Here is a 55,734-nt window from a genome sequence, read left to right on the forward strand (position 1 = left end):
CGAGACGCGGAGTGGTGTGCCCGGAGAGGAACATTCCTCCGGTGAGCGCCACGATGGCGATCAGGATGAGGGCCAGCGAGCGCCATGGCTTGCTCTGGGCGCTCGCGCTCCGGCCCTTCTTAGGTGCTGCCACCTTCTCGTACTCCCTCTCGGGCCGCCTCGCGCCGGATCTGCGGGCGGGCGGCCATGACATGGTGTCGGGATCCCGTGCGAGCTGTGCACGTCCCAGGGGCACGCGGAGCGGGCCCGCGCGCCCGGGAGTGCGGCTACTTCGCCTCGGAGTCGCCGTCGGTCTTCTTCGGCTCCTCGTCCGTCTTCGCCCCGGCGGCCTCGGTTTCGGCCTCTGCCTCGGTGTCGGCCGGGGTCTCGGCAGGCTCCTCGGCCGTGTCCTTCTTGCCGAGGTCGACGGACTTGTCGTCGGAAGCGTCGGCAGCGTCGGCGGCGGGCTCGTCGGTCTCGGTGAGGGAGGAGGCGTCGTCCGGGACGACGTCGGAGTCGGACTTCAGGTCGTGCTCGATGCCGTGGACGATGCGGTTGTACTCGTCGTCCGAGAGGACTGCACCGATCGCGTTCTTCGCGAAGAGGAGGTCGACGCCGGGACCGGCATCGACGAGGACCGTGTCCTCATTGACTTCCTTGACCGTCGCGTACATGCCCCCGATGGTGCGGATGCCGCTGCCGGGCTGCATTTCGTTCCGCATGTTCGCGGCCGCCTGCTGCTTCTTCTTGGCCGAGCGGGTCATCAGGAACATGGCCCCGATGAGCACGATGAACGGGAGGAGGGTCACGAGACTCACGGGTCGGTACTTCCTTCACGTGACCGCGATGGTGAGCGGCCTGATGGTTGGGGGTGTGTACGCCGCCGACAAAGGCGGCATCGGCGGAGTCTAAGCGAGTCCGCGCGCATGGAACAACGCTCAGCATGGCACCAGGGTTCCTGACCCGGCCATCGCGCTCGCCGTCACGCCCCGAACAGGTCCTGTTGTCCGTTTCCTGTGGCCGTGGAGCGCGGCGGGGTGAGGCCGAGATGCGCCCAGGCGGCGGGCGTGCCGACCCGGCCGCGCGGGGTCCGGGCGAGCAGGCCCTCCCGGACGAGGAAGGGTTCGGCGACCTCCTCCACGGTCTCGCGCTCCTCCCCCACCGCGACGGCGAGCGTCGACAGGCCCACCGGGCCCCCGCCGAACAGCTTGAGCAGAGCCTCGAGAACCGCGCGGTCGAGACGGTCCAGGCCGCGGGCGTCGACCTCGTAGACGGCGAGGGCCGCCCCGGCGATGTCGCGCGTGATCAGGCCGTCGGCCTTGACCTGGGCGTAGTCGCGCACGCGGCGCAGCAGACGGTTGGCGATACGAGGCGTGCCGCGGGAACGGCCGGCGATTTCCGCGGCGCCGTCGGCCTCGATCTCCACCTCGAGCAGGTTCGCCGAGCGGTGGATGACGCGCTCCAGCTCGACGGGCTCGTAGAACTCCATGTGCGCGGTGAAGCCGAAGCGGTCGCGCAGCGGAGGCGGCAGCAGGCCCGCGCGCGTGGTCGCGCCGACCAGCGTGAAGGGAGGCAGTTCGAGGGGGATGGCGGTGGCTCCGGGACCCTTGCCGACGATGACGTCGACGCGGTAGTCCTCCATCGCCATGTAGAGCATCTCCTCGGCGGGCCGGGACATGCGGTGGATCTCGTCGAGGAACAGCACCTCGCCCTCCTGGAGGGAGGAGAGGATCGCGGCGAGGTCGCCGGCGTGCTGGATCGCGGGGCCGCTGGTGATGCGGATCGGGGCGTTCATCTCGGCCGCGATGATCATCGACAGGGTCGTCTTGCCGAGGCCGGGAGCGCCGGAGAGCAGCACGTGGTCGGCGGTGGCGCCCCGCGCGCGTGCGGCGCGCAGGACGAGGTCGAGCTGTTCGCGGACCTTCTCCTGGCCGATGAACTCGCCCAGGTCCTTGGGGCGCAGGGCGGCCTCGACGGCCTGGTCCTCACGGTCGGCGACCGAGTCCACGAGCCGCTCCGCGGCGGGGCCGACGGGCCGCTCGGCGGCCGGGGTGTCGGTCGTGTCGTCCCAGTTCACTGAGATCTCCTAGCTGGGTGGAGCAGACGGTCAGCGGGTGCGGTTCAGGCTTTGCAGAGCCGCCTTCAACAGCTGGCCGATCTGGGGCACGCCCTCGGTTGCCTCCGCCTGGGGTGCCACGGCGGACACCGCCTCGTCGGCCTCGCGGGTCGCGTATCCGAGCCCGATCAGGGCGGCGTGCAGCTGGTCGCGCCAGCCGGAGGTGACCGCCGTACCGATGGCGGGTGCGCCGATCGGCTCGCCGAGGCGGTCCTTCAGCTCCAGGAGCAGCTTCTGAGCGCCCTTCTTGCCGATGCCGGGGACGGCGATGAGCGCCTTCTCGTCGCCGGTGGAGACGGCCCGGCGCAGGGCGTCCGGCGAGTGCACGGCGAGCATCGCCTGCGCGAGCCTCGGTCCGACCCCGCTTGCGGTCTGGAGCAGTTCGAAGGTCTGCCGCTCGTCGTCGTCCGCGAAGCCGTACAGGGTCAGCGAGTCCTCGCGGACCACCAGGGAGGTGGCCAGCTTCGTCGGCTGGCCCATGCGCAGTCCGGAGAGCGTGTTCGGCGTGCACTGGAGGGCGATGCCGATCCCACCCACCTCGACCACCGCGGAGTCGGGGGCGAGGGCGGCGACCGGACCGCTGACGAAGGCGATCATGCCGTACGGCCTTTCGATGCGTGCAGGGCGACGGCCTGCTGGAGTCGGTTCTGGGCGGGGGCGCGCCAGATGTGGCAGATGGCGAGCGCGAGGGCGTCGGCGGCGTCGGCCGGCTTCGGGGGCGCGTCGAGCCGCAGCAGACGGGTGACCATGGCGCCGACCTGGGCCTTGTCGGCGCGGCCGCTGCCGGTGACGGCGGCCTTGACCTCGCTGGGCGTGTGCAGGGCGACGGGAATGCCGCGGCGGGCGGCGCACAGCATGGCGACGGCGCTGGCCTGGGCAGTGCCCATCACCGTGCGGACGTTGTGCTGGCTGAAGACCCGCTCCACGGCGACGAATTCGGGCCGGTGCTCGTCCAGCCACTGCTCGATGCCCTGCTCGACGGCGACGAGGCGCTGCCCCAACTCGGCGTCCGCCGACGTCCGTACGACACCGACTCCGAGCATGGTGAGCGGCCGGCCCGCGACTCCTTCGACCACACCGACACCGCACCGCGTGAGTCCGGGGTCCACCCCGAGTACGCGCACGCCGCCCCCCTCCTCTTTGCGGCTGAGCCGCCGCCGCTCTCGCGGACCTGGCTGAGCACCGTCGGGGTTCCTCCATTGATGTTGCGGGCCCCGGACGGTGATCTTTGGCTCCCGCCAGGCTATCCCCTGGCACCGACAACGGCCGCGGGCCGATGAGACGTGTCCCATCGGCCCGCCGAAATCGCCCCGCCCGCGGCGGCGTTACGCGTCGACCTTCTCCATGACCTCGTCGCTGACGTCGAAGTTGGCGAAGACGTTCTGCACGTCGTCGCTGTCCTCGAGCGCGTCGATCAGCTTGAAGATCTTCTTCGCGCCCTCTTCGTCGAGCTCGACCTGCATCGTCGGGACGAAGTTGGCGTCGGCGGAGTCGTAGTCGATGCCGGCGTCCTGGAGGGCGGTGCGGACCGCGACCAGGTCGGTGGCCTCGCTGATGACCTCGAAGGACTCACCGAGGTCGTTGACCTCCTCGGCGCCGGCGTCAAGGACGGCGCCGAGCACGTCGTCCTCGGCCAGTTCGCCCTTGGGGACGATCACGACGCCCTTGCGGTTGAAGAGGTACGACACCGAGCCCGGGTCGGCCATGGAGCCGCCGTTGCGGGTCATCGCGACGCGGACGTCGGAGGCGGCGCGGTTGCGGTTGTCGGTGAGGCACTCGATGAGCACCGCGACACCGTTCGGGCCGTAACCCTCGTACATGATCGTCTCGTAGTCGGCGCCACCGGCCTCGAGGCCGCCGCCGCGCTTGACCGCGGAGTCGATGTTCTTGTTCGGGACCGACGACTTCTTCGCCTTCTGGATGGCGTCGTAGAGCGTCGGGTTGCCCTCGATGTCGACGCCGCCCATCCGGGCCGCGACCTCGATGTTCTTGATCAGCTTCGCGAAGAGCTTGCCGCGTTTGGCATCGATCACGGCCTTCTTGTGCTTCGTCGTAGCCCATTTAGAGTGGCCGGACATCTGCCTGTCTCCTTCGCGTAACCCAGCTCTTTCCGAACGCCAGAGATCCTACAAGGACTCCGCTGTCCGGTTCGCGCGCACCATGTCGACGAACAGGGCGTGCACGCGGTGGTCGCCGGTCAGTTCCGGGTGGAACGACGTGGCGAGCGCGTTGCCCTGGCGGACCGCGACGATGTGGCCGCCGTGCTCGGCGAGCACTTCGGTCTCGGCGCCGACGGACTCGACCCAGGGGGCGCGGATGAACACGCCCTCCACAGGATCGCCCGCAATGCCCTTCACGTCGAGCGAGGCCTCGAAGGACTCGTTCTGGCGTCCGAAGGCGTTGCGGCGCACGATCATGTCGATGCCGCCGATCGTCTCCTGGCCCGAGCGCGGGTCGAGGATCTTGTCGGCGAGCATGATCATGCCCGCGCAGCTGCCGTAGACGGGCATGCCGTCTCGCACGCGTGCGCGTAGCGGCTCCATCACGCCGAACAGGACGGCCAGCTTGGAGATGGTGGTGGACTCGCCGCCGGGGACGACCAGGCCGTCCACCTCGGCGAGCTCCTCGGGGCGCCGCACCGGCCTGGCCACGGCGTCGGCCGCGGCCAGGGCGATGAGGTGCTCCCGTACGTCGCCCTGGAGGGCCAGGACGCCTATGACAGGTGCCTCAGTCATGTAAGTGCAGTCCTAAGGGGGTGACTTACCAGCCGCGGTTGGCGTAGCGCTCGGTCTCGGGGAGGGTGTCGCAGTTGATGCCGACCATGGCCTCGCCGAGGTTGCGGGACGCGTCCGCGATGATCTTCGGGTCGTCGTAGAAGGTGGTCGCCTTGACGATGGCGGCGGCGCGCTTGGCCGGGTCGCCGGACTTGAAGATGCCGGAGCCGACGAAGACGCCCTCGGCGCCGAGCTGGCGCATCAGCGCGGCGTCGGCGGGGGTGGCGACGCCACCGGCGGAGAACAGCACGACCGGGAGCTTGCCGAGCTCGGCGACCTCCTTGACGATCTCGTACGGGGCGCGCAGCTCCTTGGCGGCGGCGTACAGCTCGTTGTTGTCGTAGCCGCGCAGCCTGGCGATCTCGTTCTTGATCTGGCGCAGGTGGCGGACGGCTTCGACGACGTTGCCGGTGCCGGCCTCGCCCTTGGAGCGGATCATCGCGGCGCCCTCGGCGATGCGGCGCAGGGCCTCGCCCAGGTTGGTGGCACCACAGACGAAGGGGGTCGTGAACGCCCACTTGTCGGAGTGGTTGACCTCGTCGGCGGGGGTGAGGACCTCGGACTCGTCGATGTAGTCGACGCCGAGGGACTGCAGGACCTGGGCCTCGACGAAGTGGCCGATGCGGGACTTGGCCATGACCGGGATGGAGACGGCCTCGATGATGCCCTCGATCATGTCCGGGTCGGACATGCGGGCCACGCCGCCGTCCTTGCGGATGTCGGCCGGGACGCGCTCGAGGGCCATGACGGCGACGGCGCCCGCGTCCTCGGCGATCTTCGCCTGCTCCGGCGTGACGACGTCCATGATCACGCCGCCCTTGAGCTGCTCGGCCATGCCGCGCTTCACGCGCGCGGTGCCGGTCTCGGGAGTCTGGTTGTCGGAGAGCGTGCTGGACACGGGTGACCTCGCTGAAGTGAAAGAGGGATCTGCAGCACCGAGGAAACGCGACAGGAGCAGGCCACAGCAAGGGCCAATGAAGAGGCGGTGGATCGTTTTCCGGCCGGGGACCCTACGCGGCCCGGTCCACCAGTGCCGCCGGCGGCTCGTCGTCCATCTCGAAAGCCAACGGGAACGGCGCGTGTCCCGCCAGCCGGAACCAGCGCACCTTGCGGTGCCGGCGCAGTGCCCTGGCGGCCCGTACCGAGTCGTTGTGGAAGCGCCGGGCCATCGGCACCCTGCGCACCGCCTCGGTCAGTTCCCGGGCGGCCGCCTCTCCCCCGGGCGCCTCCCGTACCGCCTCCACCTGCTGCGTCTCGGCGAACACGGCTCGCAGCGCCTGGCTCAGGTCGCTCTCGGCGACCTCCCGCTGCTCCTCCTCGGCCTGCCGGGCCGCGTGCGCGGCCTCGTACAGGACGATCGAGGCGGCCGGATCGAGCACCCCGGAAGTGGCCAGTTCCTGGGCCACCGAGGCGCGGCGCAGCAGTTGGGCGTCGAGCCCGGCACGGGTGGCGTCGATGCGGGCGTGCAGCCGGTCGAGTCGCCCGGCCGTCCAGCTCAGATACAGGCCGATCGCGACCAGCGCGACGAGGATCCAGATCAGGGTTGCGGTCACGGGCGGCAAGGCTACCGGGGCGCTCCGCCGGGGGTGGCGGGGTGTCCTGCGGGCTGTTGGTGTGGTCGATGTGGGGGCTGCCGCCCCCAGACGCCCGCTTCGGCCTGAACGGCCTCGTCCTCAAACGCCGGACGGGCTGACATTGTCCGGACCGGCGCGGTCAGACGCGCCCCGAGGATTCATCAGTCCCGCGCCAGCCCCAGCCGCGCCCGCAACCCCGTCGCCCGCTCGTCGTCCGCCGCGGCGACGGCAGCCGCGCCGGACGTCACCGTCTCGTACACGGACAGGATGTCAGCGCCGACCGTCGACCAGTCGAACCGCCGTACATGCGCGCTGCCGCGCTCGCGCAGTTCGGCCAGCCGCACCGGGTCCCCGAGCAGCCGTACGGCGGCCATGGCGAGCGCGTCCGCGTCCTCGTTGGCGAACAGTTCGCCCGCCGCGCCCCGGTCGAGCACCTGGGTGAAGGCGTCCAGGTCCGAGGCGAGCACCGGGGCCCCCGCCGACATCGCCTCGACCAGGATGATCCCGAAGCTCTCGCCGCCGGTGTTCGGGGCGACGTACAGGTCGACACTGCGCAGGAAACGGGCCTTGTCCTCGTCGCTGACCATGCCGAGGAACTCCACGCGCGGGCGGAGTTCGGCGGGCAGCGACTCGACCGCCTCCTTTTCGTCGCCGCGCCCGGCGACCAGCAGCCGGGTCTGCGGGCGCTCGGCGAGGATCTTCGGCAGGGCCTTCATCAGCACCGGCAGGCCCTTGCGGGGCTCGTCGATGCGGCCGATGAAGCCGATCGTGTCGCCCTGCCACTCGGGCTTGGGCTCGGCCCGGGCGAAGAAGTCGACGTCGACGCCGTTCGGGATCACCACCGCGTCGCCGCCGAGGTGTTCGACGAGCGTGCGGCGGGCGTACTCGCTCACGGCGATCCGCGCGCTGATCTTCTCCAGGGCGGCCTGAAGGATCGAGTACGCGGCGATCATGGCCCGGGAGCGCGGGTTCGAGGTGTGGAAGGTGGCGACGATCGGGCCCTGCGCGGCCCAGCACGCCAGCAGGCCGAGGGACGGCGAGGCCGGCTCGTGGATGTGGATGACGTCGAACGCGCCGTCGTGCAGCCAGCGCCGCACCCGGGCCGCCGACAGGAAGCCGAAGTTCAGCCGGGCCACCGAGCCGTTGTACGGCACCGGCACCGCACGGCCGGCCGAGACGACGTACGGCGGCAGCGGGGTGTCGTCGTCGGCCGGAGCGAGGACGGACACCTCGTGGCCGAGGCGGAGGAAGTACTCGGCGAGATCGCGGATGTGGAACTGGACGCCACCCGGCACGTCCCAGGAGTACGGGCAGACGATGCCGATCCTCACGCGGTGCCCCCTGCCGGAGAACGCGCGGGATCGAGATCCTTGAGCCACAGACGCTGCAGCATGTGCCAGTCCTCCGGATGGTCGGCGATCCCCGAGGCGAAGGCGTCGGCCAGCGCCTGTGCCATGACAGACGTCTTCTCGGCCCGCGTACCTGACTCGGGGACCTCGATCGGGGGATGGACACGGCCCTGCATCACGCGGGAGTCGTCGTACCAGAGCGTCACCGGGAGCAGCAGAGCGCCGGTCTGCTGGGCGAGCAGCGCGGGGCCGGCCGGGATCCGGGTGGCCTCGCCGAAGAACTGGACCTCGACGCCGGAGGAGGACAGGTCCCGTTCGGCGACCAGACAGACCAGGCCGCCGTCGCGCAGCCGCCGGGCCAGCGTGCCGAACGCGGTGCCGCCGCTGTGGGGCAGGACCTCCATGCCGAGGCCCTCGCGGTAGGCGACGAAACGGTCGTACAGCGTCTCCGGCTTGAGGCGTTCGGCGACCGTGGTGAACGGCGTGTCGAGCTTGGTGGTGACCCACGCGCCGGCGAGGTCCCAGTTGGCCATGTGCGGCAGGGCGAGGATGACGCCCTTGCCGGCCGCGAGGCCGTCGGTGAGGTGGTGCAGGTCCTTGGGGTCGAAGCCGTTCTTGACGCGCTCGGCGCTCCAGGCGGGGAGCCGGAAGGACTCCATCCAGTAGCGCAGGTACGACCGCATGCCGGCGCGCGAGAGCTGGGCCAGGCGCTCGGGACTCGCGTCGGGCACCACGCGCGCGTAGTTGCTCTCCAGCCGCCGGACGCCCTTGCCGCGCTTCTTCCAGGCGAGGTCGGCGATGCTCCGGCCGAGGCGCACGGCGACCGGCTCGGGGAGCTTCTTCACCACACCCCAGCCGAGGCCGTACAGCGCGTCGGTGACCCGCTCCTGGGCGCTCACTTCGCCGCCTCGCTCCCCTGGGTCTCCGGGTTCTCCTGGGCGGCGGCCGCCTCGGCCTCGGCCGACTCCCGGCGGACCGTGACGACGCGCTGGATCAGCGTCACCAGGCTGCCGACGGCGACGATCCACAGCGCGACGGGCAGCAGGTACTGGATGCCCGGCACGCCGAACGCGTGCAGACCCGCCAGACCGGCCGCGACCAGCGAGATCACCAGGCGCTCGGCCCGCTCGACGAGTCCGTTGACCGCGACCGGCAGGCCGATCGACTCGCCGCGGGCCTTGGTGTACGACACCACCTGGCCGCTGGCCAGGCAGAAGATCGAGACCGCGCAGAGGATGGTGTCGTCGCCGCCGCCCGCGTACCAGAGGGCGAAGCCCCCGAAGACCGCGCTGTCGGCGACCCGGTCCAGCGTGGAGTCCAGGAAGGCGCCCCAGCGGCTGGAGCGGCCCAGCTGGCGGGCCATGTTTCCGTCGACGAGGTCGGAGAACACGAAGAGTGTGATCACGATCGTGCCCCAGAAGAACTCGCCCATGGGGTAGAAGACCAGCGCGCCCGCGACCACACCGGCGGTGCCGATGAGGGTCACCGTGTCGGGGCTGACGCCCCGCCGGATGAGAAACGCGGCGAACGGTGTGAGGACACGCGTGAAGAATGCACGCGCGTACTTGTTCAGCATGGCCTTCCCGAGGGTCGGTGTGGCCGAGCGGCCCCTGCTGGCCACCGGCTGGCCCATCGTAGCCACGCGCGCGCGTGGGTGACGGCCGGGCACCGTCAGCCGGTGTCACGGCCCGACCGCTTCCCGGTCACGGCGGGATCTCCCGGCCCGGGCCGGGGGCCGGCGGCGGGATCGCGTCCGCCGTATGGACGCACCGTGACGGGAGTGGAAAGCTCGAAGAACACCGCGGGCGTCACCGGAGCCGCCACCGCACGCGGGTCCGCATGTCCGCGCCCACAGTGACCTCACCGTGCACGGGAGGCAAGGCCATGGGCGACAAGGCGAACACACACCCCGGAGCCGCCGGCAGGGCAACGGCGGCCGACCAACCCGCGTCCGTACGGAATGTGGTGCTGGTCGGCCACTCCGGATCGGGCAAGACGACATTGGTGGAGGCTCTCGCACTCACCACGGGAGCGGTGAACCGGGCGGGCCGCGTGGAGGACGGCGGCACCGTCTCCGACTACGACGAGATCGAGCACCGGCAGCAGCGCTCGGTGCAGCTCTCCCTGGTACCCGTCGAATGGGACGGATACAAGATCAACATTCTCGACACCCCCGGATACGCCGACTTCGTCGGAGAACTCAGGGCCGGTCTGCGAGCGGCGGACGCGGCCCTTTTCGTCGTCTCGGCCTCGGACGGGGTGGACGGCTCGACGCGCATGGTGTGGGAGGAGTGCGCGGCCGTCGGCATGCCCAGGGCGATCGTCGTCACGCACCTGGAGTCCGCCCGGGCGGACTTCGAGGACATGACACGGATCTGCGCGGAGGCCTTCGGCGGCGACGACCCCGACGCCGTACTGCCGCTCTACCTGCCGCTGCACGGCCCCCAGGCCCCGGACGGGCACGCGCCCGTGACGGGACTGATCGGGCTGCTGTCGCAGAAGCTGTTCGACTACTCGTCCGGGGAGCGCAAGGAGTCCGAGCCGGGCGAGGACCAGCTGCCGCTGATCGAGGAGGCCCGCAACCGGCTGATCGAGGGGATCATCTCGGAGAGCGAGGACGAGACCCTCATGGACCGCTACCTCGGTGGCGAGGAGGTCGACGTCAGGACGCTGATCGAGGACCTGGAGCGGGCCGTCGCGCGGGGGGTCTTCTTCCCGGTGCTGGCCGCCGCTCCCGCAGCCGAGGGCGCCCGGCAGGGGCTCGGCACGGTCGAGCTCCTCGAACTGGTCACACGCGGCTTCCCGACCCCGCTGGAGCGCGAGGCGCCGAGGGTCACCACGGTCGACGGCAAGCCGCGCGAGCTGAAGCTGTGCGATCCGGACGGGCCGCTGGTCGCGGAGGTCGTGAAGACGTCGTCCGACCCGTACGTCGGCCGGGTCTCGCTGGTGCGGGTCTTCTCGGGCACGCTGCACCCGGACGAGACCGTGCACGTCTCCGGGCACGGTCTCGCCGACCGGGGGCACGAGGACCACGACGTCGATGAGCGGATCGGCGCGCTGTCCGCGCCGTTCGGCAAGCAGCAGCGGGTGCTCACCCACTGCATCGCCGGGGACCTCGCGTGCGTGGCGAAGCTCGGCCGCGCGGAGACCGGGGACACGCTCTCGGCCAAGAACGACCCGCTGCTCATGGAGCCGTGGGAGATGCCCGACCCGCTGCTGCCGCTCGCCATCCAGGCGCACAGCAAGGCGGACGAGGACAAGCTCTCGCAGGGCCTGTCCCGGCTGGTCGCCGAGGACCCGACCATGCGGCTCGAGCAGAACCAGGACACCCACCAGGTGGTGCTGTGGTGCCTGGGCGAGGCCCACGCCGACGTCGCGCTGGAACGGCTGCGCAACCGATACGGCGTGCAGGTCGACGTGGTCCCGCACAAGGTCTCCCTCCGGGAGACGTTCGCGGCCAGGTCGGCGGGGCGCGGCCGTCATGTGAAGCAGTCCGGCGGTCACGGGCAGTACGCCATCTGCGAGATCGAGGTGGATCCGCTGCCGGGCGGCTCAGGCATCGAGTTCGTGGACAAGGTCGTCGGCGGCGCGGTGCCGCGCCAGTTCATCCCGTCCGTCGAGAAGGGCGTGCGGGCCCAGGCTGCCAAGGGAGTTGCGGCCGGCCATCCGCTCCTCGACATCCGGGTCACCCTGCTGGACGGCAAGGCGCACTCCGTGGACTCCTCCGACGCCGCGTTCCAGACGGCCGGCGCGCTGGCGCTGCGGGAGGCGGCCGCCGACGCGAAGATCCATCTGCTGGAGCCGGTGGCCGAGGTGACCGTCCTGGTCGGCGACGACTACGTGGGCGCGGTGATGAGCGACCTGTCCGGGCGGCGCGGCCGGGTGCTCGGCACGGAACAGACCAGCGGCGGACGGACGCTGGTGCGCGCGGAGGTGCCCGAGATCGAGATCGGGCGGTACGCCGTCGACCTGCGCTCCCTGTCCCATGGCACGGCCCGTTTCAGCCGCTCGTACGCGCGGCACGAGCCGATGCCGCCGCAGATCGCGGAAAGGATCCGTGAAGAGACGCGCGAAGCCTCGTAGTTGGCGGCGGGCGCCCCCCAATCGACGTTTACGGAACACTCCCCTCCGCGTCGGCGGGCGGCTACGGCCGTCCGCCGCCGGGGTGTTGGTACGTCCGCCGCCGGGGTGTCGGTACTCCGCCGACGGGATGTTGTACGTCCGCCGACGGATGTCGGTGCCTGCGGATACGCTGATGACTTGATCAACAGGTGTGCGAAGCAAGGAAGTCGGGAAGGCCGCATGAGCAGGGCCGGCGGCGATCGGGGGCGGGAATGACCGTTGACAGCGGTTACGCGGACATCTTTGGTCCGCAGGTGCCGCGCACAGGCGACGGAGGACAGACGGCGACGTTCGCGCTGGCCTCCGCGGCTTATCGGGACAACGACGTCAAGGACATCCTCGCTGCCAACAGCGAGTGGCACGAGTCGACCGTCAAGGACGGCCGCAGATGGGCGCGGATCTTCCGGCCCAACCTGGGCGAGGCCTTCTCCGCGGCCGTGGTCGCCCGCATGCTGGGCGCTGGCCGCAAGCCGCTCATCCAGTCCTTCGGCGCCGAGCCGCAGGTCGTGGTCGAGCACTGCCTCGCGGCGAACAACATCCGCAGGGACCGCGACAGCCTGCTGACCATCGTCATGGTGCTGTGCGGTCTGCTCTTCCTGCCCGGGCTCCTCATCTGGCTGCTGGTCTTCCAGATCCGCACCACCGTGGCGAAGACCGAGAACAAGCAGGCCGGAGCCTTCGCCACCGCCCTGCTCGTCGGAGTGGGCGCCCTCGCAGTGATCTTCCTCGTACGCACGCCGTTCGGCGGCTTCTGGGCGTGGTACGCGCGTGCGGCGGTCGTCATGCCGGTGGTCGGCTGGTTCTGGGCCAAGCAGATCTGCGAGCGCACGGCGACGGACCTCCGGGAGCGCTGGAACAGTCTGCTGTCCGGCAGCAGCGTCGGGGCCAAGGTCCCCGAGGCGGTGCCGAGCAGCCCCCGCGAGACCGCGGCCGAGCAACTGCGCCAGTCGCTGGCCAAGTTGAGCGCCGAGCAGCAGTCCAACGCCGTGTTCTACGCCGGGCCCAAGGGCATACTCGGCATGGGCACCCGATGGGGCAGCTGGCAGCTCGCCGAGGACCTGGTCTCACGCCATCCGGACCGGGAGATCCATCCCTTCCGCAGCTGGGACGTCATACGGTCCATCCACGACAAGCTGCGCATGCTGGAGCGGAACACGCTGAACACCGGCGGCTTCCCGAAAGCGTCCGTACGGCACTGGATCGTCACCCCGGTCGGGGAGAACGCGAAGGCGGTCTCCCGTCCCGAGGGCACGGACGTGGACGCGTACCAGGTCAAGTCACACGCCATACAGGACATCTGCAACAAGCAGCAGTTCGGCGCGGGCGACCGGCACTACCTGGGCGTGCAGTGGACGCTGTGGGACGGGCAGCTGGTCATCACCATGCTGATCACGGTGACCGTGCTGCACGAGACGCTGCGCATCGAGGTGACCGGGCACGCGCTGGGTCCGGTGCACTCGCTGTTCACCTCGAAGCCGGAGGCCAAGGAGAAGGAAGTCGCCAAGCAGCTCAAGTTCTGGGAGACCCGGAAGGTGAAGCTCCCGCTGGTCGACGCCGACGAGGTGGTGCGCCTGACCGCCCGGGCGCCCCTGACCTGGTATCCGCCGCTGCTGAACTGGCTCGGCGGCACCCTGGCCCTCCCCGAGCCCTTCGGGCTGCGGCACGCCTGGGCGGACAAGCCGTGGCGGCACCGCTTCATGGCCGACGACGCGCTGCGCGCTGCCACCCCGGTGCTGCGGGTCGTGCACGCGGCTGCGATCCGGGTCCTGGAGGAGAACGGCGTGGACACGGAGAAGTTCGGCACCCGGTCGGCGTTCCTCAGCACGGCGGTGCAGGACCCGACACCGCGCAAGGCGGACGTGTACGACGCGTAGGTGCGGTGGGGGCCGCCAGGAGCCCCCACCCCGCCCGCAGGATCAGGCCGTCGGCCAGGCGTCCGCCAGCATCTTCCGGGTGTCCGCCAGCAGCTGCGGCAGCACCCGCGTGTGCCCGACGACCGGCATGAAGTTCGTGTCGCCGCCCCAGCGCGGGACGATGTGCTGGTGCAGGTGGGCCGCGATACCGGCGCCCGCCACGGACCCCTGGTTCATGCCGATGTTGAAGCCGTGGGCGCCGGACGCGCTGCGCAGGGCGGTCATCGCCTGCTTCGTCAGCGCGGCGAGCTCGACCGTCTCCGGCTCCGTCAGGTCCGTGTAGTCGGCCACATGACGGTAGGGCACGACCATCAGGTGGCCGCCGTTGTACGGGTACAGGTTGAGCACCGCGTAGACCTGCTCACCGCGCCGGACGATCAGCCCGTCCTCGTCGGACTTGGCCGGGATCGAGCAGAAGGGACAGCCGTCGTCGGCACCGGGGCCGGTCGGCTTGTTCTCGCCCTGGATGTACGCCATCCGATGGGGCGTCCACAGACGCTGGAACGCGTCCTGGGTCCCCACGCCCCACTGCTGCTCCGGCTCACTCGTCATGCAGTGCAGCATATGACTTCGCCCGTTCGCGCCGTGTCGCCGGGTTGTGGGAAAAGCGTCCCGGGACAAGCTGGGCCGGTGGACGCTGAGCTGGACGACGACAGGCCCGAGGCCCGCTGGGATCGACGCACCGAGGTGCCGCTCGCCGTGGCCTCGCTGGTGTTCCTCGCCGCGTACGCGGTCCGCGTGCTCGTCCGCGACCTGCCCGACGATCTGCTCGACCTCTGCCTCGCGCTGAACCTGGCCGCCTGGGTCCTGTTCGGCATCGACTACGCGGTGCGCTGGCGGCTGAGCGGGCAGCGGCTGCGCTTCGTACGGACGCACCTGCTGGACACCGCGGTGCTGGTCCTGCCGCTGCTGCGGCCGCTGCGGATCGTCAAGATGTACGAGGCGGTGCAGCGCCGGCACGGACGGCCCCGGCTGGCACTGCACGCGCGCGTGATCGCCTACGCCGGGCTGTCGACCGTCCTCCTCGGCTTCAGCGGTGCCCTCGGCGTCTACCAGCAGGAGCACGCGGCACCGGACGCGACCATCCGGACCTTCGGTGACGCGGTGTGGTGGACCTGCTCCACCCTCGCCACCGTCGGCTACGGCGACGTCGTCCCCGTCACTCCGGTCGGACGCCTGATCGCGGTCGGGGTGATGGCCATCGGCCTGGCCCTGCTCGGCACCGTGACCGGGACCTTCGCCTCGTGGCTGCTCCAGGTCTTCTCGCGGGAGGACGACGACAGGCCCCCGGGAAGCTGAGCCTCCCGGGGGCCTGTCGCAGGGATCAGACCTGCGCCCGCTCCTCCACGACCTTCACGATCTTCGCGATGGCCTCGTCGAACGGGATGCCGTTCTCCTGCGAGCCGTCGCGGTAGCGGAAGGACACCGACCCGCCCGCCATGTCCTCGTCGCCCGCGATGACCATGAAGGGCACCTTCTGCTTCTGGGCGTTGCGGATCTTCTTCTGCATACGGTCGGAGGAGGAGTCCACCTCGACCCGCAGGCCCTTCTTCTTGGCCGCGGCGGCGAACTTCTCCAGGTACTCCACGTGCCCGTCGCCGATCGGGATGCCGACCGCCTGGACCGGGGCCAGCCACGCCGGGAAGGCGCCCGCGTAGTGCTCCAGGAGCACCGCGAAGAACCGCTCGATGGAACCGAAGAGCGCACGGTGGATCATGACCGGGCGCTGCTTGGAGCCGTCGGGGGACGTGTACTCCAGCTCGAACCGCTCCGGCAGGTTGAAGTCGAGCTGGATCGTCGACATCTGCCAGGTGCGGCCGATGGCGTCCTTGGTCTGGACGGAGATCTTCGGGCCGTAGAAGGCGGCGCCGCCCGGGTCCGGGACCAGGGGCAGGCCCTGCTTCTCGGCGACCTCGCGCAGCGTCTGAGTGGCCTCTTCCCAGACCTCGTCGGAGCCGACGAACTTCTCCGGGTCCTTGGTCGACAGCTCCAGGTAGAAGTCGGTCAGACCGTAGTCACGCAGCAGGCCGAGGACGAAGGTGAGCGTCTTGTCGAGTTCCTCGGACATCTGCTCGCGCGTGCAGTAGATGTGCGCGTCGTCCTGGGTGAAGCCACGCGCGCGGGTCAGGCCGTGCACGACGCCCGACTTCTCGTACCGGTACACGGTCCCGAACTCGAAGAGGCGCAGCGGCAGTTCACGGTAGGAGCGGCCGCGCGCGTCGAAGATCAGGTTGTGCATCGGGCAGTTCATAGGCTTGAGGTAGTAGTCCACGCCCTCGTCGAGCTGCATGGGCGGGTACATGCCGTCGGCGTACCAGTCCAGGTGGCCCGAGGTCTCGAAGAGCTTCCCCTTCGTCGCGTGCGGGGTGTAGACGAACTCGTAGCCCTCCTCCTCGTGGCGACGGCGCGAGTAGTCCTCCATGACCCGGCGGATGATGCCGCCCTTGGGGTGGAAGACGGCGAGGCCGGAGCCGATCTGCTCGGGGATCGAGAACAGGTCGAGCTCGGAGCCCAGCTTGCGGTGGTCGCGCTTCTCCGCCTCGGCGAGGAAGTCGAGGTGCGCCTTCAGCTCGTCCTTGGTGGGCCAGGCGGTGCCGTAGATGCGCTGGAGCATCGGGTTCTTCTCGCTGCCGCGCCAGTAGGCGGCCGCGTTGCGCATCAGCTTGAACGCCGGGATGTTCCTGGTGGTGGGCAGGTGGGGACCGCGGCAGAGGTCCTTCCAGCACAGGTCACCGGTCTTGGCGTCGAGGTTGTCGTAGATCGTCAGCTCACCGGCGCCGACCTCGACGTCCGCGCCGTCGTCCGTGGAGGCCGAGCCCTTGATGCCGATCAGCTCCAGCTTGTACGGCTCGGACGCCAGCTCCGCACGAGCCGCCTCGTCGGTGACCACACGGCGGGAGAACTTCTGCCCCCGCTTCTGGATCTCCTGCATCTTCTTCTCGACGGCCTTGAGATCCTCGGGCGTGAACGGCTTCTCGACGTCGAAGTCGTAGTAGAAGCCATCCTTGACCGGCGGGCCGATGCCCAGCTTCGCCTCGGGGAAGAGCTCCTGCACGGCCTGCGCCATCACGTGCGCGGTGGAGTGGCGCAGGATGTTCAGGCCGTCCTCGGAGGAGATCTCGACGCCTTCGACCTCCTCGCCCTCGGACAGGACGTACGACAGGTCCTTGAGCTCGCCGCCCACGCGCGCGGCGATGATCGAACGCTCGCCGGCGAAGAGCTCGGCTGCCGTGGTGCCCGTCGTCACCACGCGCTCTTCCCGCTCGGAATCGCGTTGGATGATCACACGGACGTCTGACACCGGTCTCTCCTGACTGAAGGCGGATGCGGCGCCATACCGAGAGCGCGCGCAATAGGGGATCGTACCGACCCGGGCCCGCCCACCGCGAAATCAGTCCCCGCCGCAGGCCTCCTCGAAGAAGGCCGTGATCTCCGCGGTCTCCTGCAGCGACTTCATCAGCCGGTCCCGCTCGGCCTCGTCCACCTGCACCGGTTCGACCCCGGAGGCGTCCGTCAGCCGCCGGAAGCCGCCTCTGCTCTCCAGCCGCCCGTGCACCCGCACCGGCAGTCCGACGAGGTGCGCGTGACCGGCGATCCGGTACGACTCCTCGTCCAGCGTGAGTCGTACGTGCGGGATCTCGGCGCCGGCGATCACCCGCATCCGTACCGATCCCTCCCCGCGCGGCCCCGACCTGCGCATCCGGACCACCGCACCCGTGATCCGCACCGGCACGGAGGGCTCTGCGCGCAGATAGCGGGCCCCGGCCTCGCGCAGCACGGGCAGGTCGCCGGGCGAGAACTCGACGGCCTCGGCGGGTGCCGCGCACCCTTCGGGGACCCCCGCCGCCGGTGCCCACTCCACGCCGACGCGCGCGCCCTCGGTACCGCGCACCAGGGCGATGAGCGCCTCGGTGAACTCGCGGCTGACGCCCGCCTCGACGGCGCCGTCGAAGGCGTCCATGCCGCCGGTGGCCCGCTGGTAGTCGACGGCCTCGCGGGCGGCGTACAGGGCCTGGTGCAGGCGTACGGCGAGCGGGCGGCCGGTGCCGACGGGCACGAAGGCGGTCAGGCGGCGGCCGCCGGCCGCGGAGCCTACGAGGACGTGCTCCAGGGATGCGGCGGCGGTGCGCCGGTAGCGGGCACCGTAATAGCCCGCACGCGCACGCGTGGCGAGCGCTCCGGCTAGCAGCATCCGACGGGCGGCCGAGCGCAGCTGTTCCTCGACCGTCCAGGGGACGGCTCCGACCGGACCGGTAGGGACGTCGCGCCACCAGCGGATCTCGTCGCTGGGCACGGCGAGGGAGACCAGCACCTCGCGCGCGGAGGGCGTCCCGCTGCGGGACAGCGCGAGAAGGGCCTCGCCCAGCAGGTCCTCGCTGTCGGGGAAGGCCAGGCTCTCGGGGACGAGCAGGCTGGTCCCGCCTGCGCCCGGTCCCGGCGGGGTCCAGCGGCCGTAGCGTCCGGCCGCTCCCCCGCGCCGCTGCCAGCCGTGGCGGTGCAGCAGGGCGCTGAGCACGGCGGGGTCGACGTCGGCGGGGTCGGGGGAACGGTTCCAGACCACGTCGGCGGGGTGCGGTCGTACGGGTCGCAGTGGCTCTTCCAGCGGGCGGTGCGTCATGGTCTGCCTCCCGTCCCGACCCGCGTCATGATCTCGCAGAGCGCCCGGTCGTCGAAGATGCGCGAGGTCGGTATGCGCACGGTGGTCCGGGTCCGGCCGGTGATCGCGTGACCGGCGAGGTTGATCCAGTAGCAGCAGTGCCTGAGGTCGAGCCGGTCGTGGCCGGCGCGCAGCCAGTCGTCCTGGGATCTCGGCACCAGCATCACGACAAGGATCTTGTGGACCGAGACCGGGGTACGGGCGAGCTTGCGCAGGTGGTCGTTGTCGAGTGTGAACGAAAAGGTGCGGCCAGGGGGCTTCGGCGGGATCTGGTAGGTGCACTTGAGCTGCACCTTGATGGTGACCTCGTCGTCGACGGTGTGCGCGGGTGCGCTGTGGCTGACGTGCCAGTCGATGCCGTTGTCCGGAAAGGGCTGCGACAGCGAGCAGCCGGCGGCGGCCGCGTGCAAGTAGCCCACCTGCAGTGTCTCCATGCAGGCGGTGGTGGCGAGTGAGCCGCGCTGCGGGCTCGTGCGTTCGGGCAGCAGCCCGCCCCGCTCGGGCTGCGCTATCGCCATGACCAACAGCCTTCCAAGCCAAGTGAAATGCCCACACCTGGGCAGAGTGAATCCCGCGTCGGGCCGCTGAACTGCAAAGACCCGTACTCCTGTTGTGTCCTTCCGGCGTACGGCGCAAACAGCCCGGGTATCACCAAACGGGGCAGACGACGGGGCGTCAGCTGCCGCGGGTGAATGAGGGGTTGTGTTGGTATGGCTTGCTGGTACGAAGGGCCCCTGGCCGCTTTCGACACGGAAACCACGGGTGTCGACGTCGAGACCGACCGCATCGTGTCGGCCGCCGTCGTCGTCCAGGACGCCCCGGGCACCCGGCCGCGGGTGACCCGGTGGCTGGTGAACCCGGGCGTGCCGGTGCCCGCCGGGGCGACGGCGGTGCACGGACTGACGGAGGAGCATCTCCAGCTCAACGGCCGCTGGCCGGCGCCGGTGATGTACGAGATAGCCGAGGCGCTGGCCGAACAGGCCTCGGCGGGCCGGCCGCTGGTGGTGATGAACGCACCGTTCGATCTGACCATCCTGGACCGGGAGTTGCGCCGCCATCGCGCCTCGTCCCTGGACCGCTGGTTCGAGCCCTCCCCCCTGCTGGTGCTCGACCCGCGGGTCCTGGACAAACACCTGGACCGCTACCGCAAGGGCCGCCGCACCCTCACCGACCTGTGCGCGCACTACGGCGTCTCGCTGGAGGGCGCGCACGACGCGGGCGCCGACGCGCTGGCCGCGCTGGACGTCGTACGGGCGGTGGGGCGCCGGTTCGCGGCCCGGCTGGAGCGGCTGAGCCCCGCCGAACTGCACACCCTGCAGGCGGTGTGGCACGCGGCGCAGGCGCGGGGCCTGCAGGCGTGGTTCGCGCGCAGCGGCACGGAGGAGGCGGTGGACCCTGCGTGGCCGCTGCGTCCGGACCTGCCGGCGGCGGCCGCGTAAGGGCGACAAAAAAGCCGGTCCGTCTGGGACGGACCGGCCTTTCCCGGTGGGCGATACTGGGTTCGAACCAGTGACCTCTTCGGTGTGAACGAAGCGCTCTCCCACTGAGCTAATCGCCCGGGAACGCACTGAACAATACAGGTCCCCGCGCCGTTCCTTCAAACCGCTTCCAAGTGGCCGGCGAGACCGCGCCGCCCGGCCCGCATCATCAGCCAGTGGTTGGCGCGGAACACCGGCCGTCCGGGTACGGCGAACCGCCGCAGCAACGGCTTGTGCACCTCGACCACCTGCTCGTAGCGGGCCAGGCTGCCCGTGCCGTCCACGGTGATCGTCCAGCGCGCCCAGCCGTCGAGGTCGCCGGACATGGCGATCTCCAGGACACCGGCCGCCGGATCGCGCCGCGCCTCACGGGCGGTGATGGTCATGTCGTACGGCAGGAGGGAGCGGATCCTGATCACTCCGGTCGTGTCGTCGATCCGGTTCACCTCGCGCACCTGCCGCCACCAGCGCGGATAGTCCTCGGCCCGCTCCAGCGCCTCGAACACGGCGGCGGGCGGCGCGGGCAGGGCCCACAAGCTGCGGAAGTGGTACCGGGTCCAGTCCATGAGTGGAGTCTGCCCGTGCGCAGGCACGGTGAGGCGTATTTGAGTACGCCCTGAGTACGCACACTCATGCCGTACGACGTGACGCGGACCACACTCGCCGGTATGACCCACATCCCGCCCCCGGCCGAGGAGTTGCGGCTCCTCGACGCCGAACTGTGGCACCTGGACGCCCGCCGGGCCCAGTTGCTGACCCGCCGCGCCTGGCTGGTCGCGGCCCTGCACCAGGCGCGGCCCGCGCCTGTCGCGCCGCCCCGCCCCGAGGCTCCCGCCCCGCGCGTCCAGAACGTGCTGCTCCTGCTCGGCGGCGTCCTGCTCACCATCGCCGCGATGGTGTTCACACTGGTCAGCTGGGGTCATCTGGGCATCGCCGGGCGGGCCGTGGTGCTCGGCGCGGTCACGCTGGCCGCCCTCGCCGCGCCCGCGGTGCTGCTGAAGCGGGGGCTGCGCTCGACAGCGGAGTCGGTGGCGGGCCTCGGGCTCGCGCTGACGGTGCTCGACGCGTACGCGCTGCACGAGGTCGCCCTCGCGGACGCGGACGGCACGGGGTACGCAGCGGTCGCTTCGGCCGTGCTCGCGGTGCTGTGGGCCGCCTACGGCCTGCTCCCGACCACTTCCGACCTGCGTCTGCCCCTCCCCGCCGCCCTGGCTTTGGCCCAACTCCCGCTGCTGCTCTGGTCGCTGGCCGTCGACGCCGTTCCCTACGGGGTCACGGCCGCGCTCCTGGTGACGGCCGGGTTCGACACGGGTGTGGCGCTCCGGGTGACTGCCGGGTCCGTACGGATCGCCGCCACCGTCGGCGCGTACGGCGCGGGCGCCTGGGGCGTACTGGCCGCCGGCTGGCTGTCCTTGACGGCCACCGGCCCGAGCGCCGCCGCCCGTGCGGCGGCGCTCCTCCTCCTTGCTGCGGCGATCGCGCTGGGCGCGGCGTGGCGGAGCCAGGGCGAGAAGCGAGCCGTGGGTCTCGCCGTCACCGCCGGGCTGCTCACGGTCGCCGCGTTCGGCGGCGTGGCGCGCCCTGTGCTGCCGGAGGCGTGGACGGTTCCGGTCCATCTGGCGTGCGGGATCGCCCTGTTGGCGGCGCCGAGGGCCGGCCGGCTGCCGGACGCGGTACGGCACGGCTTCGCCTGGGCCTCGGGTGCCGTACAGGCGCTGGCCTTGCTGTGGGCGCTGCCCGTCGTCGGTCTGGCGGTGCTCGGGCCGGTCGGCTGGGCGGAGCGCGCGTGGACCGGCACACCGTCGGACGCCCGCGTGGCGGTGGCGCTCGACGCGCCGTGGCCGCAGCACGCGGAGACGGTTCCCGTCGTCCTGGCGGCCGTCGCGGCCGTACTCGTCCTGGCGGTCCGTGACGGGGTCTGGCGGCCTCGGGCGCTGTGCGGCGCGTGGGGACTGACGTGGGCGACGGTGTTCGTGCTCCCGGCGGTGCTCGAACTCTCCTATTCGACCGGCCTGTTGGTTCAGGGGACCTTGACGGCCGGAGCGCTCGCGGCGGCGGTATACGTACGCCGAGGCGAGGCCGTGCCGGGCGGAACACCGGCCCGTCCGTTCACTCCCACCCAGCTCACCGCCCTCGTCCTCGCCCTGATCACCTCCCTCAGCCTCACGTTCCTCTCCCTCGCCTCGCAGTCCGCGACGCTCACCGTGCTCTCCGCCTCGACCGTGCTGTTCGCCGCGGCCTCGTGGCACTCGCGCCTCACCCCGGCCACAGCCCCGGCCGCGCTCGCCCACGCCGCGGCACTCGCCTGCGCGACCGGCGCCGCCCTGGATTGGCAGCCGTCGCACACCGCGCTGCTCGTCCTGGCCGTTCCCGTGGCCGCGGCCCTGCCGGCCGCACGGCTGGGCGGCTCCCCGGCCACCGTGCCGGTCGAAGTGACGGGGGCCGTGGCCGGGCTGCTCGCCATAGGACTCGCTCTCACCGACCCGCCGCTGCTGGCCCTGGTGCTGGCCCTGTGCGGAGTGGTCGCCGCGGGCACGGCGATCCGCCCGGACCGCCGCCCCGTCGGCTACGCGGCCGCCGCCCTGTTCGTACTGGCCACCTGGGTACGCCTGGCGGCCTGGGACGTCGAGACGCCCGAGGCCTACACGCTCCCGGTCACCGTCCCTGCGCTGCTGGTCGGCGCCCTGCACCGGCGCCGCGACCCGCAGACGTCCTCCTGGACGGCGTACGGCCCCGGCCTCGCCGCCACCCTGGTGCCGAGCCTGGTCGCGGCCTGGGGCGACGCACACTGGTCGCGCCCCCTGCTGCTGGGCCTCGCGGCGCTGCTGGTCACCCTGCTGGGCGCCCGGCACCACATCCAGGCCCCGCTCCTGCTCGGCGGCTCGGTACTGACCCTGGACGCGCTCCACGAACTCGCGCCCTACCTCGTCCAGGTCACCGACGCGCTCCCCCGCTGGGTGCCTCCCGCCCTCGCCGGACTGTTGCTGCTCGCACTCGGGGCGACGTACGAGCAGCGGATCCGCGATGTCCGGCGGGTGCGGGAGGTCCTGGGGAAGATGAACTAGCTTTCGGCTAGGGCATCTTGTCGCCCAGCAGCGCCAGGTTCTCGATGGCGGCGAGGCCGTAGAGGGCGGTGTCGTTCGTGGACACCCAGGTGGCCTCGCTGCCCGGCACCAGTGTGGCCGGGCCGCTCAGCTCCTCCGTCTTCCAGGGCGCCGACTCCTTGTAGCCGTCGGAGTTGTAGAACTTGTCCCAGGCCCGCTTGGCGAGCGTCGCGTCCCCGGTCTGGACGGCGGCGTACGCGTCGAGGCGCGAGTGGCCCTGGAACAGCAGCAGGGTGCCGAAGTTGGAGCCGTAGCGCGCCGCCTGTTCGGCCTTGGTGGCGTTGAAGTAGCGGCAGTAGTCGAAGTAGGCCTCGTTGAACTTCGGCATGTCGACGAGGTCGATGAGCTCCGCGCACAGCTCGTTGAGGCCGAACACGGCGGACAGGTGCGAGACCCCGACCACGGGCGCCGAGGCGATCGCGAACTTGCCGGTGTCCAGGTCGTACAGGCCGGTCCCCTGCACGAACCCGTTGGGCTGGGCGGCGATCGTCTCCATCGTCGACAGCACGCGCGCCTTGGCCTTCTCCCACTTGGGACCCTTGCGCTCCCACTCCGTGAGCCAGGCGGACACCAGACCGCTCCAGTCCGTGCCGAAGCCGACCGACAGGGCGTGCCGGTCGGGCGTGTAGGGCTCGGTGCGGATCTTGCGGATCGGGTCGAGGACGAGGAACGTCTCGTCGGAGTCGACGTTGGCGTGCATGAGGTCGCCGACCCGCTCGTCGGCGGTGAGGAAGTAGTAGTAGCGCCGGTACGTCGTGTTGGCGATGCGCTGCTGCTTGGCACTGTCGGCGTAGTGCTGCACACCGTGCCGGGTGCCGAGGCCGGCCCACTTGCCCAGGTGGTAGACGTCGACCTCACCGGTGTGCCGGGTCATCGCCTCGGCGAACCGGAAGATGTCCGCACGCCCGGAGCGCAGGTACGCGAACCACAGCCAGAGGTCCGGCGACAGCTCGGAGTTGTCCCAGGCGTAGCCGCCGATGTCGTATCGCCACTGGTGCCGGACCGTGTCGTACGTGTGCATGATGTCGCCGTAGTCCCAGAAGCCGTACCAACGGCGCATCTCCACCTGGTCCTTGTAATAGGTGAAGAGGAAGTCGAGGTGGTCCTCGATCTTGGCCTTGGCGGGCGTGGAGCGGTCGGGCTCGGAGTAGAGGCCCGGGCCGAAGACGCCGGCCTTGATGAGCTGCTTGGGCGGGGCGGCCAGCTGCGGCAACACCCGTACGGCCTCGACCTGTTCGGCGAGTTTTTCGGCGCGCGGCGTCGACTCGTTGGCCCAGAAGAGGAGTTCGGAGGTGCGGGCGATGCCGTAGGGGGTGCCGAACTCGGGCTCGTAGTCCTCGTAGGTGATGTTCAGGCCCTCTAGCTGTTCGGCGAACGTGTCCTGGCCCATGCCGTCGTGGTAGAAGCGCAGGTCCATGGGTTGCGCCTCGGGCGACCAGAGCCAGAGGGTGACCTCGGCCTCGTCGGTCTGGGCGTCGCGGATGTCGAGCTGGGCCGGGTACTTCTCCCAGAAGTCCCGCAGGCCGAAGGAGAGTCCGCCGCTCACGCCGCCGACGTATCCGAACCCGGAGGCCCGCCTGCCGCCGCCGGCGCCGATCCAGCCGTGCCCCTTCTTGGTGCGCTTGCGCAGCGTGAAGCCGTCGGCCGAGAGCTGGGAGAGGGTGTAGTCGCCCCACTCGGGGATGTACTGGAGCCGCGTGGTGACGCGCTGGTCCCAGGTGGCCGGGTCGGGCAGCTTCTCGCCCGCGTACTGGGCCGCCTGTACGGCCGCGCCCGGGTCGCGCCGCAGTCCGGTGATGCCCTTGACGGCCTCGCGCAGCAGACCGGTGCCGTCGCCGCCGATGCGGATGTGACGGTCGTACGCCTGGTCGCGCATCGGCACGGTGAAGCGGACGCCGAGGCCGCGGATGAAGTCGCCGCTCGCCTTGCCGGGCTCCTGAGTGCCGTCGAAGGTGATGGTGTGCACCATGCGGAAGGAGTCGGCGCCCGCGTAGAAGTACAACCGAATGGAGAACGGCAGCCAACTCCGGCTGCCCTTGCGGTGCTTGCCGTCGATGCGGACGACCGCGCGGACCGGGCCGTCCTGTTCGACGGTGACGCCGGAGATGGCTCCGTCGAAGCGCTCGGTCTTGACCGCGCCCTGGTCCTCGTCCTCGATCTCGGGCTGGCGGATCAGCACGAGCCGGCCGTTCTTGGCGATCTCGGTCGAACCACGGGTGACCGACTTGATCAGCGTGGCGCCGGACTTGCCGATCTTCGCGGTGATCACGCCGGTCGAGATGTCGATGGTGCCGCCGCTCTTGTCGACGGTGACCAACTTGTCGGGGGCGGCGGCGTCGCCCGCGGTCAGGGTGAGCTTGCCGGAGCCCGAACTCACCGCGTGCGCGGTCCACTTGAGCGAGCCGTCGGGCCAGTACGCGAGCGGCCACGACTGCACGGGCACGGCCTTGCCGTCCGCGTCGGTCACCGCGAAGCTCTGGTCGTCCTGGTAGGTGCCCTTCGGCCAGGGGACGCCGAGGGTGGAGCCCGGGGCGGCGCCCAGGCCGCCGTCCTCCAGCCAGTCCAGGGTCACCGGATCGGCGTCGCCGTCGGCGGCTCTCGGCGCAGCCTGCGCGCCCTTGGCTCCTAGGGCCCAGCTGAACTGCGCGGCGGCTCCGGCTACGGCGGCTGCCTTGAGGATGGACCTGCGGGGGATGGGAGACATGAGAGACCAGCCTTTCCTTTCCGTGCGGGTGCAGGGGTGGTCAGGGGCATGACAGGGAGAGGGCGACGCCGGGGCGCCGACCTTGTGCGAGGGCACCGCCCGTCAGCGGTGCCGGTACCGCTCCTCCACGGCGACGGCCGCCGCCGCGACGGCGCCGAGGACGGGGACCGCCAGCGGCGCGATGAACCACGCGGAACCGGCGACGATCACCAGCCCGCAGATGAGCAGGAAGGACCCGGCGGGATCGAGCACGGTCCGCCGCCCGGCGTCCGCGAGCAGCACCCGCCAGGAGACGCCCGGCGTCCAGACCGCCGCCGCCCGCAGCAGAGCCACGGCGAGTCCGATCAGCGCGAAGATGCCGACGGCTCCGACGAACGGCCCCCCGGGTATCCCGGCCCGCGCGGCCAGGACGTCCACCCAGACCGCGGCGGCCGCCGCCCACCCGGCGAGCCCGACGGCCCACCCGCCGCGCACGGCCGTACGGAAGTCAGCGACGAACTCCCGCCAGCCACCGCCCTCGTGGGTCGTACGACGCCGCAGGTGCCGTGCGCCGGCAGCGAAGGCCGCGGGGTAGGTGACGACCCCGAGACAGGCCACGGCGATCCACACGCCGGTGAGCAGAGACTCGGCGAAGACCGCGAAGCGCTCGCCGAACACGGACTCCTTGCGCGGGGAGCGTGCCTTCACGGGTGCTTGCGCCATGGTGACCGCCTCAGCCCTTCAGTCCGGACGTCGCCATACCGTCGATGAGGTAGCGCTGGAAGGCCATGAAGAAGGCGATGACCGGCACCAGTGCCACCAGCGACATCGCGATCATGCTGCCGTAGTTGGCGATGCCCTCCTGGTCGCGGAACATCATCAGGCCGAGCGAAACGGTGTACTTGGAGGGGGTGTTGAGGTAGATCAACGGTCCCATGAAGTCGTTCCACGCGTTGATGAAGGTGAAGATGGCGCTGGTGATGAGGGCGGGGCGGCACAACGGCAGCACGATGGACCAGTAGGTCCGCAGGTGCCCGCAGCCGTCGAGCTTGGCGGCCTCGTCCAGCTCGCGCGGCAGCCCGCGCATGAACTGCACCATCAGGAAGACGAAGAACGCCTCCGTGGCCAGGAACTTGCCCGCCACGAGCGGCACCAGCGTGTCGACGAGTTCCAGCTTGCGGAACATCACGTACTGCGGGATCAGCAGCACGTGATACGGCAGCAGCAGCGTGCCGATCATCAGCGTGAACAGCAGGTTCCGCCCGGCGAACCGGATCTTCGCGAAGGCGTACGCGGTCAGGGAGCTGGAGATCACGACACCGACCACGGCGAGGACCGCGTACATCAGCGAGTTCACGAAGAAGCTGCTGATGGAGATGCCGGAGATACCGTCGGCGAGCCCGGAGAAGTTCGCCCAGACCGGCCTGGTGGGCAGCAGGTCGAGGCTGGCGATGATGTCCTTGCTCGGCTTGAACGAGGCGCCGAGCACCCAGATCACCGGATACAGCACGACCGCGAGGATGAGGAGCGCACCCACGTGCCAGGCGGTCGATCCGATGCGCCGCCGCTCGTTCGCGGTGCGCACGGCAGGGCTGGTGGCACTGGTCACTTGGCGGCCTCCTCGTAGTGCACCCACTTCTTCTGCGACCAGAACAGGACCGCCGTGACGAGCGCCACCGCGACCACCAGCGTCCAGGCCATCGCGGAGGCGAAGCCCATCTGGGCCTCCTTGAAGCCCTTCTGGTAGAGGTAGCAGGTGTAGACGAGCGTGGCGTCGGCAGGCCCGCACCGGGTATCGGAGACGACGTACGCGGAGCCGAACACCTGGAACGCGTGGATGGACTCCAGCAGCACGTTGAAGAACAGCACCGGGGAGATCATCGGCAGCGTGATGTTCCAGAACCGCCGGAAGGGACCGGCCCCGTCCACCTCGGCGGCCTCGTACAGCTCCCGCGGGACCTGCTTGAGTCCGGCCAGGAAGATGACCATCGGTGCACCGAACTGCCAGATGCTCAGGGCCACCAGGGCGTAGATGACGTAGTCCGGGTTGCCGATCCAACCGCCGACGTCGACTCCGAAGATCTTCTGCGTACGGTCCACGACGGCGTCGTCGGAGAAAAGCGCCCGCCACACGAAGCCCACGGAGACGCTGGCGCCGATGAGCGACGGCATGTAGAACGCGGCCCGGTACAGGCCCTCTCCGCGCCGCTTCTGCGCGAGCAGCAGCGCGACACCGAGCGCGAGCAGCAGCTTGAGCGGTGTGGCCACGACGACGTACTTCAGTGTGACCTCGACCGACTTCTGCCAGCGCGGGTCCTGGAACATCGTCGTGAAGTTGTCCAGCCCCACCCACTGGGGCGGCGTGAACAGGTTGTAACTGGTGAACGCGTAGTACAGCGACGCGATCATCGGCCCCGCCGTGAGGAGCAGGAACCCCGCGATCCACGGCGACATGAAGAGATAGCCGGCGAGGTTCTCGCGGCGCCGCCCGCGCCGCCCGGCGGCAGGAGCGGCGGACCGCTTCTTCGCCGGGCGCGCGGGCGCTTCCTTGACGAGCGTCATGGTGGTACGTCCCCTCAGCCCGCGAACGCGGCCTTGGCCTCGCCGAAGAACGCCTTCGCCGCATCGGCCGGCTTGGTCTTGCCCTGGGCGACCTCGCCCCCGATGCGCAGGAACGCCGCCTCGATGATGTCGGCACCCGACGGGTGCGGGGTGATCTTCCCGAGGACGCCCGCCGCGGAGACCTCGTCCTCGTACGCAGCGACACCCTTGTTGTTGGCGTCGGTCGGCTTGAAGGCGTCGTACTGCTCGGTGGTGGCGAGGATGCCTCGGTCGTAGCCCATGATCTTGCCGACCTCGGGGTCGTGGACCATGAAGTCGATGAACTGGGCGGCCTCCTTGGGGTGCTTGGTCCCGGAGAAGGCGCTGAGCATCAGCGAACCGAGGTACTGGCCGGTGTCCTTGCCGTCCGTGGTGGGGATCGGCGCGAGCCCGTAGTCCGACTCGCCCTCTCCCTCGTAGCGGATGGAGAAGTTGTCCCAGGTGAACTCGGACGCGGCGAGCCCCGCCGACAGACCGGACTTCGGCTTGACCTGCTCGATCTTCTTCGGGTCGGCGACGAGCCCGGACTTCACGCGCTTGTAGCCGTCCGCCCACCACTGCGTCACGTCGTCCTCGGTGAAGCCGAGATCGGAGTCGGTGAAGAAGGCCTTGCCGTTCTGCCGCAGGTACAGGTCGTAGAGGTACATGATGGCGAAGTAGCCGGTGTCACCGGCGATCTTCAGCTTGTCCTGGATCGTCTGGAGCGCGTCGAAGTACTCGTCCCAGGTCCAGCCGAACTTCGCCTCCACGCCCGCCTTCTCGAAGGCCTTGAGGTCGATGACCAGCGCCATGGTGTTGGCGCCGACGGGTATGCCGATCTGCTTGCCGTCGACCTGACCGTTCGCCAGAACGCCGTTGCGGAAGTTCTCCAGGCTCAGATTCCCGGCGTCCGCCTGCGTCTTGAGATCCAGCAGAACACCGCGCTTGTCGTACTTGCGCAGGAAACCGACCGCATTCTGGAAAACGTCCGGCGGATTCCCGCCGGAGGCCTGGGTCTGGAACTTCTCCCAGAATGCCTCGTAGTCGGTGAATTCGGGCTTTATCTTGATCTTCGGATACTTCTTCTCGAAGAGCGCGATCGTCTTCTTGATGGCGATGGTCCGTGGCTCGCCACCCCACCACGCGTAACGGAGCGTCACATTCCCGTCTCCGGAACCGCTGTCGCCACCACACCCCGTCGTCGCGGCCAGCCCGAGCGTGGCCGCCGAGGCCCCGGCCACCTTCAGGATCGTACGCCTCTCAACATTCCTGCTGGTTCCCATGGTTGGGCCCCCTCCCCGCAGCGTCATTGCCGCCTGCATGAATCGTTTCAAGTAAGCGCTTGCTGGCACAAGCTACGGAGGGCGTCGGAGTGCGTCAATGATTCGGACAGGAATTTCTTGTGACCCGACCTGACAGCCCGTCAGCGGAAGGACACCGAACCCCGCGAGGCGCCTGACGATGCCCCAGGTGAGAGGCGTGGGGTCGGCCGGCCGAACAGGAAGCAGACCTCCGCACCAGATCGGCGTGCGGCCGAAAAAGGTCTGGGCGGTGGGGACTTGGGGCTGCGGACGGTCACGTCACGAGGGGCGATCGCGCGACCGCCGTTCCCACTCGCCGAGGGCTCACGACGTCGGCCCGTCCGCAGTGTCTGCGGACGGGCCGACGTATCCGGGTGGTGGGCGATACTGGGTTCGAACCAGTGACCTCTTCGGTGTGAACGAAGCGCTCTCCCACTGAGCTAATCGCCCGGACGCAGAGAGAACATTACCCCATGTCAGGGGGTGCGTGTGACCGGCGCCGACCGGCCTGGACACACCTGTCTCGGCTCACTGATCCTTGATCTTCCAGGGCATCACGAGGCCGAACTTCCACAGGTAGATGCCGACGATGACGGCCACGATCACGAGGCCGATCGACGTCAGGATGATGTTGCGCCGCCGGACCCTTGGGTCGAGGGCGCGCTGAGCCGCCTCGGTGACCTTGCGCTTGGTCCAGCGGAGCACCAGCTGGGCCCAGACGAACTCGGTCGCCCAGATCGCCATGCCGCCGAAGATCACGACCCAGCCCGGTCCGGGCAGCGGCAGCATGACGATTCCGGCACCCACGACCGCGAGCCCGATGATGAAGACACCGACCTGCCAGCTCAGGTGCAGCATCCGGCGCGCCTTGACGAATTCGGGCGCCTTGGAGCCGAGCCCCTGCTCGCCCTGCACCCCGTCGGTCTGCGTCTTTTCCGCCGCCACGGCAACCTCGCCCGGCTCGTCACTCCCCGTATTCATACGCCCAAACCCTACCGGACGGAAACCGGTCACCGGAATGGCCGTACCGTACGAAGGCGCTATCGGCCGGAAGAGTTACGTAAAGGCACGCAAAACACTCAGAGGGGTTTACAACGGCACCGTAGGTGGCATGTCGATTTCGCCGACGTGCGAACCCCCGAGCGCACACTGAGCGAAAGGCCCTGGCGCTTATGAACACCACGGTCAGCTGCGAGCTGCACCTGCGCCTCGTTGTGTCGAGCGAGTCATCCCTGCCTGTCCCCGCAGGCCTGCGGTACGACACGGCCGACCCCTACGCCGTGCACGCCACCTTCCACACCGGAGCCGAGGAAACCGTCGAGTGGGTGTTCGCCCGCGACCTTCTCGCGGAGGGCCTCCACCGGCCCACCGGAACCGGCGACGTCCGTGTCTGGCCGTCGCGCAGTCACGGTCAGGGCGTCGTCTGCATCGCCCTGAGTTCTCCGGAGGGCGAGGCCCTGCTGGAGGCCCCGGCGCGGGCCCTGGAGTCCTTCCTGAAGCGCACTGATGCCGCCGTGCCGCCCGGCACGGAGCATCGGCACTTCGATCTCGATCAGGAGCTCTCGCACATCCTGGCGGAAAGCTAGGGGCGAGGCTGCACAGAGCCGCCCGGCGCCGTCCACTCGGGGAGACGGCTCGGGCTCAGACAACCGCATAGGGCATGCATCGGCGCCGTCCCCTCACGGGGGCGGCGCCGGTGTGCGTTGGCCCGCCGCCGACCTCCGGGTGCGCGCGACCCATTACCATCGGCCAGCATCGGCGGGCGTCCGCCCGACCCCCAGGCCAGGGAGCGAAACGTGCTGATCACCCACGACACCCGGTGCGCCCTCGACACCGTGGTGGATCTGGTGAACACCGCACCGGAGGACGACACGGCTCAGGACGCGCTGTCGGATGTCGCGGCCCTTGCGGATTTCGTACGAAACCACGAGATCAGCGATGTCGGAGTGCTCTCCGAGTTCGACCTCTCGGCGGTGCGCAAGATCCGCGGACGGTTCGCCGCGGTCTTCGCCGCTCCGGACGCCCGGGCCGCCGCCTCGCTGATCAACGAGCTGGTCGCCGCCGCCGGCACCACACCGCGGCTCACGGACCACGACGGCTACGACTGGCACGTGCACTACTTCGCGCCCGGCGCTTCCGTCGCCGATCACCTGGCCGCCGACTGCGGGATGGCGCTGGCGTTCTTCGTGGTGGCCGGCGAGCAGGAGCGACTGCGTCGCTGCGAGGCGCCCGACTGCCTGCGTGCCTTCGTGGACCTCTCCCGCAACCGCTCGCGGCGCTACTGCGACAGCCGGACCTGCGGCAACCGACTGCATGTGGCCGCCTACCGGGCGCGGCGCAAGGAGGCGGCGGGCTGAGGCCCGGACGAAACGGCTCGGACGGGATCGCCCGGACGAGACGGCCCGGGCGACATCCGGACCGGACACCGGTGTCTTCGTGGGCCCCGGCGGGTGACGCCGGGGACCACGGGTATGGCTCACAGCAACAGCAGGTCGTGCAGCGCAGCCATGAGCAGCAGACACCCGATCACCGCAAGGAAGATCATCAGCGGTGGCTGGGAAAGGGCGAAGAGGCATCCGCGCGGCTCGTCCTGCGGCGGCGCGGTGTCGCTCTGTGTCGTGTCCAGCATCTCGCGGCGATGATGACGCAGTCGGGACGCGTGGCGCGATCAACACGCCCGTAATGAGCGGGAGTTCGCTGAATTCCGTGATGTCCGGTTCGGGTCGTGATCATTTCCGCGCGTGCAGGGACCCGCTGTGTCGTTTCAGTGCCTCATGCGGAAGTCATATGCCGTCCCGCAGCGGGCCTCATATGCCGTGCTTCTTGAGGATGGCCTCGATGTCGCTGAAGTCGTCCGTGGCGGTCTCGCTGCGGGGCCGGCCCGCGGGTTTGGCCGACGGGCGGGTGCCCGGGCCCAGGGAGGGCGCCGAGGCCGCCGGCGCGACCGCCTCGCGCTGGGCGGCACCCTTGGCCGCCGCCTTGCGCTCCTTGCGGGTGCCTCCTCGGCGGCGCTCCACCGCACGCGTGCCGGCGAACAGCAGCCAGGAGGCGCCGAGCACCACGAAGCCCGCCCAGGCCGTCGGACTGAACGCGGTGTCCGCCAGCCACTCGACGACACCGGTCATGACCAGGCCGAGGGGGACGAGCGAATACGCGGCGATACGGACGGCGGAGAGAAAACGCTTGCGGTACGCCGTGACCGCCGCGATGCCCAGGCCGGCCGCGGCGACGGCGGAACAGACGGTCTCGGCAATCATCCGGTCCTCCAGGGCAGGGGTCGGTCGGGCAGGGGCACTTCGTCCCTTCCATCCTGCACCTTCGGCACCCCGCCGGGCCATCCTCCGACCGGACATCAGGGACATCTCCGGGTCGGCTCCTCCGCAGGTGCCGGTCGAAGTCCTACTCCCGCAGGTGCCGGGAGGTTCGTCCGCCGCGGGTGCCGGGAGGTTCGTCCACCGGGTGCCGGGCCGGGGTCGCCGTCGCAGTGGCGGCGCTGCCGGGGCCGAGGTCCGATTGGGTCGTCCGGGGCGGGGCTGGGAGACTGGGGGCATGAGCGACTCCTCCCCCGTGCGTTCCGCCGCCCCCGTCCTCGACGTCTGGTGCGAACTCCAGTGCCCGGACTGCCGCAGCGCCCTGGACGACCTCCGGGCCCTGCGCGCCCGCTACGGCGACCGGCTGGACCTGCGGCTGCGGCACTTCCCGCTGGAGAAGCACAAGCACGCCTTCGCCGCCGCACAGGCCGCCGAGGAGGCCGTGGAACAGGGGCAGGGGTGGCCGTTCGTCGAGGCGGTGCTGGGCCGGGTGGAGGAGCTGGACCGTGAGGGAGAACCCTTCCTGATCGAGGTCGCCCGCGAACTCGGGCTGGACGCCGAGGAGTTCGACACGGCGCTGATCGACGGCCGGCACATCCTGATCGTGGACGCCGACCAGGCCGAGGGCAAGGCGATCGGCGTGACCGGCACCCCCACCTATGTCATCGGCGGCGAGCTCCTCGACGGCGGCAAGAGCCAGGAAGGGCTGCGTGAGCGCATCGAGGAGATCGCGGACCGGCTGTTGACCGAGCAGGACGCCTGAGTCGGCGGGCCTACAGCAACGGCTTGTAGAGGGCGTACTGCGTCGTCTCGTACCCGAGCGACTCGTAGAGCCGCTCGGCCGGGGTGTTGCCCGCGAACACGTTGAGGCCGAGGATCCGTCGGCCCTCGGCGATCGCCTGCCTCTCCGCCAGCAGCATGAGCGTACGGCCGTGGCCCCGGCCGCGGTGGGCCTCGTCGGCCTCGACGTCGAAGACGTAGGCCTTGTCCGCGCGCAGGGCCAGCCACAGGACGCCCACCCGGGTGCCCTCGTGTTCCAGGATGCTGAACAGCATGTTCTCGGTGGCGAGGCCCTGCGGCAGGAGCATTTCGTGGTCGCGCCGCGACTTGGCGTACGCCTCGGCCTCCGGCACTCCCCGTTCGATCCACGTGCGCGCGTAGTCCTCCGCCTCATGGACCTGCCACGCCTCGAACTCGGCCTCGGTCATGGGGCGCGCCCTGCTGCCGGCGGGCAGTTCGGGCGGGGTGTCGGCGAGCCGCTTCTCCATGCCACGGTTCCTCAGGACGTAGCCGAGCGCCCTGGCGAGCCGCAGCGCCGCCTCCGCGTCCGCGGGCACGCCGAACTCGATCTGCCCGCAGCCCCAGCCCCGTGCCACCTCCTCGGCGGCGAGCATGGCCACCGTGCCCCGGCCGCGCCGCCGGTCGGGCTCCTCGATGCCTATCTTGTGGACGCGGGCCACCGAGTCGCCGAACGCGGGCGAGGTGCCGAGGTGTATCTCGCCGACGGGACGGCTGTTCACGCACACCTGGTAGCGGCGTGAACGCGTTCCGTCGGCGGTGCGCTGGAGCGGCTCGGTCGGCCGCAGGGTCGTGGTCATCACGGGTGTTCTACCCGGTGCCGCGCTTCGGGGCAGCCGAATATGTTCCGCTTTTACGGATCGAGGTCGTTCCCTGACCGCTCGTCGAAGATCCGCATGGCCTTGGCCGTCACCGGGCCCGGTGCGCCCGCCAGTTCGCGGCCGTCGACCCGGTGCACGGCCTGTACGTCGCGCAGGGTGGAGGTCAGGAAGACCTCGTCGGCCCGTTCCAGGACGTCCAGCGGCAGGTCCGTCTCCTTGGCGCCCGTCCACTCGACGGCCAGGGCACGGGTGATGCCCGCGAGGCAGCCGGAAGCGAGCGGCGGGGTGTGGATCCGGCCGTCGAGGACGACGAAGACGTTCGACCCGGTGCCCTCGCAGAGCTGTCCGACCGTGTTGCCGAACAGCGCCTCGGAAGCGCCCTGTTCGCGGGCTCGGGCGAGGGCGACGACGTTCTCGGCGTACGAGGTCGTCTTGAGGCCGGTGAGCGCGCCGCGCTCGTTGCGGGTCCAGGGGACCGTGATCACGGCCGTGGAGTCGGGACGCCGGGCGGACTCGCCGAGGGCGACCACGAGCGTCGGGCCGCGCTCGCCGCGGTCGGAGCCGAGCGGACCGTGGCCGCCGGTGTACGTGATGCGCAGCCGGCCGAGCGGCATCGGGTTGGCCTCGACGACGGCGGCGCAGGCGCGGCGCACCTCGTCGAGGTCGGGGTCGGGCAGGCCGAGGCCGCGCGCGGAGCGGGTCAGCCGGTCGAGGTGCCGGGTGAGCGCGAACGGCCTGCCGTCCACCGCCTTCACCGTCTCGAAAATGCCGTCGCCCACGGTCAGGCCGTGGTCGAAGACGGAGACGCGGGCGGACTCGATGTCCTGCAGCCCGCCGTCGAGCCAAAGCTTCACTGGTCTCTACCTCGCAAGTCCGTACCGGGGGCGCGCCATCGGCCGGGGGTCCGGGGGTTGTCCCCCGGGCCGGCACAGCACGTCAGGGTCCCCCTGTCACCTCGTACGATCCCGACGCTACCGCGAGCAGCCGGGATGCCTTGAGTTCGGTCTCCCGCCACTCGGCCCCGGGGTCGGACCCCCAGGTGATGCCGGCGCCGGTACCGAAGCGCAGTACGCCCTCCGTACGGTCGATCCAGAAGGTGCGGATGCCCACCGCCAGCTCTCCGGCGCCACGGTCGGCGTCAACCCAGCCGATGCCGCCGCAGTACGGCCCCCTGGGCCCCCTCTCCAGCGCCTCGATGATCCGCAGCGCGCTCGACTTGGGCGCACCGGTGACCGATCCGGGCGGAAAGGCGGCGGCGAGCAGTTCGGGCCAGCCGGCGTCCTCGCGCAGTTCGCCGCGGACGGTCGACACGAGGTGAACCAGGCCGGGGTGCTTCTCGACGGCGCACAGGTCGGGGACGGTCACGCTGCCGGTGGCGCAGACGCGCCCGATGTCGTTGCGGACGAGGTCCACGATCATCACGTTCTCGGCGTAGTCCTTCTCCAGGAGGTCCGCCTCGGTGCGTCCGGTGCCCTTGATCGGGCCGGACTCGACGACCCGGCCATCGCGCCGCAGGAACAGCTCGGGTGAGGCCGTGGCGATCTCCACACCGTGGCCGGGCAGCCGAATCGTTCCTGCGTACGGCGCCGGGTTGCCGCGCGCCAGCAGCGCGGTGAGGGCGTCCACGTCGGCGTCCGGGGCCACGGGCGCGGACAGCACCCGGCAGAGGTTGGCCTGGTAGACCGCACCGGTGGCGATGTGCTCACGGATGCGCCGCACCCCCGCCGTGTACGCGGCGCGGTCGAGGGAGGACGTCCAGTCACCGGCGGCGGGCCCCCGCCACTCCCCCGGCACCGGGGCGGGCACCGGCTCCTTCCGTACGTCCCCGAAGCGGGCGCAGGTCAGACGGCCCTCGAAGTCGGCGCAGACCGCCCAGAAACCGGTGGAGTCGAGGGCCGCGGGATCACTGGTGACGTCGAGGAGACCGGTGGCGACGCGGTCGCCGAAACGGGCGAGGGGAGGGAGGTCGAGCACGCTGACGAGTCTAGGACGGGGGGTCCGGCACGTGACCTGGCCGTGTCCCTCGGGGAGACCCGGGCACGTCCCTGAGCAGGCGTAGCGCAGCACGCTGCGCAAACGCGTTTTTGTGCTGGCCCGGGAATCCGCTAGAGTTCAGTCGTCGCCGGGACGCGGGAGCGGACCGAAACGACAGGCGGACGTAGCTCAGTTGGTAGAGCGCAACCTTGCCAAGGTTGAGGTCGCGAGTTCGAACCTCGTCGTCCGCTCGAAGGAACAGGGGTCTTCCCGGCCCCCTGCACTCCTGGTGGAGTGGCCGAGAGGCGAGGCAACGGCCTGCAAAGCCGTCTACACGGGTTCAAATCCCGTCTCCACCTCCAAGGACGATTAGCTCAGCGGGAGAGCGCTTCCCTGACACGGAAGAGGTCACTGGTTCAATCCCAGTATCGTCCACTGGATCTTGCAGCACGTACGGCAAAGGTCCGAACCCGCGCGATTAGCTCAGCGGGAGAGCGCTTCCCTGACACGGAAGAGGTCACTGGTTCAATCCCAGTATCGCGCACGCAGTGCCCATGATCCGCTCTTCGGAGTGACGCGGAGTGATCGTGGTCCCGAGGACGATTAGCTCAGCGGGAGAGCGCTTCCCTGACACGGAAGAGGTCACTGGTTCAATCCCAGTATCGTCCACACACCGAAGCCCCCGGCCCTGCGGCCGGGGGCTTCTTCGTGTGCCGGTCGGCTGCCGGCCGACCGGCAGCCGTCAGCTGGAGAACAGCATGCGGCCGAAGCCCCTGTCGCGGTGGTGGCCGTGGTGGCCGCCGTGACCGCCGTGCGGGGCGCCCCAGGCGGGAGCGTGAGCGCCGGGTGCGGCCGGGTACTGCGGCGCGGCCGGGGGCGGCGGGACGGCGGGGCCGCCCCACTGGGACTCCAGGCGGGTCAGCGCCTCGAGCTCGCCGTAGTCGAGAAATATGCCGCGGCAGCCGCTGCACTGCTCGATCTGGACGCCGTTGCGGTTGTACGTGTGCATCGGCGCATGGCACTTCGGACACTGCATGGTCGGCTCAACTCCTCGCCGGTCGGTCCTGCTTAGTGTTTCGCCAGGACAGACTCTGTCCGGCTGCGGTCGGTTGCACCCTACTTGGGGAAACCTCACGCCATTTCCGACGGGGTGGAAACCATCCGGTCGCAGGCGTCGACCAGGGCCTGATCCACGTCGTCCAGGGGGCGGTCCGCCGCTACGGCCTTGGCGATCGACCGGGCGGCGGTCTGCACGGTGAGGGCGCGGGCCGGGGCGTCCAGTGCGGGCCAGGGGTCGCCGGCTGTGGGGACGGCGGGTCCGCCCGCCGCGCGGTAGGCGGTCAGGAAGCGGGCCCACTCGTCGGGCGGGAGCAGTCCGCAGGCGTACCAGGCCGCGGGACGGGCGAGGTCCCACGCCGGGACGCCGACGCCGAGGTCGTCGACGTCGATGAGCAGCCACGGGCCGTCGGGGGCGGGATGGCGGACGAGTTGGCCGAGATGGAGGTCGCCGTGGCAGAGAGTGGCGGTGTCCGGCATCGGGGCCTCGGCCCGGGCCCAGGCGGGCAGGGCGGACCAGGCGTGCAGGACGGGGGTCGTGGCGGGGTGGTGAGCGGCTGTCGTGCGGAGGCGGGCGACCGCGAGGGCGGCTTTGGCGGGGCCGCGCATGGGGGGCACGGGTGCGGAGTGGGGCAGGGCCGTGGTGGGGGTCCGGTGGAGGTGCGCGAGGAGGGTGGCGGCGTCCTCCCAGGGGGCCGCGTCCGGGGACTCCGGGTCCACGGGGGTGCCGTACGGCCAGAACGTCACGAGCCTGCCGTGCAGGTCGACCGGCGTCGGGCTGAGCGGGGGCAGGAGGATGCCGGGGAGGTGGGCGGCGGCGGTGAGGCGGGGGGTCAGGTCGGTGCGGGCCGTGTCCGGGGCATGGGCCTTGGCGACGGTGCCGGCGTGACGGACCACTGTGGCGTCGGGGCGGTCGGCGAGGGTCGCGGTCGCAGCGCCGGATGCTCCGCCCGTTGCTCCGCAGGGGCAGGCGGACGCTGCCGAGTGGGCCTTGGCCTTGGCTCGGGTGGTGAGGTCGGAAAGCAGGGGGTGCGTCACTGGGCTCCTGGCGCGGGACGGCGGGTCGTTGGCGAGGGTAGCCGCCCGTCTCGGTCGGTCGAGAGGTGAACCCCGCCCCGGGGCTGCCTGCCCTGAACCCGAATCGGCCCGCACGCATGCCGTGCGGGCCGATTCGGGTTCAGGGCAAAGCAATGCCGGCGCAGCTCCCCAGCTGCGCCGGCATTTTTGCCGTCCGCCGCACCCCCGTCCCCACGGGGTTTCATGGGTGGATGTCCCCGCCCGGACCGCTCTTCCGGGCCTGGGGTCGCCGCTCAGCGCCCCAGCATCACTCCCACGGACGACGCTTGTGTGGCCACTGTCTCCCAGCCGTCGAAGACGAGGAGAAGCAGGGCCGCCAGGGGAAGGGCCATGAGTGTCGCCACCAGGGGGTGGCGACGGCCTGTGCGGCGGGGGCGGAGCGCGATGCGCTCCTGGGTGCGGACCAGTGTCCGCGGTGCCGTGTAGGCCATGGTCCCTCTCCTGACCGTCTCTGTTGTCATTGGCAGCGGCGGGTGTCTGACCTCGGGGGACGAGTGCTGCACCCGCCGCTTGACCTCAAATCTAGGCGTCCGGCGCTCGGCGCACGTCATGCCCTCGTACCGATTGCCGGGCCTCCCGGAGGATGAGCCATGACCTGCGGAGTACTCCCGTGGGTGGAGACGGGGACCTAGGTCTCGGGGTCTTCCCGGAGGGGGCGCCCGCTGTGCCCCGCTTTCTCCGAGCTGTCCTCTCGCGGGATCGGCTGCTCGACCAGCGCCAGAACCCGGTTCGCCATGAAACGGGCCGTGCGAACTACGGAGCCGCTGCGGGTGACTTCGCTCACTTCCACGACCCCTCGGCGTACCGCTGTCTCCACCCGGCGGCCCGCCCTGCTCGCCACCACCTCGTATGTACGCGTCGTGTCCCCGGCGTCCACGACTATCTCCACGCGATCACCCTTCACGGGTTCAATCCCCCTTCTGCGACGGGTGGTTGGGAGCACAGACCAGCCCAAGTCGCCCGGCCCGCGACCTCCCTGACCACTCCTCAAGTCTCCCACCCGGCACTGACAATCGACCGGGCCGAGAGGGCGCGGCCTCTGCGCGCGGCGGGCCGTGGAAACGTAAGCTGTGGCACGTCACACGGACCGGGCAGCGGGGATGAACATGGCGATGATGCGCCTGAGGCGCGAGGACCCGCGCGTCGTCGGCTCGTTCAGGCTTCACAGACGGCTCGGCGCGGGCGGGATGGGCGTTGTCTACCTCGGCTCCGACCGCAAGGGTCAGCGGGTGGCGCTCAAGGTGATCCGGCCGGATCTGGCGGAGGACCAGGAGTTCCGCTCGCGGTTCGCGCGCGAGGTGTCTGCGGCGCGGCGGATTCGCGGCGGGTGTACGGCACGGCTCGTCGCCGCCGACCTCGACGCCGACCGGCCCTGGTTCGCCACGCAGTACGTCCCCGGGCCCTCCCTGCACGACAAGGTCGCCGACGAGGGTGCCTTGGGCGCTGCCGACGTGGCCGCCGTCGGGGCAGCCCTGTCGGAGGGGCTGGTGGCGGTGCACGAGGCCGGTGTGGTGCACCGGGACCTCAAGCCGTCCAACATCCTGCTGTCCCCCAAGGGGCCGCGGATCATCGACTTCGGCATCGCCTGGGCGACCGGCGCCTCGACGCTCACCCATGTCGGTACGGCCGTCGGCTCCCCCGGCTTCCTCGCCCCGGAGCAGGTGCGCGGCGCCGCGGTGACGCCCGCCACGGACGTGTTCTCCCTCGGCGCGACCCTGGCGTACGCGTCGATGGGCGACTCGCCCTTCGGGCACGGCAGTTCCGAGGTGATGCTGTACCGCGTGGTGCACGAGGAGGCGCAGCTGCACGGCGTACCGGACGCCCTGGCTCCGCTGGTCCGGGCATGTCTGGCGAAAGACCCCGAGGAGCGGCCCAGCACGCTCCAGCTGTCGCTGCGGCTGAAGGAGATCGCCGCTCGGGAGACGCAGGGCCTCGCGGACGTACGGCCGCCCGCGCCGCGCGGCGGTGAGACGGACCGGCCCACCGGGCGGCTCGCCGACACTTACCCGGAGCGGGCTCCGCAGCGGCGTCCGCAGGGGCAGCAGGGCATCGCGGGTACCCAAGGGACTCCCCCACCGCGGAGTGGTCCCGCTTCGCGCGGTCCCGCTCCGGTGCGGGGCGGGGCTCCGTCACGGGGTGGCAGTGCTTCGCGGGGCGGCGGTCCGTCGTCGCGCTCGGGGGCGGCGCGGAACACGACGCGCTCCGGCGGTGGGAAGCGTCCGGCGCCGCGCAGTGGTACGGGTCGGCCGACCCAGCGGGGCACGGGCACGGGGCGGCGGCCCGCCAATCCGCGACTGCTGCGCCAGCGGCTGTTCGTGTTCGTCGTGGTCACGCTGCTGGTGGCGCTCGGCATCGCCGCGGCGCAGGGCTGTCAGGGGCCCCCGCGAGGGCTCGGCGGCGAGGGGAACGTCGTACGGAATGAGCAGCAACAGCCGGTGCGGGACGTGCAGCGGGGCGACGAGCCGTAGGACGCGCCGGTGATGTCCGAGCGGTGCGAGTCGACACTCACGACGTCCGACCAGGCGCTTCCCGCGCGCCCGGCGCCGGCTGACTAGGGCGCGGGGCGGCCCGTCGCCACCGCGTAGAAGGCGACCGCGGCCGCCGCGCCCACGTTGAGGGAGTCGACTCCGTGGGCCATGGGGATGCGGACCCATTCGTCGGCGGCCACCAGGGCCTGGGTGGAGAGGCCGTCGCCCTCGGCGCCGAGCATCAGGGCCACCCGGTCCATCTTGTGGGGGGCGGCTTCGTCGAGCGTCCTGGCCTTGGGGTCCGGGGTGAGGGCGAGGAGGGTGAAGCCCGCCTCGCGGACCGACTCAAGGCCCTTGGGCCAGGTGTCGAGACGGGCGTACGGCACGGAGAAGACCGCACCCATGGAGACCTTGACGCTGCGGCGGTAGAGGGGGTCGGCGCAGTCCGGGGAGAGCAGGACCGCGTCCATGCCCAGGGCGGCGGCCGAGCGGAAGATCGCGCCGATGTTGGTGTGGTCGTTGACCGACTCCATGACGACGACCCGGCGGGCGGTCTGGAGGAGGTCGGCCGCCGTGGACAGCGGCTTGCGCTGCATCGAGGCGAGCGCGCCGCGGTGCACGTGGTAGCCGGTGACCTGCTCGGCGAGCTCCGGGCCGACCGCGTAGACCGGGGCCGGGAGCTCGTCGATGACGTCGCGCATGACGTCGACCCACTTGGCGGACAGCAGCATCGACCGCATCTCGTACCCGGCGTCCTTGGCCCGCCGGATGACCTTCTCGCCCTCGGCGATGAACAGGCCCTCGGCCGGCTCGCGCTTGCGGCGCAGTTCGACGTCGGTCAGGCCCGTGTAGTCGTGCAGGCGCGGGTCGTCGGGGTCCTCGACGGTGATGAGATCGGCCACAGGGTGATACTGCCTTGTCCTGGGTGCGGTGCCAACGGCTTGGGACGGGTTGTGTTACCCGGGGTTACGCGAGGCTCTGCGGACCTACGCCCACCACTTCGCCGATGACGATGACCGCCGGGGGCCTGACCTCCTGCGTGCGGACCGTCTCGGCGACCGTCGCGAGGGTCGCGTCGACCCGGCGTTGCGCCGCGGTCGTGCCCTCCTGGACGAGGGCTACCGGGGTGTCCGGGGACTTGCCGTGGGCGACCAGGGTCTCGGCGATCCTGCCGATCTTGTCGACGCCCATGAGGATCACGAGCGTGCCGGTCAGCTTGGCGAGGGACGGCCAGTCGACCAGGGAGCGCTCGTCGTCAGGGGCGACATGGCCGCTGACCACAGTGAACTCGTGGGCGACCCCGCGGTGCGTGACCGGAATGCCGGCCGCGCCCGGGACCGAGATCGAGCTGGAGATGCCGGGGACGACGGTGCAGGGGATGCCGGCCTCGGCGAGGGCCTGGAGCTCCTCCATGCCACGGCCGAAGACGTACGGGTCGCCGCCCTTCAGCCGTACGACCGACTTGCCCTGCTTGGCGTGCTCGATCAGGGCGTTGTTGATGGCCTCCTGGGCCATGAAACGGCCGTACGGGATCTTCGCCGCGTCGATCACCTCGACCTGCGGGGGAAGTTCGGCGAGGAGGTCGCGCGGACCGAGGCGGTCGGCGATGACGACGTCGGCCTCGGCGAGGAGACGGCGGCCGCGGACCGTGATCAGGTCCGGGTCGCCGGGGCCGCCACCGACGAGGGCGACGCCGGTGGTGCGGGAGCGGTGGTGGGGAGCGACGAGGGTGCCGTCGCGCAGGCCCTCGACGACCGCGTCGCGGATGGCGGCGGTGTGGCGGGGGTCTCGACCCTTGGCGTTCGTGGTGAGCACGGCCACGGTGACGCCCTCGCTGGTGCCGGTCGCCGGGGTCCAGGCGGTCGCCGCGTCGGCGTCGTCGGAGCGGACGCACCACACGCGGTGCGTCTCCGCCTCGGCGGAGGCGTGTGTGTTCGCCTCCGGGTCGCTGGTGGCGATCAGGGCGTACCAGGCGTCGGCGAGGTCGCCTTCGGCGTACGGGCGCTTCGTCCAGGTGATCTCGCCCGCGTCCGCCATCGCCTCGACCGAGGGAGTCGCCTCGGGGGACACGAGGTGGACGTCGGCACCTGCCGCGATCAGTGCCGGGAGGCGGCGCTGGGCGACCTGGCCGCCGCCGAGGACGACGACCCTGCGGCCGGTCAGGCGAAGGCCTACGGGGTAGGCGGGGTGTTCGGCCATGAGGGTGCGGCTCCTCGGTGCGGTGCGGTGGCCCTGACGTGCGGATTTTAAAGGGCAGGGGGGTATGACGGCTCAGGTGGTCCAGTGACTGGGCACGTCGCCGTCTGCGGGTGCGTGGTCCGTGCCCACCCGTTCCGCCATGCGGAACGACTGCCCACGGACCACGGAGGCCTACTTCTCAGTTACCCCTGCGGAGTCGAAGGTCGCCACCTCGTGCATCGCTCTCGCCGTGCTCTGCACCAGCGGGAGCGCCAGCAGCGCGCCCGTGCCCTCGCCCAAGCGCAGGTCCAGGTCGACCAGGGGGCGCAGGCCCAGCTTGTTCAACGCGGCCACGTGGCCGGGCTCGGCACTGCGGTGGCCGGCGATGCAGGCCGCGAGGACCTCGGGGGCGATGGCCCGGGCCACCAGGGCGGCGGCGCCGGCGCTGACGCCGTCCAGGATCACCGGCGTACGGAGGGAGGCGCCGCCGAGGAGCAGGCCGACGATGGCGGCGTGTTCGAAGCCGCCGATCGCGGCGAGGACGCCGATGGGGTCGGCCGGGTCCGGCTGGTGGAGTTCGATGGCACGGCGGACGACCTCGGTCTTGCGGGCGAGGGTCTCGTCGTTGATGCCGGTGCCGCGGCCCGTCACGTCGGCCGGGTCCGTGTCGGTGAAGACCGAGATCAGGGCCGCCGAAGCGGTCGTGTTGGCGATGCCCATCTCGCCCGTCAACAGGGCCTTGTTGCCGGCCGCCACCAGGTCGCGGGCCGTGTCGATGCCCACCTCGATGGCCTGCTTGGCCTCCTCGCGGGTCATCGCGGGGCCGGTGGTCATGTCGGACGTGCCCGCGCGGACCTTGCGGGGCAGCAGACCGGGGGTCGCGGGGAGATCGGCCGCCACGCCCACGTCGACGACGCAGACCTCGGCGCCCACCTGGGCGGCGAAGGCGTTGCAGACCGCGCCGCCACCGAGGAAGTTGGCGACCATCTGGGCCGTTACCTCCTGCGGCCAGGGGGTGACGCCCTGCGCGTGGACGCCGTGGTCACCCGCGAAGATCGCCACGGCCGCGGGTTCCGGGATCGGCGGCGGGCACTGACGGGACAGACCGGAGAGCTGTGCGGAGATGATCTCCAGCATGCCGAGCGCGCCGGCCGGCTTCGTCATCCGCTTCTGCCGCTCCCACGCCTCGCCGAGCGCCTTGGCGTCCAGCGGGCGGATCTGCGCGACGGTCTCGCCGAGCAGGTCGTGCGGCTCCTCGCCGGGCAGCGCGCGGCGGCCGTACATCTCCTCGTGGACGACCCACGACAGCGGGCGGCGCTTGGACCAGCCGGCCTGCATCAGCTCGGGCTCGTCCGGGAACTCGTCGACATAGCCCACGCAGAGGTACGCGATGACCTCGAGGTGCTCGGGCAGGCCGAGGGCGCGGACCATCTCGCGCTCGTCGAAGAAGCTGACCCAGCCGACGCCGAGGCCCTCGGCGCGGGCGGCGAGCCAGAGGTTCTCTACCGCGAGCGCGGCGGAGTACGGGGCCATCTGCGGCTGGGTGTGCCGGCCGAGGGTGTGGCGGCCGCCGCGGGTCGGGTCGGCGGTGACGACGATGTTCACCGGGGTGTCGAGGATCGCCTCGATCTTCAGTTCCTTGAACTGCTTCGCCCGGCCCTTGGGGAGGGACTTCGCGTAGGCGTCCCGCTGGCGCATGGCCAGTTCGTGCATGCCGCTGCGGGTCTCCGCCGAGCGGATGACGACGAAGTCCCAGGGCTGCGAGTGGCCGACGGAGGGAGCGGTGTGGGCCGCCTCCAGGACGCGGAGCAGCACTTCGTGCGGGATCGGGTCGCTGCGGAAGCCGTTGCGGATGTCGCGGCGCTCACGCATGACCTTGAGGACGGCCTCGCGCTCGGCGTCTTCGTAGGCGGGCGCGGCCGGGCCGGTGGACTGTCGTACGTCTTCCACTGGCGCGGTGCTCATCTCTTCCTGGTCCTGCCGGTCCTGCTGATTCTGCCGGTCCTGCCGGTCCTGCCGGTCGTCCTGGTCGGCGGCCCTGGTGTCCAGGTCCTCCGCGTGCTGTACGAGTGCGGGGTCGCCCTCGCGGGGGGCGGGGACCGCCGCGACGGGTTCCGGGGCCTGCGGGTCCTCCGGAGGGAGCGTCATGGCGTGCGGGGGTGTCGGCGCCAGGTGCGGAGTGGTCGGCACCGAACCCTCGACCTGGACGAACTGGCCCAGGGGCTGGTCGACGTGGGGCTCCGGTGCCGGAGCCATGGTGTCGGGCGCCTCGAACCGGGGCTGCGCCTCGGGGAGTTCGGCTGCCGTCGCGACCGGGTCCGCGGTGCCCTCGTGCGCGAGGGACGCGTCCGGGACGAGTTGCGGGCCCTGCACGTCCTGGACGGGCTGGGCGTCCGCGAGGGGCACCTGGCTCTGCTCCGGCGCGGCCTGGTCGGCTGCGGCGTACTGGGGAGACGGCTCGGGGGTCACGGCTGCGGGGACCTCTTCGACGGGCGCCGTCGAGCCGTCCACGTGCTGCGGGGCCTGCGCGGCCTCCGCAGCGGCCGGGAAGGGTACGGCTTCGGGTGCGGTCTGCGCGTGCTCGACGACCTGGGCCTCGGAAGGCAGCGGCTGTACGGCGTCCTGAGTTGCGGCTTCGGGAAAGGGCACGGTGTTCTGACCTGCGGCTTCGGGATAGGGCACGGCGCCCTGACCTGCGGCTTCGGGAAATTGTGCCGCGTTCGCGAAGGCGTCGGGGGCCGGAATCTGCGCGGCGTCCAGGGAGGTGTCGGCTCCAGCGGTCCCGGGCTCCGCGGTGGCGGGTTGCCCGGTGGCGGTCTCGAAGCCCGGCGCGATGTCAGGGGCGACGGCCTCGGACACCGGTGCGATCTCGGACGCGGGGTCGGCCTCGGCGATGTGCACTGCCTCCGGCCCCTCCACGGCGTCGGGAGCGGGAGCGGCTTCCAGGACCGGCTCGGACTCCACGGCGAGGTCGGCTGCCGGTGGCTGCCCGGCGTCGGTGACCAGGTCGTGGCCGGCCTCGGCAAGGGCGTCGACGCCCTGCTCCTGGCCGGCGTCGGCAACAGAGGAGACTCCCTCGGTCTGTCCACCGTCCACGGCGAGCGCTGCCGCCTGCTCGGGCTCGGCCGCCGCCACGGCGCCGGCGGCCTCGTCCTGTACGACGCCCAGTGCCTGCCCCTCGTCCGCAAGCGGGGCGGTCACCGGAACCTGCTCCGCGTCGGGCACCTGGACGGTCTCCGGCATCTGCTCGGCATCCAGAGCGTGCGTCTCCGCGGAAAACTGCGGGACGTCACCGTCGAACCCGGCCTCGCCACCGGGCGCGACCGCGCCACCCTGCGGAGCCTCCTCGGCGTAACCGCCCTCCTGGACCTCAGCAGTCAGCGCGTGGACCTCAGCAGTCGGTGCGCCGAGTCCGCCGGGGTCCGGGACCGGCGGAGCCTGCGCGAACCCGGCGTCCTGACCGTCGGAAGCCTGCGCCATCGCGTCTCCCTGAGCATCCGCCTGCGCGAACCCGGCGTCCTGGTCGTCCGGGACCTGAGCGACCGCACCGTTCTGACTCTCCTGAGCCTGAGCGACTGCGTCGCCCTGCCCCTCCGCCGGCTCCGCAGGCTCCGCGGCCTCCGCGCCGAACCCGTCGCCCACCGTCTGGGCAGGCTCCGACGCAGGCACGGTGTCCTCGGCCTGCGGAGCCGTCGCCGTGCCGGCCTCCGTTGCGAGACGGGTCACCGCGGCCTGGGCCGCACCCACCGGCTCGGCTTCCTGGACGGGCGCCGGGACAACCGTTTCGGCAGCCGCCGCCTCGGGGCTCACCGGTGCCTGGACCGCGCCCTGGACAGGGGCCGCGCCCCAGGGTGTCGCGCCCTGGGGCGACATCTCCCGGAGCTGCTGGGGGGCGTCGAGGTACTCGACGCCGGTCGCGGGCAGGCCGGACTGCCGTACCGGTGCGCCTACGGCGCCGCGGTCGGCGAGGGAGCGGACCGGGCTCGCGGAGGTGTCGGGGATGGGCGGGCCGAGGTGCAGGGGGCGGCGCGGCGCAACCGGCATCGACTGCGGCCCGGAATCGGGCAGGCGGACGCCGCCCAGGTCGACCGAGCCGCTGTCCCGGCCGGACATCTCGTGCGGGCCGGGCTCGTGCACGGTCTCGACGACCGGCTCCGGCGGGGGCGGGGCGACCTCGTTGCCCCAAGCGCCCTGGGCGCCCGGCAGCAGCAACAGGTCTTCGTCCTCGGCAGTGGTCTCGGAGAGGTAGGTGTACGCACCGTGCGCAGGGGCGCCCGGCTGCTCCACCATGCCTGCGTTCTCCGGCAGTCCCTCGCCCGGGACCTGGCCGGTGTCGGTCATGCGTAACCCCTCGCCCATCGGTTAGTGCTTCTTCGGCCGGCTCACCCGGAACGGCGCACCGACCGCCCCGCAGTGAACAACGAGCGCGCGTGCCCAGCGGCACGAACGACCCGTCGCCAAAAGACGACAAAGCCATTAACTGGCATTGTCGCGGCCGTTGCTCCGTCGCGACAGCTTCACCCGCGACGGCCCGCTGTGGACTGCGCCACGTTGCGCGTCCTCCGGTTCTGCCGTACCACACGCGCCCCAAAAGGGGCGCGTTTTCCGGACATTGACCAACGAAGCGCCGGACATCCGAGTGCGGTACAACGATCGGCCAGCCTACCGCGAGCAGTACGACAACAGGATCACGGGGACGGGATCCGGGATGGGACCGGAGTCAGGCCGTACGGTCCGGCAGCAGGCCGCTGAGCAGGAACGCGACGCTCCGCTCGGTCTCCGTCCAGGCCCGCGTGTCGAGTTCGACGGACTGAACGAGGGCGCACTCCACCTGGTAGCCGTGCTCGGTCAGGCCGCGGCCGACGAGTTCGGCCGCGTCGCGGGTCGCCGCGTGCGTCACGATGCGCTGCGGACGGCGGTCGGCCACGGCCGAGACCACGGCCGCTCCCCCGCCGCCGACGCGGACGACGTCCGGTTCGGGCAGGTTCTCCAGGACGTGCGGTGCGGTGCCGCGCACGATCTGCAGCTGCACCCCGAAGCCGCGTGCGGCGGCCTCGGTGCGAGCGCACGCCTCCAGGTCCCGGTCGACGGCGATGACGGCCGCCCCGGCCCGTGCCGCCTCGGTGGCGAAGGCGCCGCTGCCGCAGCCGATGTCCCACACGAGGTCACCGACGCGCGGTCCGAGCCGGGCGAGTTGGGCTGCGCGGAGCAGTTCCCCCTCGCCTTCGCCCAGATCACCGCCGTACGCCTCGGCGGGCAGCGCCCAGCCGCGCGGTGCGGTGCCCGGTGCGCGTCCGGCGATCCAGCCGCCCTCCTCCTTCGCGACACCGGGTGCGACGGATCCACCGATGACGATGACCAGGTTCGGGTCGCGCCAGGTGTGGTCGGCGGCCTTGTCGGAGGTGACGACGGTGACCTGCTCGCGATCGGTGCCGAGCTCCTCGCAGATGACGAAGGTCCGGTGGACGCCTTCGAGGAGGAGGCCGAGTTCGGCGGGGCCCGCGCCGGGCGAGGTGAGGACGGCGACCTTGGTGTGGGCGCGGCACACATTGACCGCGCGGCGCAGGGTGCGCCGGTGTGCGACGACCACCTGAGCGTCGTCCCAGGGCATGCCGGCGCGGGCGAAGGCGGTGGCTACGGAGGAGACACCGGGAACGACCTCCACCTCCAGGCCGAACTCGGGGGCGCGCAGCGTGCGTACGACTCCGAAGAAGCCGGGGTCGCCGTCGGCGAGCACCACCGCGCTGCCGCGGTGGCCGGCGATACGGCGGGCGGCGAGGGCGACGCTGCCGAGGCGGATGCGCTCGGCGCCGGGTGGCACCTGGGGGAGCGCCAGGTGGTGGGCGGCACCGGCCACGAGCGTGGCGGCGCCGAGGGCGGAGCGCGCCGCGGCGGTCAGCGGCGAGCCGTCCCAGCCGATCACCGTGACCCGGTCGGCCATCGTCTCTCAGTCTCCAGGGGGTTTGCGCAGGTTGTCAGGGGCCCGGATGCCGGGCTCCGTGAGGGTACCTGGTGGAGGCGACCGAGCCGGTGGCCACCTCGTTCAGTTCCAGTCCGAGAACGACGTGAAACCGCCGGAGTCGGCAAGCTGCTCGCCCGCGCCGTCGAGGTCCTCCGGGAGCAGGCTCCACACGATGAAGTCGGTGCGGAGGTCTGCCCAGGTGCCGTCCTCGGTACGGACGTGCGCTATGCAGGCGTTGCGCAGGACGCCCTCGCTGATACAGCCGATCTTCTGGGCGACCTGCTGGGAGGCGGTGTTGTCGGCCGCCGTGCGCAGCTCTATGCGTTCGAGTTTCCGGTCGCGCAGGAGCCACTGGGCGGTGGCCAGGGCGGCCTCCGAGGCGTACCCCTCGCCACGGGCCCAGGGGGCGATGATGTACGACAGTTCGGTGGACCTGATGTGCCAGTTCGTCCTGGCGAGCTGGACTATGCCGACCAGGCGCTGGGTGAGGAACTCGGTGACGGCGAGGTCGAGGCCGCGGCCCGCCTGGCGTTCGGTGGGCGCGTACTCGGTGATCCAGGTATGGGCCCGCTCCTCGGTGTAGGGCTGGGGCACGTCGGTCCAGGCCGCGACCTGCTCGTCGTTCATCATCTCGGCCAGGGCAGGCACGTCGTCCTCGTCGAGGGGACGCAGCACCAACCGCTCCGTGCTGATGGAGATGTTGGGGAAGGTGCCAGTCATGCGCCGCTCCGTAACCGTCGGGAAACCTTCAGCCTGCTGAACTGCCCAGCATGCAGCATGTGAGCACCGAACCGCACGACGGGGTCCTCCCCCACTGTGCAGGAGTGGACCCCGTCCGTGGCGATACGCCGTATACGCCCCGTCAGTCGGAACTGACAGTCCTTCAGAAGGACGGGAGCACGGACCCGGCGTACTCGTCCTCGATGAACTTCTTGACCTCGGCGGAGGTGAGGAGCCCCGCGAGCTTCTTCACGCGCGGGTCGTCCTCGTTGCCCTTCTTGACGGCGAGGAAGTTGCCGTAGGGGTTGTTCTTCGCGGACTCCAGGACGAGGGCGTCCTCGGCGGGCTTGAGGTCGGCCTCGATGGCGTAGTTGCCGTTGATGACGGCCGCGTCGACGTCGTCCAGGGAGCGCGGGGTCTGGGCCGCCTCCAGCTCCTTGAACGTGAGGTTCTTCGGGTTCTTGGCGATGTCCGAGGGGGTGGCCTCGTTGCCCACGCCGTCCTTGAGCGTGATGATCCCGTTGGCGTCGAGCAGCTTGAGCGCCCGGGCCTCGTTGACCGTGTCGTTCGGGACGGCGACGGTGGCACCGCTCTTCAGGGCTTCGACGCTCTTGACCTTGTGGGAGTAGAGGCCGAGCGGCTCCAGGTGGACCGTGACGACGGGCACGATGTCCGTGCCGTTCTTCTTGTTGAAGTCGTCGAGATACGGCTTGTTCTGGAAGTAGTTGGCGTCCACCGAGCCGTCTTCGGTCGCGGGGTTCTGCGTCGTGTAGTCGGTGAACTCCTTGACCTCCAGGTCGAGTCCCGCCTTCTTCGCCAGGTTGTCCTTGACGTAGTCGAGGATCTCGCCGTGCGGGGTCGGGCTCGCGGCGACGACCAGCGGTCCGCTGGTGTCGGAGGCGGAGTCCTGGTCCGAGCCGCATGCGGTGAGCCCGAGGGTGAGGGCTCCGGCGGCGAGGACGGCGGTGGTGATTTTGGTGGTGTTACGCACGAAAAGTGCCTTTCCTTATGGGTGGAGCGACCCCGCGATGGGTGTGCGGGGAGATCTGCAGGTGGGGTGGGCGGGTCAGACGACCTTGCCGATGTCGGCCGTCGCCGGCTCCTTCGCCTTCAGCAGGCGCAGCCTCGGCGCGGGGCCGGACCGGCCGCCCCGGCGGTGCAGGGAGCGGGCCGCGTAGTCGCCGGCGAACTGGATGACCGAGATGACGACCGCGAGGATGGCCACGGTGATCCACATCAGCTCGGTCTCGAAGCGCTGGTAGCCGTACCGGATGGCAATGTCGCCGAGGCCGCCTGCGCCGACCGTGCCGGCCATCGCGGAGTAGCCGATGAGGGCGACGATCGTGGTCGTGGTGCTGGAGATCAGCGACGGCAGGGACTCGGGCACGAGGACCTTCCGTACGATCGTCCAGGTGTTGCCGCCCATCGACTGCACGGCCTCGACGAGCCCGCCGTCCACTTCCCGGACGGCCGTCTCGACCAGGCGCGCGAAGAAGGGGATCGCACCGATCGCGAGCGGCACGATGGCCGCCTCGCGGCCGATGGTCGTGCCGGTGATCGAGCGCGTGAAGCCCATCAGCGCGACCATCAGGATGATGAACGGCATGGAGCGGGCGATGTTCACGACCTGCCCGATGACCTTGTTCGCGACGACGTTCTGGAGCAGTCCGCCCCTGTCCGTGAGGACGAGGAGGACGCCGAGCGGGAGACCGCCGACGACGGCGATCAGCGCGGACCAGCCGACCATGTAGAGCGTGTCCCAACACGCCTGCGCCAGCAGGGGCTGCATCTCAGACCAATCGGTCCAGGTCACTTGGCACCTTCCTTCGCCAGCACGGGCTCCTGGCCCTCTTCGCCGACCACGTCGATCTGCAGACCCTGTTCGCGCAGGAAGCCGATCGGCACGACGTTGTCCTCGTAGCGGCCGGGCAGTTCGATGCGCATCCGGCCGATCTGGAGACCGCCGACGGTGTCGATGGCGGCGCCGAGGATCGATATGTCGATGTTGTACGTGCGCGAGAGCTGGGAGATGACCGGCTGGGTCGCGGCCTCGCCCTGAAAGGTGACGTCGACGACGGTCCGGTCGGCGCCGGAGGCCTCGCCGCCCACCGGGAACAGCGCGGAGGCCAGCTCGGAGCCCGGGGTCGCGAGCAGCTCGCTGACCGTGCCGGACTCGACGACGCGGCCCCGCTCCATGAGGGCGGCCGAGTCGCAGACCGACTTCACGACGTCCATCTCGTGGGTGATGAGCAGGACGGTCAGCCCCAACTGCCGGTTCAGGTCGCGCAGCAGCTGAAGGATGGAGCGGGTGGTCTCGGGGTCGAGGGCACTGGTCGCCTCGTCGGACAGCAGGACCTTGGGGTCGCCGGCCAGGGCACGGGCGATGCCGACCCGCTGCTTCTGGCCGCCGGAGAGCTGAGCCGGATAGGCCTTCGCCTTGTCCGCGAGACCGACGAGGTCGAGCAGCTCCAGGGCCTTGCGGGAGCGCTCCTGACCCGACTTGCCGAGGATCTCGAGCGGCAGCTCGACGTTGTCCTGCACGGTCCGGGTGGACAGCAGGTTGAAGTGCTGGAAGACCATGCCGATACGGCTGCGCGCCCGGCGGAGTTCCCGGCCGGCCCGGGGACCGCGCCCGGCGAGGGCGGTGAGGTCCTGCCCGGCGACGGTCACCGTCCCGGCGGTGGGGCGCTCCAGCAGGTTGACGCAGCGGATGAGCGAGGACTTGCCGGCGCCGGACTGGCCGATGACGCCGTACACCTCGCCTTCGCGGACGTGGAGATCGACGCCGTCGAGGGCGGTGACCTCACGGCCGCTCGAGCGATGGGACCTATAGATCTTCGTCAGGCCCGATGTGGTGATCACGTGGGTTTCCGTCACTGTCGTGTGCAGGGCGTGGGTGTGCCCTGGCGGGTGCATTCGGTCGGAACGCGGCACGGTTCTCGTGCGGTGGCATGGGGAACCGGGGAGAACAGGTGCGCGGGGGCGGCGTCAGTCACGTACGACGTTCACGGCGTACGGACATGCCACGGCGGCTCGCTTCGGGGCGCGAGGCTCAGGGTGGTGCAGGGGCCCTCTAGAAGGCGCACATTCGACACATACAACGAGCACCGGGCGTCATGGTCGCCTCGGTCGCAAGGGTGCGGCTGCTCGTCGTGGTCATGCGATCAGTAAAGCAGACCTACGGTCCTGACAAAGCGTTGGTGTCCGGATGCCGGACAGAGGTGGACACCCGTCAGTCGCGTACGGAGATCTCCACTCCCCCGTCGGTGACCAGTACGGACAAGGCCGAGAGGTCCTTCACCACAAGGTCGGCGGTGAGCTCGTGGGCCTGGTGGGTTGTGGTCAATGCCACGGTGGTCATTCCGGCGGCGCGGCCCGCCTGGAGGCCGGCCGGGGCGTCCTCGAAGACGACGCAGCGGGACGGGTCGACGCCCAGTTGGCGGGCGGCGAGCAGGTAGGGCTCCGGGTCGGGCTTGCCGCGCGTGATGTCGTCGGCGGCGATGAGCGTCTTGGGCAGGATGCCGACGGCGTCGAGGCGGGCCTCGGCGAGGCGCCGGGTGGCGGAGGTGACGACGGCCCAGCACTCCGCGGGCAGCTCGTCGAGGAAGGCCTTGGTGCCGGGCAGCAGGTGGACGCCGTCGTTGGGTACGTCCTCCACCTCCAGCTTCTCGATCCGCGCGACGGCCTCCGGGACGAGGTGCGAGGGCAGCAGGTCGGCGGCTATCTCGGCGGCCGGCCGCCCGTGCAGTTCGACGCGTGCGAACTCCTCGACGGTGATCCCGTACTCCACGGCCCACTGCGTCCAGCAGCGGTCCACCGAGGCGAGGGAGGAGACGAGGGTTCCGTCGTTGTCGAACAGAAGGGCTTGTGCATGGATCTTCATGCCTTCGACCCTACGGTGCACCCCGGGGTCGGCCGCATCGGACCTTTTGGCCCGTAATAGGGTCGCGGCATGCTTGATGCCCTGACGCTCGTGACCGGCGTCGCCGCACTTCTGCTCGCCGCGTGGTGCGGCTGGGCCGCGTACCGTGATCAGCCGACCAAGGACTGGCACTTCATCGGGATGGCCGTGGTGTCCGTGCTGGCCCTCGTCCAGCTGGTGGTCGGGATCGTGCAGTTGGCGCGGGGCGAGAAGCCGGACCAGGGCACGACGATCTTCGTGGCGTACCTGCTGGGCGCATTCGCGTGCATCCCGGTGGCGGGGTTCATGTCGCTGGCCGAGCGGACGCGATGGGGCTCGGTGACGGTCGCCGCCGGCGGTGTCGTGCTGGCGGTGCTCGAGGTGCGGCTCTATGACATCTGGGGAGGCTGAGGTGGCCGTGACGGAGGAGAAGCCGACGCGGCAGCGGCTGATCAGCGGGCCGGGGATGCTGCTGGTCTGGCTGTACGGCGTGATGGTCGTCGGGGCGGTGTCGCGCTCGGCCGTGCAGATTTCCACGGAGTTCGACCGGGCGCCGCTCGCGTATTCGTTGTCCGCGGTGGCGGGGCTCGTCTACGGGTTCATCACGTACTCGCTGGTGCGGGGTGGGGAGACGGCACGCAAGGCCGCACTGGTGTGTTGTGGTGCCGAGCTGGTGGGTGTACTGGCCGTCGGCACATGGACGCTGGTGGAGCCGTCCGCGTTTCCCGACGCGACCGTGTGGTCGGACTTCGGGATGGGGTACGTCTTCATCCCCGTGCTGCTGCCGTTGTCTGCGATGTACTGGCTGCGCAAGGCCGCGCGACAGGGGAATGCCGCCTGAGGGTGTCGGGCGGCATCCGTCACATGTGAGTCGTCACGCCGTTGCCGCGAAAGCCCCCGCAAGCTTTTCCAGGACGATCATCTCCACCCCGTCGGCGCCCTTCGACGTACCCACCGTCTCGTACCCCACCCGGCGGTACAGGCGGAGGTTGCCCTCGCTGCGGTGGCCCGTGTGGAGGCGGAACTTCTTGGCGCCGCGCTCCTCGGCCAGCGCCGACTCGGCGGCACGGAGCAGCCTCGCGCCGATTCCGTGGCCCTGGAGGCGGGGGTGGACGCAGAGCTTGCCGATGGCGGCGGCGCCGTCCTCGGTCACCGAGCCGCGGACCGAGCCGACGACCTCGTCGCCCAGCCGGGCCACGAAGACGCAGTCCGCGAGGACCTCCTCGCGGACGGAGTCCAGGCTCTGGACGAGCGGGTCGATGCGGTAGTTGCCGTACAGAGCGGCCTCGCTCTGGAAGCACAGGTACTGCAGCCTGAAGATCTGCTCCACATCCTGCTCGGTCGCCGCCGAGATGGTCACGCTCATGCCCATGTGCGCACGCCTCCCGCTCACCTGATCACCTGTCGTCCCTCACTCCTATCCCCGCGCTCCGCGGGCCGCAACCTCCGGTGTGAGCAATCGGCGCAGACATCCCAGACATCTGGAACGTTCCGGGCCAAGACTGCCCTGTGACATACCCAACTCCCCCGCGATTTCCCGGTATGTGAGGTCCCGGGGCGACAGGAGGGCCGCCAGCAGACTCGGGCAGCGGCCGGGGAGGCGGCGTACCGCGTCGTGCAGGGCGCGGCGGCGGGCCGAGGCGAGGGCGAGCTGTTCGGGGGTGGGGGCGCCCTCGTCGGCCGGCTCGGCGCCGTACGGTCGTTCGAGCCGGGTCGTACGGCGGGTGCGGCGGGACTCGGAGCGGACGGCGCGGCGGAGCCAGCCGTGCGGGTCGAGGGGCGGGCCCTGGGTGTCCAGGTGCTCCAGGAGACGGAGCCAGACCGCCTGCTCCAGGTCG

General features: G+C 70.9%; 54 protein-coding genes and 7 tRNA genes (2 of these 61 cut by a window edge). 16 read left to right on the forward strand and 45 right to left on the reverse strand.

Annotated features, from left to right (window positions below; translation table 11 throughout):
- From secD to pgsA, 12 genes are all read right to left on the reverse strand, one after another.
- Positions 1-133, reverse strand: partial view of a protein translocase subunit SecD gene (secD, locus tag ADK57_RS07830; RefSeq protein ID WP_053748626.1) — the 5' portion only. Its footprint begins 1,634 nt before the window's first position; only the first 133 of its 1,767 coding nucleotides appear in the window; it begins with the start codon at positions 131-133; its stop codon lies beyond the left edge, outside the window.
- 133 nt (positions 134-266) lie between these two features.
- Positions 267-797 carry a preprotein translocase subunit YajC gene (gene yajC, locus ADK57_RS07835; protein ID WP_053748627.1) on the reverse strand — a complete coding sequence of 177 codons (531 nt, stop codon included), beginning with the start codon at positions 795-797 and terminating at the stop codon, positions 267-269.
- Between the two features lie 164 nt (positions 798-961).
- Positions 962-2,056 carry a Holliday junction branch migration DNA helicase RuvB gene (ruvB, locus tag ADK57_RS07840; RefSeq protein WP_053748628.1) on the reverse strand — a complete coding sequence of 365 codons (1,095 nt, stop codon included), beginning with the start codon at positions 2,054-2,056 and terminating at the stop codon, positions 962-964.
- A 30-nt stretch (positions 2,057-2,086) separates the two neighbouring features.
- Complete coding sequence (ruvA, locus tag ADK57_RS07845) at positions 2,087-2,692, reverse strand: Holliday junction branch migration protein RuvA (RefSeq protein ID WP_053748629.1); 606 nt, start codon at positions 2,690-2,692, stop codon at positions 2,087-2,089.
- Complete coding sequence (gene ruvC / locus ADK57_RS07850; RefSeq protein WP_053748630.1) at positions 2,689-3,219, reverse strand: crossover junction endodeoxyribonuclease RuvC; 531 nt, start codon at positions 3,217-3,219, stop codon at positions 2,689-2,691. The genes ruvA and ruvC overlap by 4 nt, the downstream gene beginning before the upstream one ends.
- A gap of 201 nt (positions 3,220-3,420) precedes the next feature.
- Entirely contained in the window at positions 3,421-4,173 is a 753-nt protein-coding gene (locus ADK57_RS07855) for a YebC/PmpR family DNA-binding transcriptional regulator (protein WP_053748631.1), read from the reverse strand.
- A 48-nt stretch (positions 4,174-4,221) separates the two neighbouring features.
- Positions 4,222-4,830, reverse strand: a complete 609-nt coding sequence (gene pdxT / locus ADK57_RS07860; protein ID WP_053748632.1) for a pyridoxal 5'-phosphate synthase glutaminase subunit PdxT — start codon at positions 4,828-4,830, stop codon at positions 4,222-4,224.
- A gap of 25 nt (positions 4,831-4,855) precedes the next feature.
- The gene (gene pdxS / locus ADK57_RS07865) at positions 4,856-5,767 is read right to left on the reverse strand and encodes a pyridoxal 5'-phosphate synthase lyase subunit PdxS (RefSeq protein WP_053748633.1); all 912 of its coding nucleotides are present in this window, start codon (positions 5,765-5,767) and stop codon (positions 4,856-4,858) included.
- A 112-nt stretch (positions 5,768-5,879) separates the two neighbouring features.
- Positions 5,880-6,422: a hypothetical protein gene (locus ADK57_RS07870; RefSeq protein ID WP_053748634.1), complete on the reverse strand. Its 543-nt coding sequence runs from the start codon at positions 6,420-6,422 to the stop codon at positions 5,880-5,882.
- A 182-nt stretch (positions 6,423-6,604) separates the two neighbouring features.
- Positions 6,605-7,774, reverse strand: a complete 1,170-nt coding sequence (locus ADK57_RS07875; protein ID WP_053748635.1) for a glycosyltransferase family 4 protein — start codon at positions 7,772-7,774, stop codon at positions 6,605-6,607.
- On the reverse strand, positions 7,771-8,691 hold the full coding sequence (locus ADK57_RS07880; RefSeq protein WP_053748636.1) for a phosphatidylinositol mannoside acyltransferase: 921 nt from the start codon (positions 8,689-8,691) through the stop codon (positions 7,771-7,773). Before ADK57_RS07880 ends, ADK57_RS07875 begins: the two co-directional genes overlap by 4 nt.
- Entirely contained in the window at positions 8,688-9,425 is a 738-nt protein-coding gene (pgsA, locus tag ADK57_RS07885) for a phosphatidylinositol phosphate synthase (RefSeq protein ID WP_053748637.1), read from the reverse strand. Before pgsA ends, ADK57_RS07880 begins: the two co-directional genes overlap by 4 nt.
- Positions 9,426-9,676: 251 nt before the next feature.
- Between pgsA and ADK57_RS07890 the strand changes: the two genes are divergently transcribed.
- Positions 9,677-11,875, forward strand: a complete 2,199-nt coding sequence (locus ADK57_RS07890) for an elongation factor G-like protein EF-G2 (protein WP_053748638.1) — start codon at positions 9,677-9,679, stop codon at positions 11,873-11,875.
- Positions 11,876-12,126: 251 nt separating this feature from the next.
- The gene (locus ADK57_RS07895; RefSeq protein WP_053748639.1) at positions 12,127-13,788 is read left to right on the forward strand and encodes a hypothetical protein; all 1,662 of its coding nucleotides are present in this window, start codon (positions 12,127-12,129) and stop codon (positions 13,786-13,788) included.
- 42 nt (positions 13,789-13,830) lie between these two features.
- Here ADK57_RS07895 and ADK57_RS07900 read toward each other — a convergent pair whose 3' ends face one another.
- The gene (locus tag ADK57_RS07900; protein ID WP_053748640.1) at positions 13,831-14,391 is read right to left on the reverse strand and encodes an HIT family protein; all 561 of its coding nucleotides are present in this window, start codon (positions 14,389-14,391) and stop codon (positions 13,831-13,833) included.
- A 78-nt stretch (positions 14,392-14,469) separates the two neighbouring features.
- Here ADK57_RS07900 and ADK57_RS07905 point away from each other — a divergent pair, with 78 nt between their 5' ends.
- Positions 14,470-15,126, forward strand: a complete 657-nt coding sequence (locus tag ADK57_RS07905; protein ID WP_053748697.1) for a potassium channel family protein — start codon at positions 14,470-14,472, stop codon at positions 15,124-15,126.
- 25 nt (positions 15,127-15,151) lie between these two features.
- On the opposite strand, the gene thrS is transcribed toward ADK57_RS07905, so the two are convergent.
- The 3 genes from thrS to ADK57_RS07920 form a co-directional block, all read right to left on the reverse strand.
- A complete protein-coding gene (thrS, locus tag ADK57_RS07910) occupies positions 15,152-17,128 on the reverse strand; it encodes a threonine--tRNA ligase (protein WP_053748641.1) in 1,977 nt (658 codons plus the stop codon).
- 90 nt (positions 17,129-17,218) lie between these two features.
- Positions 17,219-18,445, reverse strand: coding sequence for a hypothetical protein (locus ADK57_RS07915; protein WP_053748642.1), 1,227 nt, complete (start codon positions 18,443-18,445; stop codon positions 17,219-17,221).
- The gene (locus ADK57_RS07920) at positions 18,442-19,002 is read right to left on the reverse strand and encodes a DUF4365 domain-containing protein (RefSeq protein WP_053748643.1); all 561 of its coding nucleotides are present in this window, start codon (positions 19,000-19,002) and stop codon (positions 18,442-18,444) included. The genes ADK57_RS07915 and ADK57_RS07920 overlap by 4 nt, the downstream gene beginning before the upstream one ends.
- 192 nt (positions 19,003-19,194) lie before the next feature.
- On the opposite strand from ADK57_RS07920, the gene ADK57_RS07925 reads away from it, so the two are divergent.
- On the forward strand, positions 19,195-19,923 hold the full coding sequence (locus ADK57_RS07925; protein WP_053748644.1) for a 3'-5' exonuclease: 729 nt from the start codon (positions 19,195-19,197) through the stop codon (positions 19,921-19,923).
- 47 nt (positions 19,924-19,970) lie between these two features.
- Here the strand turns inward: ADK57_RS07925 and ADK57_RS07930 are convergent.
- Positions 19,971-20,042 (reverse strand) — tRNA-Val (locus tag ADK57_RS07930).
- A 39-nt stretch (positions 20,043-20,081) separates the two neighbouring features.
- Positions 20,082-20,528, reverse strand: coding sequence for an SRPBCC family protein (locus ADK57_RS07935; RefSeq protein ID WP_053748645.1), 447 nt, complete (start codon positions 20,526-20,528; stop codon positions 20,082-20,084).
- A 102-nt stretch (positions 20,529-20,630) separates the two neighbouring features.
- On the opposite strand from ADK57_RS07935, the gene ADK57_RS07940 reads away from it, so the two are divergent.
- Positions 20,631-23,027 carry an SCO7613 C-terminal domain-containing membrane protein gene (locus ADK57_RS07940; RefSeq protein WP_078973013.1) on the forward strand — a complete coding sequence of 799 codons (2,397 nt, stop codon included), beginning with the start codon at positions 20,631-20,633 and terminating at the stop codon, positions 23,025-23,027.
- 7 nt (positions 23,028-23,034) lie between these two features.
- Here the strand turns inward: ADK57_RS07940 and ADK57_RS07945 are convergent, their stop codons facing one another.
- From ADK57_RS07945 to ADK57_RS07975, 7 genes are all read right to left on the reverse strand, one after another.
- Complete coding sequence (locus ADK57_RS07945) at positions 23,035-25,770, reverse strand: hypothetical protein (protein ID WP_053748647.1); 2,736 nt, start codon at positions 25,768-25,770, stop codon at positions 23,035-23,037.
- A 102-nt stretch (positions 25,771-25,872) separates the two neighbouring features.
- Positions 25,873-26,472: a hypothetical protein gene (locus ADK57_RS07950; RefSeq protein ID WP_053748648.1), complete on the reverse strand. Its 600-nt coding sequence runs from the start codon at positions 26,470-26,472 to the stop codon at positions 25,873-25,875.
- Positions 26,473-26,482: 10 nt separating this feature from the next.
- Positions 26,483-27,358, reverse strand: a complete 876-nt coding sequence (locus ADK57_RS07955; protein WP_053748649.1) for a carbohydrate ABC transporter permease — start codon at positions 27,356-27,358, stop codon at positions 26,483-26,485.
- The gene (locus ADK57_RS07960; protein WP_053748650.1) at positions 27,355-28,311 is read right to left on the reverse strand and encodes a carbohydrate ABC transporter permease; all 957 of its coding nucleotides are present in this window, start codon (positions 28,309-28,311) and stop codon (positions 27,355-27,357) included. The genes ADK57_RS07955 and ADK57_RS07960 overlap by 4 nt, the downstream gene beginning before the upstream one ends.
- Before the next feature lie 14 nt (positions 28,312-28,325).
- Complete coding sequence (locus ADK57_RS07965; RefSeq protein WP_053748651.1) at positions 28,326-29,612, reverse strand: ABC transporter substrate-binding protein; 1,287 nt, start codon at positions 29,610-29,612, stop codon at positions 28,326-28,328.
- 393 nt (positions 29,613-30,005) lie between these two features.
- Positions 30,006-30,080, reverse strand: a tRNA-Val gene (locus ADK57_RS07970).
- 78 nt (positions 30,081-30,158) lie between these two features.
- On the reverse strand, positions 30,159-30,611 hold the full coding sequence (locus ADK57_RS07975) for a TIGR02611 family protein (RefSeq protein ID WP_053748652.1): 453 nt from the start codon (positions 30,609-30,611) through the stop codon (positions 30,159-30,161).
- A gap of 191 nt (positions 30,612-30,802) precedes the next feature.
- On the opposite strand from ADK57_RS07975, the gene ADK57_RS07980 reads away from it, so the two are divergent.
- A complete protein-coding gene (locus ADK57_RS07980) occupies positions 30,803-31,216 on the forward strand; it encodes an SsgA family sporulation/cell division regulator (RefSeq protein ID WP_004002642.1) in 414 nt (137 codons plus the stop codon).
- A 210-nt stretch (positions 31,217-31,426) separates the two neighbouring features.
- Positions 31,427-31,987, forward strand: coding sequence for a CGNR zinc finger domain-containing protein (locus ADK57_RS07985; RefSeq protein ID WP_053748653.1), 561 nt, complete (start codon positions 31,427-31,429; stop codon positions 31,985-31,987).
- 119 nt (positions 31,988-32,106) lie between these two features.
- Here ADK57_RS07985 and ADK57_RS50400 read toward each other — a convergent pair whose 3' ends face one another.
- Together ADK57_RS50400 and ADK57_RS07990 are read right to left on the reverse strand one after the other, a co-directional pair.
- Positions 32,107-32,259, reverse strand: a complete 153-nt coding sequence (locus ADK57_RS50400; protein WP_170068264.1) for a hypothetical protein — start codon at positions 32,257-32,259, stop codon at positions 32,107-32,109.
- Between the two features lie 178 nt (positions 32,260-32,437).
- Positions 32,438-32,887 (reverse strand): hypothetical protein, encoded by a 450-nt coding sequence (locus ADK57_RS07990; RefSeq protein ID WP_053748654.1) that lies wholly within the window; start codon positions 32,885-32,887, stop codon positions 32,438-32,440.
- Between the two features lie 292 nt (positions 32,888-33,179).
- On the opposite strand from ADK57_RS07990, the gene ADK57_RS07995 reads away from it, so the two are divergent.
- Complete coding sequence (locus tag ADK57_RS07995) at positions 33,180-33,704, forward strand: DsbA family protein (protein WP_053748655.1); 525 nt, start codon at positions 33,180-33,182, stop codon at positions 33,702-33,704.
- Positions 33,705-33,714: 10 nt separating this feature from the next.
- Here ADK57_RS07995 and ADK57_RS08000 read toward each other — a convergent pair whose 3' ends face one another.
- The 3 genes from ADK57_RS08000 to ADK57_RS08010 all read right to left on the reverse strand — a co-directional run bounded on the left by ADK57_RS08000 (position 33,715) and on the right by ADK57_RS08010 (position 36,534).
- Positions 33,715-34,539, reverse strand: a complete 825-nt coding sequence (locus ADK57_RS08000) for a GNAT family N-acetyltransferase (protein ID WP_053748656.1) — start codon at positions 34,537-34,539, stop codon at positions 33,715-33,717.
- A 53-nt stretch (positions 34,540-34,592) separates the two neighbouring features.
- Positions 34,593-35,414 carry an aminotransferase class IV gene (locus ADK57_RS08005; protein WP_053748657.1) on the reverse strand — a complete coding sequence of 274 codons (822 nt, stop codon included), beginning with the start codon at positions 35,412-35,414 and terminating at the stop codon, positions 34,593-34,595.
- An 82-nt stretch (positions 35,415-35,496) separates the two neighbouring features.
- Complete coding sequence (locus tag ADK57_RS08010) at positions 35,497-36,534, reverse strand: chorismate-binding protein (RefSeq protein ID WP_053748658.1); 1,038 nt, start codon at positions 36,532-36,534, stop codon at positions 35,497-35,499.
- A gap of 178 nt (positions 36,535-36,712) precedes the next feature.
- Here ADK57_RS08010 and ADK57_RS08015 point away from each other — a divergent pair.
- From ADK57_RS08015 to ADK57_RS08035, 5 genes are all read left to right on the forward strand, one after another.
- Positions 36,713-36,785 (forward strand) — tRNA-Gly (locus ADK57_RS08015).
- Positions 36,786-36,822: 37 nt separating this feature from the next.
- A tRNA-Cys gene (locus ADK57_RS08020) sits at positions 36,823-36,896 on the forward strand.
- A gap of 1 nt (position 36,897) precedes the next feature.
- Positions 36,898-36,969, forward strand: a tRNA-Val gene (locus ADK57_RS08025).
- Between the two features lie 37 nt (positions 36,970-37,006).
- A tRNA-Val gene (locus ADK57_RS08030) sits at positions 37,007-37,078 on the forward strand.
- Between the two features lie 53 nt (positions 37,079-37,131).
- Positions 37,132-37,203, forward strand: a tRNA-Val gene (locus ADK57_RS08035).
- A 73-nt stretch (positions 37,204-37,276) separates the two neighbouring features.
- Here the strand turns inward: ADK57_RS08035 and ADK57_RS08040 are convergent.
- The 4 genes from ADK57_RS08040 to ADK57_RS08055 all read right to left on the reverse strand — a co-directional run bounded on the left by ADK57_RS08040 (position 37,277) and on the right by ADK57_RS08055 (position 39,571).
- Positions 37,277-37,570, reverse strand: coding sequence for a zf-TFIIB domain-containing protein (locus ADK57_RS08040; protein ID WP_053748659.1), 294 nt, complete (start codon positions 37,568-37,570; stop codon positions 37,277-37,279).
- 95 nt (positions 37,571-37,665) lie between these two features.
- On the reverse strand, positions 37,666-38,628 hold the full coding sequence (locus ADK57_RS08045) for a phosphotransferase family protein (protein ID WP_053748660.1): 963 nt from the start codon (positions 38,626-38,628) through the stop codon (positions 37,666-37,668).
- Between the two features lie 272 nt (positions 38,629-38,900).
- The gene (locus ADK57_RS08050) at positions 38,901-39,098 is read right to left on the reverse strand and encodes a hypothetical protein (protein ID WP_053748661.1); all 198 of its coding nucleotides are present in this window, start codon (positions 39,096-39,098) and stop codon (positions 38,901-38,903) included.
- A 197-nt stretch (positions 39,099-39,295) separates the two neighbouring features.
- A complete protein-coding gene (locus tag ADK57_RS08055; RefSeq protein ID WP_053748662.1) occupies positions 39,296-39,571 on the reverse strand; it encodes a hypothetical protein in 276 nt (91 codons plus the stop codon).
- 196 nt (positions 39,572-39,767) lie between these two features.
- Between ADK57_RS08055 and ADK57_RS08060 the strand changes: the two genes are divergently transcribed.
- A complete protein-coding gene (locus tag ADK57_RS08060; RefSeq protein WP_199830502.1) occupies positions 39,768-41,135 on the forward strand; it encodes a serine/threonine-protein kinase in 1,368 nt (455 codons plus the stop codon).
- A gap of 83 nt (positions 41,136-41,218) precedes the next feature.
- Here ADK57_RS08060 and ADK57_RS08065 read toward each other — a convergent pair whose 3' ends face one another.
- From ADK57_RS08065 to ADK57_RS08105, 9 genes are all read right to left on the reverse strand, one after another.
- Complete coding sequence (locus ADK57_RS08065) at positions 41,219-42,037, reverse strand: TrmH family RNA methyltransferase (protein ID WP_053748664.1); 819 nt, start codon at positions 42,035-42,037, stop codon at positions 41,219-41,221.
- Between the two features lie 64 nt (positions 42,038-42,101).
- On the reverse strand, positions 42,102-43,334 hold the full coding sequence (cobA, locus tag ADK57_RS08070; RefSeq protein WP_053748665.1) for a uroporphyrinogen-III C-methyltransferase: 1,233 nt from the start codon (positions 43,332-43,334) through the stop codon (positions 42,102-42,104).
- Positions 43,335-43,505: 171 nt separating this feature from the next.
- Positions 43,506-47,654, reverse strand: coding sequence for a nicotinate-nucleotide--dimethylbenzimidazole phosphoribosyltransferase (gene cobT / locus ADK57_RS08075; protein ID WP_053748666.1), 4,149 nt, complete (start codon positions 47,652-47,654; stop codon positions 43,506-43,508).
- A gap of 379 nt (positions 47,655-48,033) precedes the next feature.
- A complete protein-coding gene (gene cbiE, locus ADK57_RS08080) occupies positions 48,034-49,254 on the reverse strand; it encodes a precorrin-6y C5,15-methyltransferase (decarboxylating) subunit CbiE (RefSeq protein WP_053748667.1) in 1,221 nt (406 codons plus the stop codon).
- A gap of 102 nt (positions 49,255-49,356) precedes the next feature.
- The gene (locus ADK57_RS08085) at positions 49,357-49,995 is read right to left on the reverse strand and encodes a GNAT family N-acetyltransferase (RefSeq protein ID WP_053748668.1); all 639 of its coding nucleotides are present in this window, start codon (positions 49,993-49,995) and stop codon (positions 49,357-49,359) included.
- A 163-nt stretch (positions 49,996-50,158) separates the two neighbouring features.
- Entirely contained in the window at positions 50,159-50,986 is an 828-nt protein-coding gene (locus tag ADK57_RS08090) for a MetQ/NlpA family ABC transporter substrate-binding protein (protein ID WP_053748669.1), read from the reverse strand.
- Positions 50,987-51,061: 75 nt separating this feature from the next.
- Complete coding sequence (locus ADK57_RS08095; RefSeq protein WP_053748670.1) at positions 51,062-51,784, reverse strand: methionine ABC transporter permease; 723 nt, start codon at positions 51,782-51,784, stop codon at positions 51,062-51,064.
- 20 nt (positions 51,785-51,804) lie between these two features.
- Positions 51,805-52,911: a methionine ABC transporter ATP-binding protein gene (locus ADK57_RS08100; RefSeq protein ID WP_078973007.1), complete on the reverse strand. Its 1,107-nt coding sequence runs from the start codon at positions 52,909-52,911 to the stop codon at positions 51,805-51,807.
- Between the two features lie 316 nt (positions 52,912-53,227).
- Positions 53,228-53,878: an HAD family hydrolase gene (locus tag ADK57_RS08105; protein WP_053748672.1), complete on the reverse strand. Its 651-nt coding sequence runs from the start codon at positions 53,876-53,878 to the stop codon at positions 53,228-53,230.
- Positions 53,879-53,947: 69 nt separating this feature from the next.
- On the opposite strand from ADK57_RS08105, the gene ADK57_RS08110 reads away from it, so the two are divergent.
- Together ADK57_RS08110 and ADK57_RS08115 are read left to right on the forward strand one after the other, a co-directional pair.
- Entirely contained in the window at positions 53,948-54,307 is a 360-nt protein-coding gene (locus ADK57_RS08110) for a hypothetical protein (RefSeq protein WP_053748673.1), read from the forward strand.
- Positions 54,288-54,737: a hypothetical protein gene (locus ADK57_RS08115; protein ID WP_053748674.1), complete on the forward strand. Its 450-nt coding sequence runs from the start codon at positions 54,288-54,290 to the stop codon at positions 54,735-54,737. The genes ADK57_RS08110 and ADK57_RS08115 overlap by 20 nt, the downstream gene beginning before the upstream one ends.
- A gap of 33 nt (positions 54,738-54,770) precedes the next feature.
- On the opposite strand, the gene ADK57_RS08120 is transcribed toward ADK57_RS08115, so the two are convergent.
- Positions 54,771-55,268, reverse strand: a complete 498-nt coding sequence (locus ADK57_RS08120) for a GNAT family N-acetyltransferase (protein ID WP_053748675.1) — start codon at positions 55,266-55,268, stop codon at positions 54,771-54,773.
- 45 nt (positions 55,269-55,313) lie between these two features.
- Positions 55,314-55,734 carry the 3' portion of a sigma-70 family RNA polymerase sigma factor gene (locus ADK57_RS08125; protein ID WP_053748676.1) on the reverse strand. 86 nt of this gene lie beyond the right edge of the window, so only the last 421 of its 507 coding nucleotides appear in the window; its start codon lies off the right edge, out of view; it ends in the stop codon at positions 55,314-55,316.

The sequence above is a fragment of the Streptomyces sp. MMG1533 genome (assembly GCF_001279775.1).
GTDB lineage: Bacteria > Actinomycetota > Actinomycetes > Streptomycetales > Streptomycetaceae > Streptomyces.

Excerpts from the sequence above, each read along its gene's own strand:
- ruvA (WP_053748629.1), bottom strand. The coding sequence starts at position 2,692 with ATGATCGCCTTCGTCAGCGGTCCGGTCGCCGCCCTCGCCCCCGACTCC.
- ADK57_RS07855 (WP_053748631.1), bottom strand. The coding sequence starts at position 4,173 with ATGTCCGGCCACTCTAAATGGGCTACGACGAAGCACAAGAAGGCCGTG.
- pdxT (WP_053748632.1), bottom strand. The coding sequence starts at position 4,830 with ATGACTGAGGCACCTGTCATAGGCGTCCTGGCCCTCCAGGGCGACGTA.
- pgsA (WP_053748637.1), bottom strand. The coding sequence starts at position 9,425 with ATGGGCCAGCCGGTGGCCAGCAGGGGCCGCTCGGCCACACCGACCCTC.
- ADK57_RS07890 (WP_053748638.1), top strand. The coding sequence starts at position 9,677 with ATGGGCGACAAGGCGAACACACACCCCGGAGCCGCCGGCAGGGCAACG.
- ADK57_RS07895 (WP_053748639.1), top strand. The coding sequence starts at position 12,127 with ATGACCGTTGACAGCGGTTACGCGGACATCTTTGGTCCGCAGGTGCCG.
- ADK57_RS07900 (WP_053748640.1), bottom strand. The coding sequence starts at position 14,391 with ATGCTGCACTGCATGACGAGTGAGCCGGAGCAGCAGTGGGGCGTGGGG.
- ADK57_RS07915 (WP_053748642.1), bottom strand. The coding sequence starts at position 18,445 with ATGACGCACCGCCCGCTGGAAGAGCCACTGCGACCCGTACGACCGCAC.
- ADK57_RS07920 (WP_053748643.1), bottom strand. The coding sequence starts at position 19,002 with ATGGCGATAGCGCAGCCCGAGCGGGGCGGGCTGCTGCCCGAACGCACG.
- ADK57_RS07925 (WP_053748644.1), top strand. The coding sequence starts at position 19,195 with ATGGCTTGCTGGTACGAAGGGCCCCTGGCCGCTTTCGACACGGAAACC.
- ADK57_RS07935 (WP_053748645.1), bottom strand. The coding sequence starts at position 20,528 with ATGGACTGGACCCGGTACCACTTCCGCAGCTTGTGGGCCCTGCCCGCG.
- ADK57_RS07940 (WP_078973013.1), top strand. The coding sequence starts at position 20,631 with ATGACCCACATCCCGCCCCCGGCCGAGGAGTTGCGGCTCCTCGACGCC.
- ADK57_RS07945 (WP_053748647.1), bottom strand. The coding sequence starts at position 25,770 with ATGTCTCCCATCCCCCGCAGGTCCATCCTCAAGGCAGCCGCCGTAGCC.
- ADK57_RS07950 (WP_053748648.1), bottom strand. The coding sequence starts at position 26,472 with ATGGCGCAAGCACCCGTGAAGGCACGCTCCCCGCGCAAGGAGTCCGTG.
- ADK57_RS07960 (WP_053748650.1), bottom strand. The coding sequence starts at position 28,311 with ATGACGCTCGTCAAGGAAGCGCCCGCGCGCCCGGCGAAGAAGCGGTCC.
- ADK57_RS07965 (WP_053748651.1), bottom strand. The coding sequence starts at position 29,612 with ATGGGAACCAGCAGGAATGTTGAGAGGCGTACGATCCTGAAGGTGGCC.
- ADK57_RS07975 (WP_053748652.1), bottom strand. The coding sequence starts at position 30,611 with ATGAATACGGGGAGTGACGAGCCGGGCGAGGTTGCCGTGGCGGCGGAA.
- ADK57_RS07980 (WP_004002642.1), top strand. The coding sequence starts at position 30,803 with ATGAACACCACGGTCAGCTGCGAGCTGCACCTGCGCCTCGTTGTGTCG.
- ADK57_RS50400 (WP_170068264.1), bottom strand. The coding sequence starts at position 32,259 with ATGCTGGACACGACACAGAGCGACACCGCGCCGCCGCAGGACGAGCCG.
- ADK57_RS07990 (WP_053748654.1), bottom strand. The coding sequence starts at position 32,887 with ATGATTGCCGAGACCGTCTGTTCCGCCGTCGCCGCGGCCGGCCTGGGC.
- ADK57_RS07995 (WP_053748655.1), top strand. The coding sequence starts at position 33,180 with ATGAGCGACTCCTCCCCCGTGCGTTCCGCCGCCCCCGTCCTCGACGTC.
- ADK57_RS08000 (WP_053748656.1), bottom strand. The coding sequence starts at position 34,539 with ATGACCACGACCCTGCGGCCGACCGAGCCGCTCCAGCGCACCGCCGAC.
- ADK57_RS08040 (WP_053748659.1), bottom strand. The coding sequence starts at position 37,570 with ATGCAGTGTCCGAAGTGCCATGCGCCGATGCACACGTACAACCGCAAC.
- ADK57_RS08050 (WP_053748661.1), bottom strand. The coding sequence starts at position 39,098 with ATGGCCTACACGGCACCGCGGACACTGGTCCGCACCCAGGAGCGCATC.
- ADK57_RS08060 (WP_199830502.1), top strand. The coding sequence starts at position 39,768 with ATGAACATGGCGATGATGCGCCTGAGGCGCGAGGACCCGCGCGTCGTC.
- cobA (WP_053748665.1), bottom strand. The coding sequence starts at position 43,334 with ATGGCCGAACACCCCGCCTACCCCGTAGGCCTTCGCCTGACCGGCCGC.
- cobT (WP_053748666.1), bottom strand. The coding sequence starts at position 47,654 with ATGACCGACACCGGCCAGGTCCCGGGCGAGGGACTGCCGGAGAACGCA.
- cbiE (WP_053748667.1), bottom strand. The coding sequence starts at position 49,254 with ATGGCCGACCGGGTCACGGTGATCGGCTGGGACGGCTCGCCGCTGACC.
- ADK57_RS08085 (WP_053748668.1), bottom strand. The coding sequence starts at position 49,995 with ATGACTGGCACCTTCCCCAACATCTCCATCAGCACGGAGCGGTTGGTG.
- ADK57_RS08095 (WP_053748670.1), bottom strand. The coding sequence starts at position 51,784 with ATGCAGCCCCTGCTGGCGCAGGCGTGTTGGGACACGCTCTACATGGTC.
- ADK57_RS08100 (WP_078973007.1), bottom strand. The coding sequence starts at position 52,911 with ATGCACCCGCCAGGGCACACCCACGCCCTGCACACGACAGTGACGGAA.
- ADK57_RS08105 (WP_053748672.1), bottom strand. The coding sequence starts at position 53,878 with ATGAAGATCCATGCACAAGCCCTTCTGTTCGACAACGACGGAACCCTC.
- ADK57_RS08110 (WP_053748673.1), top strand. The coding sequence starts at position 53,948 with ATGCTTGATGCCCTGACGCTCGTGACCGGCGTCGCCGCACTTCTGCTC.
- ADK57_RS08115 (WP_053748674.1), top strand. The coding sequence starts at position 54,288 with ATGACATCTGGGGAGGCTGAGGTGGCCGTGACGGAGGAGAAGCCGACG.
- ADK57_RS08120 (WP_053748675.1), bottom strand. The coding sequence starts at position 55,268 with ATGGGCATGAGCGTGACCATCTCGGCGGCGACCGAGCAGGATGTGGAG.